At 72.3% G+C, this 55,241-nt stretch carries 51 protein-coding genes, 1 tRNA gene and 6 pseudogenes (2 of these 58 cut by a window edge); 28 read left to right on the top strand and 30 right to left on the bottom strand.

Features of this window, described 5'->3' with window-relative positions:
* The 5 genes from OIE51_RS26060 to OIE51_RS26040 form a co-directional block, all read left to right on the top strand.
* Positions 1–89: the final stretch of a universal stress protein gene (locus tag OIE51_RS26060; protein WP_326600318.1), read on the top strand. 601 nt of this gene lie to the left of the window's left edge; the window shows 89 of its 690 coding nt (coding positions 602–690); its start codon lies off the left edge, out of view; its stop codon occupies positions 87–89.
* A gap of 132 nt (positions 90–221) precedes the next feature.
* A complete protein-coding gene (locus OIE51_RS26055; RefSeq protein WP_326600317.1) occupies positions 222–833 on the top strand; it encodes a hypothetical protein in 612 nt (203 codons plus the stop codon).
* Between the two features lie 73 nt (positions 834–906).
* Entirely contained in the window at positions 907–1,770 is an 864-nt protein-coding gene (locus OIE51_RS26050) for a universal stress protein (protein ID WP_326600316.1), read from the top strand.
* 460 nt (positions 1,771–2,230) lie between these two features.
* Complete coding sequence (locus OIE51_RS26045) at positions 2,231–3,118, top strand: N-acyl homoserine lactonase family protein (RefSeq protein WP_326600314.1); 888 nt, start codon at positions 2,231–2,233, stop codon at positions 3,116–3,118.
* Complete coding sequence (locus OIE51_RS26040) at positions 3,105–3,572, top strand: SRPBCC family protein (RefSeq protein ID WP_326600313.1); 468 nt, start codon at positions 3,105–3,107, stop codon at positions 3,570–3,572. The genes OIE51_RS26045 and OIE51_RS26040 overlap by 14 nt, the downstream gene beginning before the upstream one ends.
* On the opposite strand, the gene OIE51_RS26035 is transcribed toward OIE51_RS26040, so the two are convergent.
* Entirely contained in the window at positions 3,470–3,985 is a 516-nt protein-coding gene (locus OIE51_RS26035) for a MarR family winged helix-turn-helix transcriptional regulator (RefSeq protein ID WP_326600312.1), read from the bottom strand. The two genes, OIE51_RS26040 and OIE51_RS26035, sit on opposite strands and share 103 nt — an antisense overlap.
* A 514-nt stretch (positions 3,986–4,499) precedes the next feature.
* The gene (locus tag OIE51_RS26030) at positions 4,500–4,952 is read right to left on the bottom strand and encodes an iron chaperone (RefSeq protein WP_326600311.1); all 453 of its coding nucleotides are present in this window, start codon (positions 4,950–4,952) and stop codon (positions 4,500–4,502) included.
* A 237-nt stretch (positions 4,953–5,189) separates the two neighbouring features.
* Here OIE51_RS26030 and OIE51_RS26025 point away from each other — a divergent pair, with 237 nt between their 5' ends.
* The 3 genes from OIE51_RS26025 to OIE51_RS26015 all read left to right on the top strand — a co-directional run bounded on the left by OIE51_RS26025 (position 5,190) and on the right by OIE51_RS26015 (position 10,095).
* Positions 5,190–6,290, top strand: coding sequence for a hypothetical protein (locus tag OIE51_RS26025; RefSeq protein ID WP_326600309.1), 1,101 nt, complete (start codon positions 5,190–5,192; stop codon positions 6,288–6,290).
* Positions 6,291–6,512: 222 nt separating this feature from the next.
* Positions 6,513–9,164 (top strand): ATP/GTP-binding protein, encoded by a 2,652-nt coding sequence (locus OIE51_RS26020; RefSeq protein ID WP_326600308.1) that lies wholly within the window; start codon positions 6,513–6,515, stop codon positions 9,162–9,164.
* A gap of 10 nt (positions 9,165–9,174) precedes the next feature.
* Positions 9,175–10,095, top strand: a complete 921-nt coding sequence (locus tag OIE51_RS26015) for a phosphotransferase (protein ID WP_326600306.1) — start codon at positions 9,175–9,177, stop codon at positions 10,093–10,095.
* A gap of 22 nt (positions 10,096–10,117) precedes the next feature.
* On the opposite strand, the gene OIE51_RS26010 is transcribed toward OIE51_RS26015, so the two are convergent.
* From OIE51_RS26010 to OIE51_RS26000, 3 genes are all read right to left on the bottom strand, one after another.
* Entirely contained in the window at positions 10,118–11,047 is a 930-nt protein-coding gene (locus OIE51_RS26010) for a phosphotransferase (RefSeq protein WP_326600305.1), read from the bottom strand.
* Between the two features lie 23 nt (positions 11,048–11,070).
* Positions 11,071–12,327, bottom strand: coding sequence for a hypothetical protein (locus tag OIE51_RS26005; RefSeq protein WP_326600303.1), 1,257 nt, complete (start codon positions 12,325–12,327; stop codon positions 11,071–11,073).
* 222 nt (positions 12,328–12,549) lie between these two features.
* Positions 12,550–13,338 carry a 2OG-Fe dioxygenase family protein gene (locus OIE51_RS26000; protein ID WP_326600302.1) on the bottom strand — a complete coding sequence of 263 codons (789 nt, stop codon included), beginning with the start codon at positions 13,336–13,338 and terminating at the stop codon, positions 12,550–12,552.
* Positions 13,339–14,455: 1,117 nt separating this feature from the next.
* On the opposite strand from OIE51_RS26000, the gene OIE51_RS25995 reads away from it, so the two are divergent.
* The 3 genes from OIE51_RS25995 to OIE51_RS25985 all read left to right on the top strand — a co-directional run bounded on the left by OIE51_RS25995 (position 14,456) and on the right by OIE51_RS25985 (position 18,383).
* Entirely contained in the window at positions 14,456–16,123 is a 1,668-nt protein-coding gene (locus OIE51_RS25995) for a sensor histidine kinase (protein ID WP_326600301.1), read from the top strand.
* Positions 16,120–16,812: a DUF7342 family protein gene (locus OIE51_RS25990; protein ID WP_326600300.1), complete on the top strand. Its 693-nt coding sequence runs from the start codon at positions 16,120–16,122 to the stop codon at positions 16,810–16,812. Before OIE51_RS25995 ends, OIE51_RS25990 begins: the two co-directional genes overlap by 4 nt.
* Before the next feature lie 152 nt (positions 16,813–16,964).
* Positions 16,965–18,383, top strand: coding sequence for a CitMHS family transporter (locus OIE51_RS25985; protein WP_326600298.1), 1,419 nt, complete (start codon positions 16,965–16,967; stop codon positions 18,381–18,383).
* 322 nt (positions 18,384–18,705) lie between these two features.
* Here the strand turns inward: OIE51_RS25985 and OIE51_RS25980 are convergent, their stop codons facing one another.
* Together OIE51_RS25980 and OIE51_RS25975 are read right to left on the bottom strand one after the other, a co-directional pair.
* Positions 18,706–19,407 carry a class I SAM-dependent methyltransferase gene (locus OIE51_RS25980; RefSeq protein WP_326600297.1) on the bottom strand — a complete coding sequence of 234 codons (702 nt, stop codon included), beginning with the start codon at positions 19,405–19,407 and terminating at the stop codon, positions 18,706–18,708.
* Positions 19,408–19,429: 22 nt separating this feature from the next.
* A complete protein-coding gene (locus OIE51_RS25975) occupies positions 19,430–19,669 on the bottom strand; it encodes a hypothetical protein (RefSeq protein WP_326600296.1) in 240 nt (79 codons plus the stop codon).
* Between the two features lie 245 nt (positions 19,670–19,914).
* Between OIE51_RS25975 and OIE51_RS25970 the strand changes: the two genes are divergently transcribed.
* Positions 19,915–20,781 (top strand): hypothetical protein, encoded by an 867-nt coding sequence (locus OIE51_RS25970; RefSeq protein ID WP_326600295.1) that lies wholly within the window; start codon positions 19,915–19,917, stop codon positions 20,779–20,781.
* Positions 20,782–20,835: 54 nt separating this feature from the next.
* Here OIE51_RS25970 and OIE51_RS25965 read toward each other — a convergent pair whose 3' ends face one another.
* Positions 20,836–21,087 (bottom strand): hypothetical protein, encoded by a 252-nt coding sequence (locus OIE51_RS25965; RefSeq protein ID WP_326600293.1) that lies wholly within the window; start codon positions 21,085–21,087, stop codon positions 20,836–20,838.
* Between the two features lie 43 nt (positions 21,088–21,130).
* Here OIE51_RS25965 and OIE51_RS25960 point away from each other — a divergent pair, with 43 nt between their 5' ends.
* From OIE51_RS25960 to OIE51_RS25930, 7 genes and pseudogenes are all read left to right on the top strand, one after another.
* Positions 21,131–21,769, top strand: coding sequence for a TetR/AcrR family transcriptional regulator (locus OIE51_RS25960; protein ID WP_326600291.1), 639 nt, complete (start codon positions 21,131–21,133; stop codon positions 21,767–21,769).
* Positions 21,766–23,427 (top strand): FAD-binding dehydrogenase, encoded by a 1,662-nt coding sequence (locus tag OIE51_RS25955; protein WP_326600289.1) that lies wholly within the window; start codon positions 21,766–21,768, stop codon positions 23,425–23,427. The genes OIE51_RS25960 and OIE51_RS25955 overlap by 4 nt, the downstream gene beginning before the upstream one ends.
* Entirely contained in the window at positions 23,424–24,221 is a 798-nt protein-coding gene (locus OIE51_RS25950; RefSeq protein ID WP_326600288.1) for an SDR family oxidoreductase, read from the top strand. Before OIE51_RS25955 ends, OIE51_RS25950 begins: the two co-directional genes overlap by 4 nt.
* Before the next feature lie 424 nt (positions 24,222–24,645).
* Positions 24,646–25,242: pseudogene (locus OIE51_RS25945) on the top strand (sugar phosphate nucleotidyltransferase); the annotation flags it as partial.
* Between the two features lie 32 nt (positions 25,243–25,274).
* The gene (gene rfbB / locus OIE51_RS25940; RefSeq protein WP_326600287.1) at positions 25,275–26,258 is read left to right on the top strand and encodes a dTDP-glucose 4,6-dehydratase; all 984 of its coding nucleotides are present in this window, start codon (positions 25,275–25,277) and stop codon (positions 26,256–26,258) included.
* Between the two features lie 113 nt (positions 26,259–26,371).
* The gene (locus OIE51_RS25935) at positions 26,372–26,554 is read left to right on the top strand and encodes a hypothetical protein (RefSeq protein WP_326600286.1); all 183 of its coding nucleotides are present in this window, start codon (positions 26,372–26,374) and stop codon (positions 26,552–26,554) included.
* Positions 26,555–26,642: 88 nt separating this feature from the next.
* Positions 26,643–27,479, top strand: coding sequence for an alpha/beta fold hydrolase (locus OIE51_RS25930; protein ID WP_326600285.1), 837 nt, complete (start codon positions 26,643–26,645; stop codon positions 27,477–27,479).
* Positions 27,480–27,527: 48 nt separating this feature from the next.
* On the opposite strand, the gene nhaA is transcribed toward OIE51_RS25930, so the two are convergent.
* The gene (gene nhaA, locus OIE51_RS25925) at positions 27,528–29,414 is read right to left on the bottom strand and encodes a Na+/H+ antiporter NhaA (protein WP_326600284.1); all 1,887 of its coding nucleotides are present in this window, start codon (positions 29,412–29,414) and stop codon (positions 27,528–27,530) included.
* A gap of 38 nt (positions 29,415–29,452) precedes the next feature.
* Positions 29,453–29,836 (bottom strand): hypothetical protein, encoded by a 384-nt coding sequence (locus tag OIE51_RS27060; RefSeq protein ID WP_442812020.1) that lies wholly within the window; start codon positions 29,834–29,836, stop codon positions 29,453–29,455.
* Positions 29,837–29,895: 59 nt separating this feature from the next.
* Here OIE51_RS27060 and OIE51_RS25915 point away from each other — a divergent pair.
* Positions 29,896–30,054: pseudogene (locus OIE51_RS25915) on the top strand (transcriptional regulator); the annotation flags it as partial.
* Here the strand turns inward: OIE51_RS25915 and OIE51_RS25910 are convergent.
* A complete protein-coding gene (locus OIE51_RS25910) occupies positions 30,000–30,818 on the bottom strand; it encodes an aquaporin (RefSeq protein WP_442812019.1) in 819 nt (272 codons plus the stop codon). The pseudogene OIE51_RS25915 and the gene OIE51_RS25910 sit on opposite strands and share 55 nt — an antisense overlap.
* A 40-nt stretch (positions 30,819–30,858) precedes the next feature.
* Positions 30,859–31,167 (bottom strand): ArsR/SmtB family transcription factor, encoded by a 309-nt coding sequence (locus tag OIE51_RS25905; RefSeq protein WP_326600283.1) that lies wholly within the window; start codon positions 31,165–31,167, stop codon positions 30,859–30,861.
* A gap of 101 nt (positions 31,168–31,268) precedes the next feature.
* Here OIE51_RS25905 and OIE51_RS25900 point away from each other — a divergent pair, with 101 nt between their 5' ends.
* A complete protein-coding gene (locus tag OIE51_RS25900) occupies positions 31,269–31,688 on the top strand; it encodes an arsenate reductase ArsC (RefSeq protein WP_326600282.1) in 420 nt (139 codons plus the stop codon).
* Positions 31,689–31,709: 21 nt separating this feature from the next.
* Here the strand turns inward: OIE51_RS25900 and OIE51_RS25895 are convergent, their stop codons facing one another.
* The 4 genes from OIE51_RS25895 to OIE51_RS25880 form a co-directional block, all read right to left on the bottom strand.
* Positions 31,710–32,540, bottom strand: coding sequence for a pentapeptide repeat-containing protein (locus tag OIE51_RS25895; RefSeq protein WP_326600281.1), 831 nt, complete (start codon positions 32,538–32,540; stop codon positions 31,710–31,712).
* A 135-nt stretch (positions 32,541–32,675) separates the two neighbouring features.
* Positions 32,676–32,751 (bottom strand) — tRNA-Ser (locus tag OIE51_RS25890).
* Positions 32,752–33,159: 408 nt separating this feature from the next.
* The gene (locus OIE51_RS25885; RefSeq protein WP_326600280.1) at positions 33,160–33,531 is read right to left on the bottom strand and encodes a hypothetical protein; all 372 of its coding nucleotides are present in this window, start codon (positions 33,529–33,531) and stop codon (positions 33,160–33,162) included.
* Positions 33,532–33,661: 130 nt separating this feature from the next.
* A complete protein-coding gene (locus OIE51_RS25880; protein ID WP_326600279.1) occupies positions 33,662–34,879 on the bottom strand; it encodes a helix-turn-helix domain-containing protein in 1,218 nt (405 codons plus the stop codon).
* A 195-nt stretch (positions 34,880–35,074) separates the two neighbouring features.
* On the opposite strand from OIE51_RS25880, the pseudogene OIE51_RS27055 reads away from it, so the two are divergent.
* From OIE51_RS27055 to rox, 4 genes and pseudogenes are all read left to right on the top strand, one after another.
* Positions 35,075–35,418: pseudogene (locus tag OIE51_RS27055) on the top strand (Tn3 family transposase); the annotation flags it as partial.
* Positions 35,417–35,675: pseudogene (locus OIE51_RS25875) on the top strand (helix-turn-helix domain-containing protein); the annotation flags it as partial. The pseudogenes OIE51_RS27055 and OIE51_RS25875, both read left to right, overlap by 2 nt.
* A gap of 203 nt (positions 35,676–35,878) precedes the next feature.
* Positions 35,879–36,793, top strand: a complete 915-nt coding sequence (locus OIE51_RS25870) for an NADP-dependent oxidoreductase (protein WP_326600808.1) — start codon at positions 35,879–35,881, stop codon at positions 36,791–36,793.
* A gap of 605 nt (positions 36,794–37,398) precedes the next feature.
* Positions 37,399–38,946, top strand: a complete 1,548-nt coding sequence (gene rox / locus OIE51_RS25865; RefSeq protein WP_326600278.1) for a rifampin monooxygenase — start codon at positions 37,399–37,401, stop codon at positions 38,944–38,946.
* A 412-nt stretch (positions 38,947–39,358) separates the two neighbouring features.
* On the opposite strand, the gene OIE51_RS25860 is transcribed toward rox, so the two are convergent.
* The 6 genes from OIE51_RS25860 to hutH form a co-directional block, all read right to left on the bottom strand.
* Positions 39,359–40,195, bottom strand: coding sequence for a slipin family protein (locus OIE51_RS25860; protein WP_326600277.1), 837 nt, complete (start codon positions 40,193–40,195; stop codon positions 39,359–39,361).
* Positions 40,192–40,644, bottom strand: a complete 453-nt coding sequence (locus OIE51_RS25855) for an NfeD family protein (protein ID WP_326600276.1) — start codon at positions 40,642–40,644, stop codon at positions 40,192–40,194. Before OIE51_RS25855 ends, OIE51_RS25860 begins: the two co-directional genes overlap by 4 nt.
* A gap of 49 nt (positions 40,645–40,693) precedes the next feature.
* On the bottom strand, positions 40,694–41,908 hold the full coding sequence (gene hutI / locus OIE51_RS25850; protein ID WP_326600275.1) for an imidazolonepropionase: 1,215 nt from the start codon (positions 41,906–41,908) through the stop codon (positions 40,694–40,696).
* A gap of 298 nt (positions 41,909–42,206) precedes the next feature.
* The gene (locus OIE51_RS25845) at positions 42,207–43,394 is read right to left on the bottom strand and encodes an allantoate amidohydrolase (RefSeq protein ID WP_326600807.1); all 1,188 of its coding nucleotides are present in this window, start codon (positions 43,392–43,394) and stop codon (positions 42,207–42,209) included.
* A 26-nt stretch (positions 43,395–43,420) separates the two neighbouring features.
* Positions 43,421–45,079, bottom strand: coding sequence for a urocanate hydratase (hutU, locus tag OIE51_RS25840; protein ID WP_326600274.1), 1,659 nt, complete (start codon positions 45,077–45,079; stop codon positions 43,421–43,423).
* A 54-nt stretch (positions 45,080–45,133) separates the two neighbouring features.
* Positions 45,134–46,672: a histidine ammonia-lyase gene (hutH, locus tag OIE51_RS25835; protein ID WP_326600273.1), complete on the bottom strand. Its 1,539-nt coding sequence runs from the start codon at positions 46,670–46,672 to the stop codon at positions 45,134–45,136.
* Between the two features lie 93 nt (positions 46,673–46,765).
* Between hutH and OIE51_RS25830 the strand changes: the two genes are divergently transcribed.
* Positions 46,766–47,551 carry an IclR family transcriptional regulator gene (locus tag OIE51_RS25830; RefSeq protein WP_326600272.1) on the top strand — a complete coding sequence of 262 codons (786 nt, stop codon included), beginning with the start codon at positions 46,766–46,768 and terminating at the stop codon, positions 47,549–47,551.
* Positions 47,552–47,608: 57 nt separating this feature from the next.
* Here the strand turns inward: OIE51_RS25830 and OIE51_RS25825 are convergent, their stop codons facing one another.
* From OIE51_RS25825 to OIE51_RS25810, 4 genes are all read right to left on the bottom strand, one after another.
* Complete coding sequence (locus OIE51_RS25825; RefSeq protein WP_326600271.1) at positions 47,609–48,625, bottom strand: hemolysin family protein; 1,017 nt, start codon at positions 48,623–48,625, stop codon at positions 47,609–47,611.
* A complete protein-coding gene (locus tag OIE51_RS25820) occupies positions 48,622–49,989 on the bottom strand; it encodes a hemolysin family protein (RefSeq protein ID WP_326600270.1) in 1,368 nt (455 codons plus the stop codon). Before OIE51_RS25820 ends, OIE51_RS25825 begins: the two co-directional genes overlap by 4 nt.
* A gap of 221 nt (positions 49,990–50,210) precedes the next feature.
* Positions 50,211–50,621, bottom strand: coding sequence for a BlaI/MecI/CopY family transcriptional regulator (locus OIE51_RS25815; protein ID WP_326600269.1), 411 nt, complete (start codon positions 50,619–50,621; stop codon positions 50,211–50,213).
* Positions 50,622–51,204: 583 nt separating this feature from the next.
* Positions 51,205–51,375 (bottom strand): hypothetical protein, encoded by a 171-nt coding sequence (locus OIE51_RS25810; RefSeq protein ID WP_326600268.1) that lies wholly within the window; start codon positions 51,373–51,375, stop codon positions 51,205–51,207.
* A 98-nt stretch (positions 51,376–51,473) separates the two neighbouring features.
* Between OIE51_RS25810 and OIE51_RS25805 the strand changes: the two genes are divergently transcribed.
* Positions 51,474–52,673: a PucR family transcriptional regulator gene (locus tag OIE51_RS25805; RefSeq protein ID WP_326600267.1), complete on the top strand. Its 1,200-nt coding sequence runs from the start codon at positions 51,474–51,476 to the stop codon at positions 52,671–52,673.
* A 19-nt stretch (positions 52,674–52,692) separates the two neighbouring features.
* On the opposite strand, the pseudogene OIE51_RS25800 reads toward OIE51_RS25805, so the two are convergent.
* Positions 52,693–52,834: pseudogene (locus tag OIE51_RS25800) on the bottom strand (acyl-CoA dehydrogenase family protein); the annotation flags it as partial.
* Here OIE51_RS25800 and OIE51_RS27050 point away from each other — a divergent pair.
* A pseudogene (locus OIE51_RS27050) lies at positions 52,820–52,969 on the top strand (3-hydroxyacyl-CoA dehydrogenase family protein); the annotation flags it as partial. The pseudogenes OIE51_RS25800 and OIE51_RS27050 sit on opposite strands and share 15 nt — an antisense overlap.
* A 49-nt stretch (positions 52,970–53,018) precedes the next feature.
* Here OIE51_RS27050 and OIE51_RS25790 read toward each other — a convergent pair.
* The 3 genes in view from OIE51_RS25790 to OIE51_RS25780 are tightly spaced (at most 2 nt apart) and all read right to left on the bottom strand, a layout consistent with a single transcriptional unit that may run on beyond the window.
* A complete protein-coding gene (locus OIE51_RS25790) occupies positions 53,019–53,726 on the bottom strand; it encodes an ABC transporter ATP-binding protein (RefSeq protein WP_326600264.1) in 708 nt (235 codons plus the stop codon).
* A 2-nt stretch (positions 53,727–53,728) separates the two neighbouring features.
* On the bottom strand, positions 53,729–54,454 hold the full coding sequence (locus OIE51_RS25785; protein WP_326600263.1) for an ABC transporter ATP-binding protein: 726 nt from the start codon (positions 54,452–54,454) through the stop codon (positions 53,729–53,731).
* On the bottom strand, positions 54,451–55,241 hold the 3' portion of the coding sequence (locus OIE51_RS25780) for a branched-chain amino acid ABC transporter permease (RefSeq protein ID WP_326600262.1). It continues 202 nt past the right edge of the window; 791 of the gene's 993 nt are visible here — the last part of the coding sequence; the start codon falls outside the window, past its right edge; it ends in the stop codon at positions 54,451–54,453. Before OIE51_RS25780 ends, OIE51_RS25785 begins: the two co-directional genes overlap by 4 nt.

Raw genomic sequence — 55,241 nt, 5'->3', positions numbered from 1 at the left:
ACCTCGACCGCGTGGCCCAGGCCCTGCTGCACCACTCCCCCGTCCCGGTCCTGCTGGTCCCTGTGCCCGTCGCCGCCCGCGCGGACTGAACGGGCCCGCCGGTCGGGGCCGTTCGGCCCCGGCAGCCGGGACTCGCGTCCCCTGGGGCCCAAGCCCCCGCCGGCGGGACAGTGAACCCGCGAGCGGAACTCGCACCGACGAACCCCGGAAGGACGAACATCATGGCCATCCAGCGGCACTCCCCCCGGCACGGCGGCCTCCACCTCCCCGCCTGGCACAAGGCCACCGGCGCCACGGCGACCCGGTCCGCGACGAAAGCGACCACCGCGCACCTCTTCGCGTCGGTCCGCGTCCTGACCGGGTTCGTCTTCCTGTGGGCGTTCCTCGACAAGACCATCGGCTGGCAGTACAGCACTCCCTCCGGCGCGGGCTGGATCGACGGCGGGTCACCGACCGAGGGCTTCCTCAGCCACGTCGCCGTCGGCCCGATGGACGACACCTTCCGCTCCTGGGCCGGGGACGCCTGGGCTGACTGGTCGTTCATGCTCGGCCTCCTCGCCATCGGCCTCGCCCTCACCGCCGGCGTGGCCATGCGGCTGGCCGCCATGGGCGGCGTGGCGATGATGGCCCTGATGTGGGCCGCGGAATGGCCACTGGACCAGACCCTCGCGGACGGCGCACCGAGTATGTCGACCAACCCGCTCATCGACTACCACGTCGTCTACGCCGCCGTCCTCGTCGCCCTCGCGGCCGTCCACGCCGGCCGCGTCTGGGGTCTGGGAGCCCGCTGGGAACGCCTCCCCGTCGTCCGCGACACCCCCTGGCTGCGCTGACCCCCCTGCCCGTCCCCGCACCGGGCACCGCCCGCGGGCGGTGCCCGCCTCGGCACCCGAGAAGGAGCACACCATGAACCCCACCGTCGTCGCCGGCCTCGACCACACCCCCGAAAGCCGCGCCGCCGCCCTATGGGCCGCCGACGAGGCGGCCCGCCGAGACCTGCCGCTGAGGCTGGTCCACGTCCGCGAGATCGCCCCGTACACGCTTAATTCCCTCTCTGGCACCGGGGAACTCGCGCACGGCCCCGAGCACCTGCTGAAGCGGGTGGCCGACGAACTCAAGGCAGTACACCCCGGCCTGACCGTGATCACGGACGTGGTCCCCGGCCTGCCCGAAGCCGCCCTCGCGCGCTCCGCCGGTGACGCCGGCCTCCTGGTCCTCGGCTCCCGCGCCCTGGGCCCGGTGACCGGTTACCTCGTCGGCTCGATCGCCCTGGCCGTCGTCGCCCGCGCCCGGCGTCCCGTCGTCCTGGTCCGCGCCCCCGGCCACGACGGCGCGCGACACGACGACGGCGACGTCGTCCTGGGCGTGGACATCACCCACCCGTGCGACGACCTGTTCGCGTTCGCCTTCGAGGCCGCCGCCCTGCGCGGCACCATCCTGCGTGTCATCCACGGCTACGACCTGCCGTCCGTGGAGAGCTTCGCCATGGTGCCCGACCCGGACCGCTACACCGCCGTCGCCACCGCCAGGGGCCGCGCCCTCGGCGATGCCCTGCGCCCGTGGCAGCACCGGTACCCGGAGGTCAAGGTCACCGAGGACATCGTGGTCGGCGGCGCCGCCCGGCATCTGACCGAGGCCGCCACCACGGCCGCCCTGCTGGTCGTCGGCCGCCGCAGGCCCCGCACCCCGCTCGGCCCCCGCATCGGCTCCGTCACCCACACCGTGCTCCACCACGGCCTCGCCCCCGTCGCCGTCGTCCCCCACGACTGACGGTGATGACGCTCGTGGCGACGCCGCTGGCGGGTTGACCCACCGACCGACTGACGTCTCGACGGTCCGGTCGCGCTGTGTCGACCTTGCCCACCGAGGGCAAAATCTCCCTCGGCGCGGGGTCGGGGCGCCGTCGAGCCAGCGTGAGTAGAGGTGCGAGACGACAGGGTCACCCTCGGTGAAACGGGTGACGCCGGGGCCGGTCTTGGCGACGACACCGGCGGTGTCGTCGACCGGGACGAGGTTCTTGGGCATCGTATCGGGCTCGCGAAAGCCCTCGACGATGGCCTGTCGCGGTAGTTGAGGGAGACCGCGCGGACCTTGCCGAGGGATCTCGCCGGGCCGGGCCCGGGATGGGGACCTCCCAGGGGTACGTCGACACCATGGTGAGCCCCACCCGGCAGCGCGATAATAGGTGTCGTGTAATCTAATGACACGACATCGAAATCAGGAGGTCGACATGCCGTCGGCAGACCCCATCTCAAGAGTCGCCGTGATCAGTACCGGATCAGTGGCGATCCGCCCCGAACACGTGGGCCCCACCCGGAAGAACCTCTATGTGTGGCTGTTCACGTCACGCCGGTGGACCGCACCCCGGCCGATCAACGCGTACGTCATCGAGCACCGCGAGGGCGTGGTGCTCTTCGACACCGGCCAGGACCGGGCCTCCGTGACGGACGCGGACTACTTCCCGAGCGGTCTCAACGGGCTGATCTACTCCAGGCTGGCGAAGTTCGAGATCGGCCCGGCCCAGACGCTCACCGCAGGGCTCACCGGCCTGGGCTATCGCACCGACGACGTGCGGACGGCGGTGATCTCCCACCTCCACCAGGACCACATCGGCGGGCTTCCGGTGCTGGGCGGCGCGGACGTCGTCATCAGCCGGGACGAGTGGCAGGCCCTGAGCGGGCCGATGCCCGAGGCGCGCGGGTTCCTGCGGTCGCACATCGACCTGCCCGGACTGCGGTGGAACCGGATCACCCACGAACCGCTGGCGGACCCGGCACTGATGCCCTTCACCGACGGGCACGACCTCTACGGTGACGGCAGTCTCGTCCTGCTGCCCACGCCCGGCCACACACCGGGGTCCCTGTCGCTGCTCGTACGACGCCCCGGCCGGGCACCCCTGCTGCTGGTCGGCGATCTGACCTACGACGCCGAGCTGCTCTCGGCCGGCAAACTTCCCGGTGTTGGGGACAAGAGGCAGATGTCCGAGGCCGTGCACAAGGTGAACGCCCTGCGCGCCAGGCTGCCGGGTCTCGTCGTACTGGCGGCACACGACCCGGGCGCGGCGCCGAGCCTGGCAGCCGCACTCGCGGAGGAGAGGAACGCGCATGACGCGCACTGACGATTTCCTCATGGGGCATACCCGGCACGCCAGCCGCGTCATCGACGTCCCGGTCCACCGAGTGCTGGACACCCTGCTCGATCCGCTGGCGCTGCCGGCCTGGAACCCGGCGATTCGCCGCGTGCGCGGCCCGTCCGCGGCCAGGCCGGGGGCCACGTACACGATCACCCTCCGAGGGTTGCCCGGTCACCTCACCTACGACGAGACGGGCCCCCGGCGCGTCGCCATGCGCTGGCGGATGCCCGGCTTCGCGGAGGACGGCACCTGGCAGCTCCAGCCCGGAAGGCAGGGGGTGGTGGTCAGCCACGACTTCACCCATCGCGGCCCGCTCGCCTCCCTCCTGGAGCCCGCCTACCGGGAAGTGGCCGAGCTGCGGCTCGAGCGGCTCGCCCGCCGCGTCTCCGGCGCGGGGACCGACTCGACTCGGCGGGCCACGGCCTGGCCGGAAGGCTGACCCGCGACGAGTGCGCGCAGGAACGCGTTCACGGCCTCGATGTCGTGTCCGGTGGCGGCGGCGTCGATCGACCGGTAGACGTCCTTCTCGATATCGGCGATCCTCGCCGCGGTGCGCCGGCCGGCGGAGGTGAGTGTGAGCTCGACATGCCGCCGGTCCTGCGGGTCCTCGGCGCGCAGGACCAGGCCGGCGCGCACCAGGCGGTCGACGAGGCGGCTCGGGTTCGTACCCGACTCGCACACCAGCAACTCCCCCAGCCCGCTCAAGGTCAGCGGCTGCCGGCCGGCCAGCAGGCTGAGCACCTCTGCCTGGGACGGAGTCACCTCCAACGGCCGCAGCGCCCGGGCCAGCTGACGATTGCCCTCACGCTGCGCCGCGAGGATGAGGTAGCGGGCCTCTTCGACGGGCGTCATCGCTTCTGCCTGTTCCGCATCGACTGCCCTTCCCATACATGACACGTATTTAAATGATACGCCACACATCTGGGCGCGAGCCGGCCAGGACTCATAGCAGCGCTGTAGCCCGGCCCAGCTCACAGCGGGTTTCGGGGTATCGCCACGCTCATCCCAGGAGGGATCGGGATCGATTCCCTGGGTACGTGTCGTCATGGTCGCGCACACCTCCGAGCAGGTCGGCAGAGGAAAAACGGACTCGGAACTTCCGGGTTCCCCGCCCAACCGGTGGCAAGCGGTCGAGGGGCACCTCTCCGGGCCCTTTCCTACCCTTCTGCGGGGCATTCCGTTGGAAGGCCGCGTGCGATTCGTTGAGGGCACTGATCACAAGGACGCGGGCACGGACGAGTTCGGCCATCGCGTGCGGGACGCGCGCGACGGTCGCCGCTCCCCCGGTGCGCCCGGCCAGAACGAGCGCCGGGCCGCCGAGCACGTACCGGTGCCGCGGGCCCGGCCCGTTCACCGGGCGCGCGCCTCAGCTCACTGCCTGCTTCACGAGCGCACCGATCCGGGCCTCCACCTCGGCCGTCACCTCGGTCAGGGCGAAACCGGCCGCCCACATCGTGCCCTCGTCCAGCTTCGCCTGGTCGCTGAACCCGAGCGTCGCGTAGCGCGCCTTGAACTTCCCCGCGCTCTGGAAGAAGCAGACGACCTTGCCGTCCCGCGCGTAGGCGGGCATCCCATACCAGAGCTTCGGCGCGAGGACCGGGGCGCTGGCTGTGATGACGGCGTGGACGCGCTCGGCCATGATCCGGTCCGAGTCCTGCATCTGGGCGATCTTCGCGAGCACGTCCCGCTCCGCCTCCGCCGCCTTGTCCGCGCGCGAGCTGCGGCGCGCTGCCGTCCTCAGCTCTTGGGCGTGGTCCTTCATCGCGGCCCGCTCCTCGGCCGTGAATCCCTCGTACGTGTCGTTTTCGGTGCTGCTCATGCAGATCTCCCTTCGCGGATCTTCATGTGCGGGATCCCGAACGGGGACCTTATCCCGGCTCACTGACATCGGGCTCATCATCCCTCCGGCAGCTCGACGACGCGCTGAGCACAGCTCCGGGCGGCTCGCCCGGTCATACCCCCGGCACGCGCCCCCGGCGCCCCGGGCTCACTCCTCGGCGGTCCGCACCCGCCGGTCAAGTGCGAGAATCAGCTTGGGGATTGGGGGTACTGACAGGTGTCGACGGGCCTGCGGGCCACCTGGGGTGCTCTCCGAGCGCGGGGGGCCGCCCTGGGGGGCCGTCTGGAAGACCGGGCGCGCGCTCTGGCGACCCGCATCGATCCCAGCCAGCGCGAGGACAGGCTGATCACCCGGCTCCGGCTCGACCTGGCGGCCCTGGGCATCCGGCGGCCGGTCCCCGGGCGTGTGCGCGTGGCGCTCCGCCGCCGCCGTTCCCTGCAGATCGCCGCACGCGCCACCCTCGCGGCCTCGCTCGTCAACCTGGTGCTGCTGGCCGTCCTGGCCGTCGTCCTGGTGTTCTTCGTGGACACCCGTGACTACGTCGAGGAGCTCGTCACCTTCCTCAAGGACCCGGACCGAGCGTCGGCCGAGGACGACCCCGAGTTGTCGCCTCCCCGGGCCGTCCTCGCCCTGTGGGGAGCAGGAGCGGTGGGGGTGGCGCTGCTGAGTCCCTGGGCCGTCGTCGCCGGGCTCACGGAACTCCCCCCGACGCCCTCGCTCTTCAAGGATGCCCGCCGGTACGCGCTGGTGATGGAGATCGCGCACACCATATCCGCGTGCGCCCGGGCCCATGAGGCGGGCGGCGAGCGCTTCGCGGAGCGGGTGAAGGCCGTCGGCCTGCGTGTCAACGCACTCGCCGTCGGCCTGCGCGGCGCGCACCGGGCACGTGGCACGGTCCCTCGACGCTCACACCGGCACGGCGCTCTCAGGGCCCACGAACGCCAGGTGATCGGCGCCCTGCGGAAGGCGGAGGGCATGCTGGACACCGACCCCCGACAGGGACTGCGCGAGTTGGCCGAGATGCTGCTGACCATGGCCGAGCGCTACGCCGAGGGCCGGACCGGCGCCCTCCTCGACGCCGACCGGCTCACGGGAATCGACCCGGTGCCCGACCGCACCGTGCTCCGGATGATCAGCGCCGGGGTGTTGGTCACCGCCGCCGCCGTGAGCGTGACGTTCCTGGGCCTGCCCGGCGCGGCCGAGCCGTACGCGATCACCGGCCTGGGCCTGGTCGTGTTCACTGTGGTCTTCGGCCGCCAGGCTCGCCGCGCTTTCGACATCCTCGACGCCATCCGCGGCGGCCCCCCGGGTCCATGAGCACCGGGTCCGGGGCAGCCCTGTCAGCGCGGATCCAGGTGGAGAAGGAGAAGCCCGGACCGCGAAGGGCGGGCCGAGCTCCGCCGTTGTCCTTGTCGCTGACGTTCACACCGGAACGGGGTCGAATGGCCGGAGTGTGTGTTGCGCCGCCCTCAGAGCATGCCGAAGACTGGTACACGCAGGGGAATCGGGCCAGCACAGACGAATATCCGTGGGGGGTTCATGACGCGGCGCGATCTGCGCACGCTGTTCCGTTCCAACAGTCCCGATCTGTCGGCCGAGGAAGTGTTCTCCGACAGAGAGGACGAGTGGGAGGCCATCGCCCGTAGCGTAACGGCCTGTGTGGCGGGGATGAGCGACCCGGGATTCGACGTCGAGGACTTCGAGGAGCCGCGCCGTAACGTTCTGATGTTCTACGGTGTCGGTGGCATCGGCAAGACAAGCCTGTCGCACAACGCCGCGGAGAAGCTTGCGGGAGGCGAGGGGGGACCGAATCACTGGCCGCCGCTTCTCGATCTCCCCGCGCGCCTGTTGCCGGTACGGATCGACCTGTCCCGACAGGCCGGAACGGACTTCGAGACGCTGATGCTCGCGTTGCGGTTGACCGTCGCACGACTGGGACGGCCGATGCCGGCGTTCGACTTGGCCCTGCGCCGTTGGTGGGAGGCGAACCATCCCGGCCAGACGCTCGATGAGTATCTGCACGGAAGCAGGTTCCTCGGGCGTCTGTCGGACTCGATGAGCCTGTCGGCGCAGATGGAGTCCGCCCTCGCCGACCTCGCGCAGGCGTTTCTGCTGCCCGGGACGGTCGGCAACGTTGTGGGCCGGGGGCTGCGGACCATTGTGCGGGCGCTTCGAGAACACCGTCAGCAAGTACGCGCGCTGGCGCGATGCCGCAGACTGCCGGACCTGCTGGAGGCCGAGCCGGACCTGGAGACGCTCAGCTATTACGCTCACCTGCTCGCTTGGGACCTCGCCCAATTACCGGCTGAACAGGCCGCGCTGCCCGTCGTGTTACTGGATACGTTCGAGGACGTGGGCAGCCGCGCCCATCGAGAGTTGGAACGTCTGATTCAGCGGGTTGTCTGGCTGATGCCCAACGCCCTGTTCGTGATCACCGGACGGAACCGACTGCAGTGGGACGAGGGGCGTCTGGAGGGACAACTGGACTGGACAGGGCCACGTGCCTGGCCGTTCCTGGTGCCCGGGGCGACACAGGATCCTCGGCAGCACCGGGTCGGCTATCTGTCGGCCCAGGACTGCGATGAATATCTGTGCCGTCGGCTGACGCAGGACGGAGAGCCTCTGATGGGCCACTCGACCAGGCAACAGGTGATCTCGCATTCCAGGGGCTTGCCGCTGTACCTGGATCTGGCCGTCATGCGCTTCCTTGATCTGTACCAGCAGCGGGATCGGCACCCGAGCCCCGAGGAGTTCAACCTCGACTTTCCGGCACTGGTCGCCCGTACCTTCCGCGATCTGTCCTCTGAGGAACGCCAGTTGCTGCGGGGAGTGAGCCTGCTGGACTCGTTCTCCGTGGAACTCGCGACGGCAGTCGCCGGCTACGACCGGGACACTCCCGCACTGCACTTGGTCGAGCGCCCTTTCATCGACCAGGACCCCTCCGCTCCGTGGCCATATCATCTGCATGATCTCCTGCGGGATGCGATCCGTGACACCGATGCCGACAGTGAGGACCGCTGGAGTGCGGCTGACTGGAGGCGCGCAGCGCAGCGCGCGTTTGACGCACTGGGCCGGGAGTTGGCTCGGGCCGAGCCGTGCGGCGATCGCAAGGTGCTCATGGCCTGCCTACGTCAAGGCTTACGGTTGGCCCGGGACTTCCGGTTGGACCCGGACTGGCTGACGGCCGCCGCCTTCTCCTATATCGAGGACTCCGTATGGGAACCGATCGATCTGGACTTCAACCCGACACGGATCGGTAGTCCCCCCGAAGCCCTGGCCGTCGTCCTGCACACCGTTGCCAGCCGTCAACATGTCCACCGGCAGCGAACCGCCGAGGTTCTGGAGACAGTTATCGAGTCGGGCCTGCTTCCCGCGGCTGCGGACGAGCTCGCCAGGTATCACCTGGCGGAGTGCGCTCGCGATCTCGGGCACTTGGACGCATCGGCCGCCGGGATGCGGCATGTCGTCCAAGCCAACGCCCGGCTGGCCGGGCGGGCCGCCCGTGGGCTGGCTCATCTCAGCCGACGCCTCGGCCGGTTTCCCGACGTACTGGACGCCGCCAACCGCCTGGGTCCCGATGGGAGAAAACAGAGAGTATTGGGCGACCTGTGGTGGACTCAGGGCGACATCGCCGCCTCCTGCGCCGCCTATGCCGCAGGCCGTGACGAGGCCGAGGAGCAGCGGCTCTATGGTGAAGCGGCCCTTAGCCAGGCATGCCTGGCATTCGCCGCTGCCTTCCAGGATCGGCAACGAGCTCAGGAGCAGATCGACAGAGCGCGGTCGATGCTCGGTCAAGCAGACATCCGCTGGGCAACCGTGCAGGTGAGCATCGCGGAGCTGCTGCGTGACGCCGGGAATGATGGTGACGTGCAGGACCGCGCGGAGGCGGTGGTGAGAGAGGCCGAGGTCGGCGGTTTATCGTCATCCATCGCGTATGCCCGGTTCGCCCTCTGCTTTCACGCGGTAATCACTGGAGAGGTGTCCCTGATCGCGACAGCGCGTTCCCAGTTGCAGCGATGCGTACGCGGCGCGGAGTTCGCCTACCTACTCGAGCTGTCCTACTTCATGACGGGGTCGGAGCCCCCCCATCACCTGCATCGGGCCCAGTGGATCGATGGCCGGGAACGAACCGCTGACCGATGGTCAGGACTTGTCATCGGACGCCGTCGGCATATCACTCCGACGCGGTGATAATGCGGTCATGGCCTCCTACACGACGCTCGCCGACGTCGACCAGCCGCTGATCGCCGGACGATACGGCCTCGACGAGCTCCACCTCGCTCCGCTCGAGGGGGGAATGGCCAATTCCAGCTTCCTGGCGACGGCGGCACAGGGGAAGTATGTGCTGACTGTGCTGGACAATCATGATCTCGCTGGTGCCGAGCGGCTGGCAGGACTGAATACGGAACTCTGGCGGCGAAGCGTGCCGACCAGCGAAGTCGTTCCGTCCCTCGCCGGCACCCGGGTGACCGACATGCACGGTCGGCCGACTGTCCTCAAACGCTGGTTGCCGGGCAGGACCCTCGAGGAACTGCCCGTCGCACTTCTCCGGCCGGCGGGGCGGCTGCTTGCCCAGTTGCATCGGACGCGAAGCGACGGCCTTCGCCTTCCGATCGGAACCCGTCGACTGTCCGACGCTCACCTTCGAGCGATCGACACCTTCCCCGACCAGGATTTCGCCCAGTGGCTGAGACGCCACCTGAAGCGGTCTCCCCGCATGGACGGCACGCGGCGAAGGCACTGCTTCGTGCACGGCGACTTCCATGCCGACAACATCGTCGTGCGCCCTGACGGCAGCCTGGCGATTCTCGACTGGGAGACCGCGACGGTCGATGACCCTCTCCTGGACATCGGCATGGCCCTGGTCGGGCATGCCCGGGTGGGGGAAGCACTGTCACAGGAGCGAGCGGGGGAGTTCATCGTCGGATACCGCGAGGCCGGTGACCTGGAGGACGGGGACCTGCGACAACTACCCCGAGCGGTACAACATGCCGCACTGATCATCGCCTTTCATCGTTACCACCGGCACAATGTTCGGTTCCCCGATATGGCGAAGGCCCAGATGTTCAGGGAGATGATGGACATCGCCGACGTGGCCGAGCAGCTGTCGTTCACAGTCTGAGGCATCTGGTCCGCGCCGCCCATCAGACGGAAAGGGAGGGCATCCACTCCGCGCGCATTTGCTCGACGAATGGTGGCATTTCACGGTAGAGATGCTGATAAGCCGGGTCGGGATGCGTGACGTGGTGCCGCACATATCGGTGATGTGCGATGACCACTGCGGCGTAGACGGCGGCTCGATACAAGTCGCCGGAACCATACTTCGGCCTCCCAGCGGCTGCCCGGTAGCCGCGGAAGAGGAGCCGTGCGCGATCGGGGCGGAATCGTCCTTCGACGTGGCAGAGCCCGACAACGCACATACCCAGATCGATGAGGGGATCGTCCACGGAGGCAGTCTCCCAGTCAAGGATGACCAGTTCCTCACCAGCGACCACGATGTTGTCAGCGAACAGGTCGCCGTGCACAAGGACAGCCTTGGTGCCTCCCCACCTGGTGGGGTCGACCTCCGGCCACGTGGCCGACAACCAGGCGGCGAAGCCGCGGTCGCGGAAGGTCCCCCAGTGGAGACGCGCCTCGACGGGCAGTCGTCGGCCCTGGAAGGGAACAGCGGGGACACCGTCCACAGGCATGCCATGCACGACGGCGAGCGCGGCGCCGACTGCGGGAAGGAGACGTCCCGGTAGCACCTTGTGGCACCTACCCGCCACATAGGGCCTGACCATCACCGGACGCCTCTCGTGGACAGCGATGATCGCACCGTCGGAGGTAATGAGTGGGGCTGGTGTCGACACGCCCTCGCCGTTCAGGTGGCGCAAGAGGTTTCCCAAGTTCCGTGCGGAATCAGGATCGTGATTGTCGAGCACCGTCAGAACGTGAAGTCCCTGAGGTCCCCGGGTCAGGTAGCTCGAATTGGCCATTCCTCCGTCCAGGCTCTCGGCGTGGTGGACGACCAGTCCGAAAGCGGCGCACAGACGTTGGATCGTGGAGACATCGAGCTTGGTGTAATGGGCCATATTAATGGGTTCCTGGTTGTCCCTCAGGCATGATCACGGTTCAGGTATGTACGCCGCCGCTCGACCGTGTCACGCCAGCGAGCCGCGGTAATTTCCACGCCGTCGATCCAGTCGGAAGCAACGGCAAGGTCTTCTTCACCGTCTTCTCCACCGTCCCCTGTGGAGCAGAAGCGAACGATCTCAAGAAGGTAGCCGAATTGTCCGCTTCTCGCATGCTGACGCAGAGCGTCCCGAGCGACAGCGATCCCGGCGCGGTCACGCCGAACCGAGCAGTGGAAGCCGCGGGCGAGCTCCGCATAGGCAGCGCTGGAGCTGAGCCCGGCGGAGCGTGCCCTGACGGCGATCTCGTCGCACTTGGCGTGGAAGTCGCCATCGGCACCCGCGGTCGTGAGGAGCTCGCCGAGGGCGACCTGAAGTCCGGCCCAGGTGATGTCCACCGCACTGAGCAAATCCCGAGCGGACTCGATGACCCGCTCCGCCGTGCCCGGCTCCCCAAATCCGGCGGCGAAACCACGGCATGCTTCGGAAAGGGCGGCTTCGCCCACCGCTCCGCATGACCATGCTTGGTCACGCGCAGCCACATAGCACTCATCAGCGCGCTCGAAGCACGCCTGGGTCCACCAGAGGTCTCCAGCGAGCCGGGACCAGACGGGCGCTGGGACCACGCCGGTCAGATCGGCGTTGATGTCGCGGAAGCGGCCGGCCCTTCGCTGCAGATGGATCAGGCCCTTCCTGGCTGTGTCGGCGAGCCTCGCCCCCCGGACCACGAGTTCCCGTAGTTCGCCTTCCGACTCGGTGACCCGCCCCAGGTCCCGGGTCGTCTCAGCGTGGAAGTAAGCCACCAAGTCCCGAGCCTCACCGTCCAGCAACGCGACGTCCAAACAGCGCCGCAGGACGGCCTCCGTGCCACCGCGATGCCTATGCTGACGTTCGACCACGGCGACAAGTGCGATGGCCAGGGCCTGGCCAGCCGTTGTGATCGGTACGGCGGAATCCACCTTGACGCCTGGCACCCGAGGGCAAAGCGTGCCCTCCCAGACGTGATCCCCGACATAGGCGTAGGCCGCATCCACGAGCCACCCGAGTCCCAGGTGATGCTCATGTGCTAACCGGAGACCTTCGTTAAGACAGTCGATCAACGTCGAACGGTCCTGGGCATCTCTTGCGGCCTGCCGACGGCCGAGATCGTCGAAGAAGCGCTGGGCGTTCGCACCGTCACGTGCCGAATCGCCTGAATCCCCACCCATTGACTCACGAAAATTCACGTTGTCATTGGTCATGTCATCGGGTTCCGTGATTCTGTAGACGTTCCAGCGAACCTCCACCGCATCCCGTGGTCCCCGGATCTTCCCGGCAAGCTCGAATCACATACTCGGGACGGTAAGCCGCTTCGGAAGGTGCCCACGCTAGCACGTCTGGCCCAACTCGCCTGCCCGGAAAGGTAATAAGTATGGTGGGCGAGTCCGGGCCCCGCGCGGGCTCGCCCAGGTGTGGCTACCCGATTACGAACGACGCGCCGGGCGCTCCCCGTTCTCCGAGCGGCGCAGACCCACCAGGAGCACATCACGCCATGCCTGGACCGGGCTGCCGTCAGCGCCCCGGGCCGACCGAACGACTGGCGTGGTGAAGTGCGTCAGCCGACGGTCATCCACCAACAGCGAGTCCAGGCAGCTCTCCAGCCGCACGCGCCCGCGTTCTTGTCCGAAGTCGTCGAATACGCTGCTCACCCCTCCCTCCAGTCCCCGAAGCTCGACAAGGTGAATCGCGACGACATCCAGGCCGTCTTTGTGCACTCCTTCCGGAGCCGGCTGTCCCAGCCCACCAGGCCCCGGCACGATGCGCACCATGTGCACATCCACCTCCCAGCGGCCCGGCCCTGCCCCGGCTGCCGCCAGATCGAAGCGCAGCAGGGTCCTCAGCAGAGCGCTGTCGCGCACCGATTCCGGCAGGGGCGGGAAGGTGCGGTGCACACCACCCACGAGTGGGTTGATTTCGGGTGCTTGGTGGTACGGCAGGTGACGGGCCGCGAGAAGAGTGCCGCCGAGGCCGCTCGCTCGCGAGGTTCCTTCCCAGACCCACCTGCTGTAGCGCCGGTACCGGCCCGTCCCCGCAGACGTGTAGGGGTCGGCAGGAAGACCCTCCCAAGTACTGTGGGATTCGGCCTGGAACGCTGAGGCTTCCCCCGCAAGGGCGATCCGTTCCCCCGGTACAAAGACCCACCCCTCCTCGGAGAGCTTCCGCGCGACATCTTTGGTCACCAGTCGAGCCGGGTCGAACTCATCATCGGGCACCGCTGTCTCCCCCCTGGCCTCCTGCGAACATGCCTGTCGGAACTCAGTCGATGGCTTCTTCCGGCCACCGTGTGGGTGAGAACTACCGCTTCGTGACGCCATACACCTGACGCCTTCAGAGGCGCCACCCGCACCGGTTTCTATGTCACACGCCGACGCCTGCGTCCAGCATGATCGGGCGGTGCAGGGACAGAGTCGCCAGCCTCCGCCCCCAGGCGTGCCGAGGTACATGAATCCGGCGGAAGATCCGGATCATGGCCGTCCCAAGGAAGTGGAAATGCTTCAGAACAGGTGCGTTCACGCCGGATGGGGCCGCCCGCCGAACACCATGCGCGGCGCGAGTCAGCGCCTTCGGCGTCGCTGAGGGTCGGCTGGGTGATGGCCGGCCGGAGGCGGCCCCGCACGTGGGGCATGCGGACACCGTGCCACCACATCCGCCGTCGGCCCCATCGCTCCTCCGCTACTCGCTACCGGGACGCCCGCGAAACAGGCACACGAACCATCCGCTGCACACGGTCGGGAACTTATCCGAAATACTGTTGGCTGGCTCACCAGGGCCCGCAAATCGATGACCAGTGTCTCCCAAACCGCTGAATCCCAGCAAGATTCATGAGTGAAATATCCCCCCGTTATGAGGATGTTCTCGTCTCGACTGACACTCCACTATCCAATCCCCTCTTTCTCCCCACCGGGCCTATGAGAATACGGCGATGCCTGACGCGCGTCGGGGCATTATTCTCCCCCGCGGAAACGGCGTGCGTCATGCCCGCTGAGCACCGCAGGGCCATTGTCGCCGCGCTGTCTGCCAGGGCCGGATCCGCAGCCTCGCCCGAGCCGCCCACGGGGAATCCGTATGCGTGTGGGGAGGAGAACCCGCCGCCGCGGGCCCCTCGCCGGGTGGCCCGCCCCACTGTCGTGTGCTCTGACCGACGGAGACGGCGTGGACCGCGATCCCGGCGACCGCGTCCGGGAGTGCGCGCGGGCGAGGCATGGGCGAGCGGTGGAGGAGGGCTGACGGCGGCGGGCACGGCCGATTAGAGTGCGTGCGCGGGGCCGGGTAACGAATGGGTCTCGCTCCGCGGGATCGCGGAGGGTCGGAGCAGGCGGGAGTGGCCACATGCGCATCCGGTGGCCGCGCAGCGTCTCCGCACAGGTCCTGCTGACGCAGCTGGCCATCACCGCCGGGGTCACCGTGTTCGCCACCGGCCTCTTTCTCGCCCCGCTCGGCGACCAGCTCGACGACCAGGCGACGCACCGGGCGTTGTCCATCGCCCAGGCCACCGCCGCCGAGCCGGACACGGCCCGGGATCTGCTCACCACCGAGCCCCGCCCGGACGGACCCGTGCAGACCACCGCCGAGCGGATCCGGCAGGCCACCGGGGCGCTGTACGTCGTGATCATGGACACCCACGGCATTCGCTGGTCGCACACCGATTCCCGCCGGATCGGCGAACCGGTCTCCACCGACCCGGGCCCCGTCCTCTCCGGCGAAGAGGTGCGGGAGGTCGACAGCGGGACGCTGGGCCGCTCGGCCCGGGCCAAGGTGCCGCTGCGCGACAGCGGCGGGCGGATCGTCGGCGCGGTGTCCGTCGGCATCGCGTACGACAGCGTGCGCGAGCGGCTGCTCGGCTCGATCCCGGGCCTGCTGCGGTACGCGGGCCTGGCACTCGCCGTGGGAGCCCTCGCCGCGGTCGGCGTCTCGCGCCGGGTGCGGCGCGGCACGCGCGGACTCACGTTCGCCGACATCTCCGCGCTGCTCGACGAACGGGAGGCGATGCTGCACGGCATCCGGGAGGGCGTCGTGGCGATCGACGCGAGCGGCCATATCCGCCTCGTCAACGACGAGGCGCGGCGGCTGCTCGGTCTCGGCGCGAACGCGGTCGGGCGCGCCCTGGACGAGGTCCTGCCGCCGGGCCGGACAACCGATGTGCTGGCCGGCCGGGTCACCGGGCCCGACCTGCTGACCGTCAGCGGCGGCCGGGTGCTGGTCGCCAACCGGATGCCGACCGGCGACGGCGGGGCGGTGGCCACGTTGCGCGACCGCACCGAGCTGGAGCTGCTCGGCCGCGAGCTGGACTCCACCCAAGGGCTGCTCGACGCGCTGCGCGCCAAGGATCACGAGCACGCGAACCGGCTGCACACCCTGCTCGGGCTGCTCGAACTGGAGCTGTACGAGGAGGCGGCGGACTACGTCGCCGAGCTGGCCGACGCCCGGTGTTCCTCGGCCGAGCAGGTCGCGGAGCGCGTGCGTGACCCCCTGGCGGCGGCGCTGCTGGTCGGCAAGTCGGCCGTCGCGGCGGAACGCGGCGTGGCCCTGCGGATCTCCGACGCGACGCTGCTGCCCGACCGGGCGATCGATCCGCGTGACGTGGTGACCGTGCTCGGCAACCTGATCGACAACGCGCTGGACGCCGCTGTCGCGGACCGCCGCGAAGACCCCTCCGTCGTCGGCGGTCCGTTCGTCGACGGTCCGTTCGTCGAGGTCGAATTGCGTGCCGAGGGAACCACCGCCGTCCTGCGGGTCTCCGACACCGGGCCGGGTGTGCCGCCCGGTATGCGGCAGCGGGTCTTCGCCGAGGGCTGGTCGACCAAACGCTCCCCGGCGCACCGCAGCCGGGGCCTCGGCCTGGCCCTCGTGCGGCGGCTCGCCGAGCGGTACGGCGGTACGGTGCGGGTGACCGAGCGCACGGGAGGCGGCGCGGTCTTCACGGTCGTCCTGCCCGAGGCGCTTCGCGACGAAGCGGTCGGCGGGGCGCGGTTCACCTCGGCGGAGGAGGCACGGTGATCGACGTCCTGGTGGTGGAGGACGACGACCGCGTCGCCCGGATCAACGCGGCGTACGTGAACAAGGTGCCCGGGTTCCGGGTCGCCGCCCGCGCCCACACCGCCGCCGAGGCACTGGCCGTCCTGGAGAACGGCCCCATCGATCTCGTGCTGCTCGACCACTACCTGCCGGACGGGACCGGCCTCGGCCTGGTGCGGCGGATGCGGCAGCACGGCCTCCACGCCGATGTGATCATGGTGACGGCGGCCCGCGACGTGGCGACCGTCCAGGCCGCGATGCGGTACGGCGCGCTGCAGTACCTGGTCAAGCCGTTCACCTTCGCCGGACTCCGCGGCAAGCTCGACGGATACGCGGCGCTGCGCCGCACTGTCGCGGGGGTCGGCGGGAGCGGAGAGGCCGGCCAGGAGCAGGTGGACCGCATCTTCGGCGCCTTCGGAACGCCCGAGGCCGTTCCCGCCGTGCTGCCCAAGGGCCATTCCGCGCCGACGGCGGATCGAGTCCGCCGCGTCCTGGAAGAGGCCGGGCAGCCGCTGTCCGCGCACGAGGTCGCCGAACGGACGGGGTTGAGCCGCTCCACCGCCCAGCGCTATCTGAAGTACCTGGAGCGAGCCGGCCGCCTCCGCCTCACCCTCAGGTACGGGGAAGCGGGTCGGCCCGAGCACCGATACGCGTGGGTGCCGACTCCCTGACGGTCGCGGTCCGGAGCCACGGCACCACTCTGGCCTGGGGTTTTGCGCATATTTCCTACGCCTTCATGTCTTGTGACGCCAGATCGGCCGGTCCTACAGTCATCGAGCCGTCGTCACGGTGGTGGTTCAAAGGCGAACGTTAGGTGGCCGATATGCTCGCATTCCTCGGCTTCGCCATGATCGCGACATTCCTGGCGCTGATCATGACGAAGAAGATGTCCCCGCTGGGGGCGCTCATCCTGATACCGGCGCTGTTCTGCGTCCTCGTCGGGCAGGGCGCGCACCTCGGGGACTACGTCATCGACGGCATCGGCCAGCTGGCACCCACCGCCGCGATGCTGATGTTCGCGATCATCTACTTCGGCGTGATGATCGACGTCGGGCTGTTCGACCCGATCGTCCGGATCATCCTGCGGTTCTGCAAGGCCGACCCGATGCGGATCGTGCTCGGCACCGCCCTGCTCGCCTCGGTCGTCTCGCTGGACGGCGACGGCTCCACCACGTTCATGATCACGGTGTCGGCCATGCTGCCGCTGTATCGCAGGCTCGGGATGAACCTGCTGGTCCTGACCGCCGTGGCCGCCACCGCCAACGGCGTCATGAACACCCTCCCCTGGGGCGGCCCGACCGCACGTGCCGCCACGGCGCTCCATCTCGACACCGGTGACATCTTCGTGCCGATGATCCCCGCTCTCGGAGCCGGTCTCCTCTTCGTCTTCCTCCTCGCCTGGGTCCTCGGCCTGCGGGAGCGCAGGCGGCTGGGTGTGCTGACACTCGACCACCCGGCGGAGCGGGGCGGCGCCGGGGCGGAAGCGGAAGCGGAAACCGTGGCGACGGTGGGGGTCGCGGCCGGTGCCGGTGCCGGGAGCGGCGCGGGGAAGGCGAAGCCGGTCACGGGCGGCGGATCCGCCGCGGACGACTCCGGGGAGCCCGCCGGTCTGGACCCGGAGCGAGCCACCCTGCGCCCCCGGCTCTACTGGGTCAACGCGGGCCTCACCGTCGCCCTGCTCACCCTGATGATCCTGCAGACGCTGCCCATCCCGGTGCTGTTCCTGCTCGGCGCCGCGATCGCCCTCAGCATCAACTTCCCGGACATGCGGGACCAGAAGGCCCGCATCGCCGCCCACTCGGAGAACGTCCTCAACGTCGCCGGCATGGTGTTCGCCGCCGCCGTCTTCACCGGCGTCCTCACCGGCACCGGCATGGTCGAGAACATGGCCCTCCGCCTGGTCGACGCCATCCCCGACGGTCTGGGCCCGCACATGGGCCTGGTCACCGGTCTGCTGAGCATCCCTTTCACGTACTTCATGTCCAACGACGGCTTCTACTTCGGCATCGTCCCGATCCTGAGCGAAGCCGGCGCGGCGCACGGCGTCCCGCCCGAGGAGATCGCCCGCGCCTCACTCATCGGCCAGCCCCTGCACATGTCCAGCCCGCTGGTCCCGGCGGTGTACGTGCTGGTGGGCATGGCCAAGGTCGAGTTCGGCGACCACACCCGGTACGCCGTCAAATGGGCCGCGCTGACCTCCCTGGTGGTGCTCGGCGCCGCACTCCTCTTCGGCATCGTCTGAGGGATCACACGCACCCGGTGGCCCGGGCGCCCCGCCGGGATCACCCACGGGCTTCGGGTCGTTGTCCCCCCACGGGAGTCGGCGCGGCAGGTCGTGCAGGCGGATCAATGGATCAGGGATCAGGGATCAGCTGCCGTCTTGGGCGCGCTTGTGGGCGCTGCCGCAACGTCAGAGACGACGAACGCCTCCCCCAGCACGCCGAAGCACACCTCACCTGGGCCCTGAATCACCCTCATGACTAAGCGCCTCACCCGCGAAGGCACCGCCACCAACTGGACGAAGAAGCCCGCGAACTGATCCCGCCCTCCCGGACCACCTCTCTTCAAGCCGGGCGGCGGCAGACGTACTCGGCATAGGTCGGCGCCGGGACGGCGCGGGCGGTGATCTCCAGGCCGGCACGGCGCAGCATGCCCTCGATAACCCAGTCGTAGGTGGAGAACTCCTCGCGGACATGGGTGGCGAAATCCTCGCGGGTAAAGCCCTCGCCCGGGCGCCGCCCCTCTGTCTCGATCCACCGCTCCAGATGGGGGTCGGCCTCGGCCGCGCGGAAGCTGTAGATGACGTCCCACAGGTAGAACGTGCCGCCGGGGCGGAGCATCGCGGCCATGCGGAGCAGGGCTTGCTGTTTCCAGAAGTCGGGAAGCTGGTGGAGCGCGGAGGTGGTGGTGACGACATCGGCGAGCCGCTGGGCGGGGTGGTCGTAGTCCAGGAACCCGGCCCGATGCCAGTGCGCGCGGACACCCGCGGCCTCGGCGCGCCCCGCGGCGTGGTCGAGCATCTGCGGGGAGACGTCCACGCCGTGCGCCTCGGCGCCGCGTGCGGCGGCCCGGATCACCAGGGCGCCAGTGCCACAACCCAGGTCGACAAGACGGGTGGCGGCGGTGACGCCGAGGCGGTCGAGCAGAGCGTCTTTGGCGCCGGTGTCCGTGCCCTGGTTGCGGTCGTAGGCAGCGACAGCTTGAGTGCTGGCGAGGTCGACCCCCACGGGCTGATATTCGGCGAAGGTCCAGGGGTGGCGGGTCACGGCTGACGTATACCCCGGTTGGTCAGCGGCAGCACCACAGCCTGGGATGACGGTCCGGCACTTGGCCGGCCAACCGCGGGAACGAGGTATCCACCGCCCCGCCCGACAGCGCCGCAAGCCGCTCCCCAGCGGCCGTCAGCCGTTCCTCGGCGTCCCGCTTCGCGGGCATCCGGTACGTCGCCGAACGGCCCGCGCAGAACCCGGCCCGGTCATCCGCGAGGAACTTCTCCAGCCCCGCCTCCGCCGCCCGCACGGCCGCCATGACTTCCCGAACCTCCGCCGTCCCCTCCGGCCTGGTCCCCTCCGGCCTGGTCCGCGCCCGTCCAGCGTTCCGCGACGGCGATCATCAGCGGGTCATCCGCCCCGAGGCGCCCATCCGCGTCGTCGCGTTCGTCGATCCGGATGCCCGAGCCGGTCCCGTTGGTGATCTGGGCCGGCGGGTCCCCGGGAGGCACGGACTGCCGATACGCTGCACCGCTGAGCGGTGCCGAGGGAGGGAACGAGACCATGGTGAACTGGCAGTCCGACAACGAGAGTCGACCGTCCGGGCCGGGCGGGCCGCTACCGCCGCAGCCGCAGCCGCAGCCGCCGCCCACCCTGGTGCCCTCCGCCTGGCCCGCGCACCTACCGTCCGCCCCACCGCCGCCACCGCCACCACCGTCGCCGCCCGGTAAACGCGGCCCCCTGGTGCTCGCTCTCGGGTTCCTCGCCGCGGCGATCGTCACCCTCGCCGTCGTCGTCGTCGCCATCCTCGCCGGAGACGGAGACGGAGACGGTGACGGGAACAGCGGCGGTGACGCCGGCAAAGCCGGCGAGAGCCCGGCCGCGACCGAGACCACTCCGGCGCCCACCCCGGGGCCCACCCCGGCACCCACGCCGGGCACCCCCTCCCCCACCCCGACCACCCAGGCACCCACCCCGTCCCCGCCGTCCGGCTATCGCGAAGTCACCGACGAGGAGGGCTTCACGCTGTTCGTGCCCGTCGACTGGGAACGCTCCTCCGACGGCGTCAGCGTCTTCTACACCTCTCCGGACGCCTCCCGCACCCTGCAGATCTTCCGTCTGGAGGAGGAGCCGACCCCGTACGACTCCGCGGTGATCGCCCGTCAGAATGCCTCCGGCGCCGATGACTACGAGCTGATCGGCTTCGACGGACGAAGCGACGACGCGCTGGCGCCGACGAGCCTGGAGTACACCTACACCGACGAGGAGGAGGGGCCGCGCCACGTCCTCGATCACCGTTTCGTCGCGGACGACGGCGTCACGCTCTACGCCATGGTGATCTACGGCCCGCCCGGCGACCAGGCGGCCCAGCGGGAGATCCGGGACGAGGCGCTGGGCTCCTTCTGCCAGCCCGCCCACTGTGTCGGCTGAGGTCATGATGAGGGCGGACGACCGATCGCGGGGCCTCCGCACCACGCGCGCGCGTCAGGCCGGCTCCACCGGGGCCGGGTCGCGGGGCGCGGTCCGGCCCGGATCGTTCATGACGCGCCGGGCCGCCGGCGCGTAGAGCGACAGGGCCACGGCGAGCAGCCCCAGCGGGCCGCCGGTCCGCAGCAGCCACAGGACACGGGCCGACGCCTCGGCGTCGTCGGCCTGGGCGCGCACGCTCTCCTCGGTGCACCGCACCTCCAGGTCGCTGACCGACGCTCGCCGCCCGGCACATCCTTGTCGATGCACGAGCGCATCGGATACGTTCACGTATCGAAAGAGGTGATGGCCGATGGCGGCATCCGCGACGGCGCCGGGCGGTGGGCGGGTCACCGCGCGGCGGGCCAGGACCCGGCAGCGGCTGCTCGACGCCGCGCTGGAGGTGTTCGCCGAGGAGGGCTTCGGGCGCTCCACCGTCGAGCGGGTCTGCGACCGCGCCGGCTTCACCCGCGGCGCCTTCTACTCCAACTTCTCCTCGCTGGACGAGCTGTTCCTCGCCATGTGGGAGCAGCGCTCCGCGCGCATGATCGCCGATCTGCGCGTCGCCCTGGCCCGGGTGCCGACGACGGCGCCGGAGGAGGGGCTGCGGGCGGCGCTGGCCGCGATCCCCGTGGAGGACGCCTGGTACCGGGTGACGGCCGAGTTCACCGCGCACGCGCTGCGCAATCCGCCGCTGCGCCGCGTGATGGCGGCCCGGGAGCAGGCCCTTCTCGACACGCTGCTGCCCCTGGTCGTCCAGGCCCTCGTCCGCTCCGGCCGCCGGGTCGGTGACGAGACCGCGCTCGGGCAGGCGCTCGTCGCCGTCCACGACGGCACCGCCGTCCAGGTCCTGCTGGAGCCCGGCAGCGACGTGGCCCGGCGGCGCCGCGAGGAGCTGTTCTGGCACGTCCTGCTCGCCTACAGCACACCGATCACCGAGGAGACACCGTGACGGACCACGCCGATGTCATCGTCGTGGGGGCCGGCCTGGCCGGCCTGGCCGCGACGTACGAACTCACCCGCGCGGGGCGGCGGGTGATCGTCGTGGACCAGGAGAACGAGGCGAACCTCGGCGGCCAGGCGTTCTGGTCGCTGGGCGGTCTGTTCTTCGTGAACAGCCCGGAGCAGCGGCGCATGGGCATCAAGGACTCCCACGAGCTCGCGCTGGCCGACTGGCTCGGCTCGGCGGGCTTCGACCGCGACCGGGAGGACCACTGGCCCCGCCGCTGGGCGCACGCCTACGTGGACTTCGCGGCGGGCGAGAAGCGGAGCTATCTGTACGGCCTGGGCCTGCGGGTGACGCCGATGGTCGGCTGGGCCGAGCGCGGGGCGGGCACGGCGACCGGGCACGGCAACTCGGTGCCGCGCTTCCACCTCACCTGGGGCACCGGGCCCGAGGTGGTGCGGGTGTTCCGCGAGCCGGTGCTCGCCGCCGCCGGACGCGGGCTGGTGACGTTCCGCCACCGGCATCGCGTGGACGAGGTGATCGTGGAGAACGGCGCGGCGGTGGGCGTGCGCGGCACGGTGCTGGTGCCGTCCGCCGAGCCGCGCGGGGTGGCGTCGTCGCGGGCGGCGGCGGGCGGGTTCGAGCTGCGCGCGCAGGCCGTGGTGGTGACCTCCGGCGGCATCGGCGGCGACCACCGGCTGGTTCGGGAGAGCTGGCCGGTCGAACGGCTCGGCCCCGCGCCGGAGTCGATGATCACGGGAGTGCCCGCGTACGTCGACGGGCGGATGCTGGGGATCGCCGAGAGCGCGGGCGCCTCGATCGTCAACCGGGACCGCATGTGGCACTACACCGAGGGCATCAAGAACTGGGACCCGATCTGGCCCGATCACGCGATCCGGATCATCCCCGGGCCGTCGTCGCTGTGGCTGGACGCGACCGGGAAACGGCTGCCCGCGCCGCTGTTCCCCGGCCACGACACGCTCGGCACCCTGCGGCACATCCTGGGCACCGGCCACGACCACACCTGGTTCCTCCTCACCCGGGCCATCGTGGAGAAGGAGTTCGCGCTGTCCGGCTCGGAGCAGAACCCGGACATCACCGGCAAGGACTGGAAGCTCGTGATGGCGCGGGTGCGCAAGGGCGCGCCCGGGCCGGTCCGGGCGTTCCTCGACCACGGTGAGGACTTCGTGGTGCGGCGCACGCTGCGCGAGCTGGTCGACGGCATGAACGCGATCGTGCCCGGCCCGGCCCTCGACCTCGCCGCGGTCGAACGGCAGGTCGTGGCCCGTGACCGCGAGGTCGGCAACGCCTACTCGAAGGATCTACAGCTGATGACGGTCAACAACGCCCGCTCCTACTGGCCGGACCGGCTCACCCGGGTGGCGAAGCCGCACCGCCTCCTCGATCCGGCGCACGGGCCGCTGATCGCCGTGCGCCTGCGGGTGCTGACCCGCAAGACGCTCGGCGGTCTGGAGACGACGCTCGACTCGCAGGTGGTGCGGCCGGACGGCGAGGTGTTCGACGGCCTGTACGCGGCCGGCGAGGCCGCCGGCTTCGGCGGTGGCGGGGTGCACGGTTACAACGCGCTGGAGGGCACGTTCCTCGGCGGCTGCGTCTTCTCCGGCCGTGCCGCCGGCCGCGCGCTGGCCCGGAGCCTGGCGTGAGCCGCCGCACCGCGCTCGTGACGGGCGCGTCCTCCGGCATCGGCGCGGCGGTGGCCACGGCCCTGACCGGACGCGGGTACCGCGTGCTGGGGACCAGCCGCGACCCGGCCCGGATCGAGGCCCCGGTGCCCGGCGTGGAGTATCTGGCGCTGGACCTCGCCGACGAGGCGAGCGTCGAGGCGTGCGCGGCGGCGGCGGGCACCGTCGACATCCTGATCAACAACGCGGGCGAGAGCCAGAGCGGCCCGTTCGAGGAGCTGCCGATGGACGCGGTCGTGCGGCTGTTCCGCATCAACGTCTTCGGCGCGGTCCGGCTCACCCAGCTCCTGCTGCCCGGCATGCGGGAGCGGGGCTACGGGCGGGTGGTGATGGTCGGCTCGATGCTGGCCAGCTTCCCGCTCGCCTACCGCTCCTCCTATGTGGCGTCCAAGGCGGCGATCAAGGGCTTCGCCAACGCCGCCCGCCGGGAGGTCGCCCCCTACGGCGTCGGGATCACGACCGTCGAGCCGGGCTCCATCAGCACCGGCATCAGCGAGCGGCGCACCCAGTACCTGGCGGCGGGCTCGCCGCACACGGACCCGTACCACCGGATGCTGTCGGCGCTCAACGCCAATGAGGCCGACGGCGTTTCGGCCGCCCGGGTGGCCGCCACCGTGCTGCGCGCGATCGAGGCGCCGCGCCCGAGGCCGCTCTACGCGGTCGGCAGCAACGCCCCGGTCGTCTTCGCGCTGCGGCGGCTGGCCCCCCGCTCCGCCGTGGAACGGATGGTGGCCCGCCGCCACGGGCTGCGCTGACCCGCCGGGCGCTGACCCGCCGGGCGCCGGGCCGGGCTGGCGGCGCCCTCGCGTTCGCGCGGTCGGGACCGGACGTGGGTCCGGTGCCGCTCGGCGATCCGGACCCGGGCGCGGGCGCCGCGGGCGCGGCCCATGGCGCGGGTCGGGGTGCGTCACCGCGGCGACCAGGTCCTCGCCGGGCACGCGGACGACGAAGCTGAGCGTGGCGCTCGCGGTCCGGGTGCCGGTCGCGCGCGGGGGGCGGGACACCGTGGTCACGCGGCGCCGTTCCCCCCTCGCGCCGGACCACGCGGGAGGGGCCGGCGCGCGGGAACCCGGTCGGGGATCCGCCGGCCCCGGGAAAGGGGTGTGCGGGACATATCGGGGGACGGGATGCGGGGTTCCGCTGTGGAATTCCGAGTCCGCCTCGGGAAAAATGCGCCCCATGAAAGCCCTCGTACGCTCGGGCGGATCGGGCACCCGGCCGCGCCCCGTCACGCACACCTCGGCGCGGCAGTCGGCCCCCGTGGCCAACAAGCCGCCGCTCTGCTGCGGGCTGGAAGCGATCGCCGCCGCCGGAATCACCGAGGCCGCGATCATCGTGGGGGACACGGCGGAAGAAGCGCGGAAAGCCGTCGGCGACGGCTCGGAATCCGGCATCGAGGTCACCTCTCTCCGGCAGGAGGCCCCGCTCAGCCTGACCCACGCGGTGCTGATCGCGCGGGACTTCCGCGCCGAAGACGACTTTCTGATGTGTCTCGGGGGCAATGCCATCACCGGCGGGATCCCGGACGGGGGGGAGGAATTCCGCGCCGCCCGGCCGGACGCGCGGGTCCTCCCCACCCGGGTGCCCGACCCGTCCTGTTTCTGTGGGGCCGGGCCGGACGCCGCCGGGCGCGTGGTCCGCCTCACCGAGGAGCCCCGGCGGTCCAGGAGCGACCCGGCGCTGGTCGGGGTCTGTCGGTGCGCCCCCGACGTCCACGAGGCGGTGCGCGCCATCCAGCCGCCCCGGCGGGGCGAGCACGCCACCCGCCGGCTGGTGCTCGGCGACTTCGGCACGGCGCGGATCCCGTCATGACGACCCGCGTCCTGGTCACCGGCGGCGCCGGGTTCGTCGGCTCGCACTACGTGCGCGCCCTGCTCGGCCCGGACGGCCCGGGCGATGTCGCTGTCACGGTGCTGGACGCCCTGACGTACGCGGGAAACCCGGCCAATCTCGATCCGGTCCGCGGCCACCCCGGCTTCCGCTTCGCGCACGGCGACATCCGGGACGCCGAGGTGGTCGGCCGGGTCGTCGCCGGGCACGACCAGGTGGTGCACTTCGCCGCCGAGTCGCACGTGGACCGCTCCATCCTGGGCGCCACGGAGTTCGTCACGACCAACGTCCTGGGCACCCAGCACCTGCTGGAGGCGGCGCTGCGCGGCGGCGTCGCGACGTTCGTGCACATCTCCACGGACGAGGTGTACGGCTCACGGGCCGACGGCTCGTCGCGGGAGACGGACCCGGTGCGCCCCAACTCCCCTTATGCCGCGTCCAAGGCGTCCTCGGATCTGCTGGCCCTGTCCTACCACCGCACCCACGGCCTGGACGTGCGGGTGACCCGCTGCTCCAACAACTTCGGGCACCACCACTTCCCCGAGAAGGTCATCCCGCTGTTCATCACCAACCTGCTCGACGGGCGGAGCGTGCCGCTGTACGGCGACGGGCTCAACGTCCGGGACTGGCTGCACATCGACGACCACGTGCGCGGCCTGGAGCTGGTCCGCGCGGGTGGCCGGCCCGGCGAGATCTACAACATCGGCGGCGGCACCGAGCTGACCAACGAGGAGCTGACCCGCCGGCTGCTGGCCGCGTGCGGCGCCGGCTGGGACCGCGTGGAGTACGTCGAGGACCGCAAGGGCCACGACCGGCGGTACTCGATGGACTGGAGCAAGATCCGCGACGAGCTGGGGTACCGGCCGCGCGTCGACTTCGACACCGCGCTGGCCGGGACCGTGGCATGGTACCGGGACAACCGCCGGTGGTGGGAGCCGCTGAAGGCCCGCGCGGCGCTGTGACACGGCGCCGCGCGGGCCCGCCGTTCCCCGGCCGTCTCCCCGCTCGGGCCGCCTGACCGGTGACCGGCGCGGGGCCCGCGATCCGCGCGGTCTCCGGTCGGGCGTCGCCGACGATGCCGGAGACGTCCTGGCGGCTGCGCACGGACCGGCCGAGGTCGCCGCGCGGCAGGTCGCCGAGGCGGAACCAGGCCCGGACTTCCGTCGGCCGACGCCGCGTCGAGCCGGCCGGCGGCCACTCCCCCGCCGCCGTCGCCGACGCCCTCGTCACCACCCTTTTCGACGGCCTCCGCCGCTGACCCCCGCGCGTCTGCCGGGCGCGCGCCCGCCCGCCGGGAGAATGATCATGATCCCGGGGGGCGACGCGCACCAGAAGGGAAGGACGCCATGCCGTACATCACCGTGGGCCAGGAGAACTCCACCGACATCGATCTCTACTACGAGGACCACGGCAGCGGGCAGCCCGTGGTCCTCATCCACGGCTATCCGCTCGACGGGCACTCGTGGGAGAAGCAGACCGCCGCGCTGCTGGACGCCGGCTACCGCGTGATCACCTATGACCGCCGCGGCTTCGGCCAGTCCGCCCAGCCGACCACCGGCTACGACTACGACACCTTCGCCGCCGATCTGCGCACCGTGCTGGAGACGCTCGACCTGACGAACGTGGTCCTCGTCGGCTTCTCGATGGGCACCGGCGAGGTCGCCCGCTACCTCGGCACCCACGGCTCCCAGCGGATCGCGAAGGCCGCGTTCCTCGCCTCCCTGCAGCCGTACCTGCTCGCGACGGACGACAACCCGGCGGGCGCCGCCCCCATCGAGTTCTTCCAGGGGATCGCCGACACCGTCAGGGCCGACCGGTACGCCTACTACACCGCGTTCTACCGGGACTTCTACAACCTGGAGGAGAACCTGGGCACCCGCATCAGCGAGGAGGCCCTGCGCAACAGCCGGCACGTCGCGGCCAGAGGCGGCTTCCACGCCGCCGCCGCGGCGCCGCTGACCTGGCCCACCGACTTCCGCGCCGACATCGCCGCCATCGACGTGCCCGCGCTGATCCTGCACGGCACGGCCGACAACATCCTGCCCGTCGACGCGACCGGCCGGCCGTTCCACAAGGCCCTCCCGGCCGCCGAGTACGTCGAGCTCGACGGCGCCCCGCACGGCCTGCTGTGGACCCACGCCGAGGAGGTGAACAGCGCGCTGCTCGCCTTCCTGGCGAAATGACGCGCCCCGCCGCGCCCCGCCGCGCCCCGCCGCACCCCGCCCCGCGCCTCAGCGCACCAGCGCGGCCCGCTCGCGGGCGGCGCGCACCGCGGCGGAGAGGCCGCCGATGTCGTAGGCGCCGTGGTGCCGGCGCCCGTTGATGAAGAACGTCGGCGTCCCCGACACGCCGCTGCGGTCCGCCGACTCCACGTGCTCGGCGACCCGGCCGCCGCCCCCGTGCTCCCGCAGCGTCCGGTGGAAGCGGTCGGTGTCCAGGCCGATATCGGCCGCGTAGCGCAGCAGATCGGTGGCGCGCAGGGCGCCCTGATGGTCGAGCAGCAGGTCGTGCATCGCCCAGAAGCCGCCCTGCTCGGCCGCCGCCTCGGCGGCCTCGGCGGCGAGCTGGGCGTTGGGGTGGACGTCGTTGAGCGGCAGGTGCCGCCATACGTAGCGGACGTCCCCGAAGTCGGCCAGCAGCTCCCTGACCACGGGCTCGGCCTGACCGCAGTACGGGCATTCGAAGTCCCCGTACTCGACCACCGTCACCGGCGCGTCCAGGGAGCCGCGCACGTGGTCGCGGTCCGGGTCGACGGGGACGGCCAGGTCCACGACGCTCTCGGCCGTGCCGAACAGGGCCCGCGTCCGCGAGTGCCGGGGCAGGAGCCCGATCACCGCCGAGACCGCCCAGGTGGCGGCGAACGAGCAGACCATGGCGGAGAGGATGCCGATCTTCGCCTCCGCCAGCCGGTCGCCCTCGAAGGCGAGGGTGGCGATCAGCAGGGAGACGGTGAAGCCGACGCCCGCGATGGTGCCCCCGGCGACGGTGGCGCCCCAGCCGACCGGCGGGCGCAGCCGGCCGCCGCTGAGCCGCGTGGTGAGCCAGGCGGTGCCGACGATGCCGAGGGGCTTGCCCAGCAGGAAGCCGAAGAGGATGCCCAGGGTGACCGGCGAGCCGAACGCCCGCGACAGCTCGCTTCCGCTGACGGTGATGCCCGTGTTGGCGAGGGCGAACAGCGGGACGATCACATAGCTGCTCCAGGGGTGGTACAGCCCCAGGAGCCGCGCGTTCGGGGAGATGGCGGTGGCGAGGCCGAGCCGCAGGGACCGTTCCAGCTCGGGCGTCGGCTGCTCGCGGAACAGCCGGAACAGGCCGCTGGCCCGCTCCAGATCGGTGCGCGCGGCCGGGTAGGCGTAGGTCAGCAGGCCCATGGCGAGGCCGATGACGACCGGGTCCACGCCCGATTCCAGCAGCGCCGCCCAGGCCGCCACCGCGAGCACCGCGTACACCGCGCCGCGCCGCACGCCCACGGCGCGCACGAGCAGGATCGCGCCGAAGAGGCCGAGGGCGGCGAGGAGCGCCGACGGCTCGATCCGCTCGCTGTAGGCGACGGCGATGACGCCGAGCGCCACGAAGTCGTCCACGACGGCGACGGTGAGGATGAAGACGCGCAGCCCGCCCGGCAGGCGGGAGCCGAAGACGGCGAGCATGCCGAGCGCGAACGCCGTGTCGGTGGACATGGCGGCGCCCCAGCCGCCCGCGGCGCCGTCGTCGGCGTTGAGGGCGAGGTAGATCGCGACGGGTACCAGCATGCCGCTGATCCCGGCGAGCAGCGGCAGGGTGAAACGCCGGCGTTCACGCAGGTCGCCCGTGTCGAACTCGCGGCGCGCCTCCAGGCCGACGACGAAGAAGAAGAGCGTCATCAGGCCGCTGTTCACCCATTCGCGCAGCTCCAGCGACACGCCGTGGGAGCCGAGCCGGATGGACAGGTGAGTGCGCCAGAACGACTCGTAGCCGTCCGGGCCGAGGTTGGCCCAGACGAGCGCGGCGAGCGCGGCGGCCAGCAGGACGGCGGCGCTGCCGGTCTCGGTGCGCAGGAAGTCGCGCAGCGGGGTGCGCATCTCGCCGCCGCACGAGGTCTGGCCGATCGGCCGGGGCGTGGGTGCGGGGTGGTTCATCCCGCCATTCTCCCGCCCCCGGCGGGTGGCGGGCCGAGCTACGGCGGTCCGTGCCGGCGGTCGGCCAGGACATCGTCATGGCCGATGATGAGGCGCGGCGGGCAGGCCAGGCCGAGGCGGGCCAGCCCGGTGTCGTCGTAACGGCGTTCGACGGCGAGCCAGCACGGATACATCGCGAAGGTCCGGCGCGTGGCCTGCTCGGCGGCGGTGCCGGGCCGGCCCGGCGCCCGGCGGAGCGTGAACGGCGGTGCGCTTCCCCGCGTAACGGGCGCGGACGCCGGGTCGTCGAGGTCGGGGACGCGGTAGGTCAGCCGGCCCGCCGCGGCCTCCTCGCCGGCGGCCGGACAGCCGTCGGCGCCCAGGGCGGGTTGGGCGGGGACCAGGTGCCGGCGGCGTCGATCCCGGCCGGGACGACGACCCACCCGCCGCCCGCGAGGTGCACGGTGAACGGCTGCTCGGCGCGCCCGGCGTCCACCACCAGATCGCGGACGTGGGCGTCGCGCAGCCCACGGTCAGCCACCACCCGAAGAAACCGCGCGAGGCCGGGCCACTGACCTCGCAGCGGCGCGGCACCTGGGGGCTGTACTACCGGGTCGCGCCCTCCGTCGTCGCCGCGATGTCCGCGATGCTCGACCGGCGCGGCGCCGGAGCGCCGAAGACCAGGGCGACGAGGGCGAGTCCCGCGACACCGCCCGCCAGTTGCGCGCCGACGAAGCCGGGCAGGGAGGCGGGCGCTATCCCCGCGAACGTGTCGGTGAAGGCGCGTCCAGCGGTGACGGCCGGGTTCGCGAAGGAGGTCGAGGAGGTGAACCAGTAGGCCGCGCCGATATAGGACGCCACCGCGGGCGGGGCGAACGCGAGACGGCCGGTGCGGGCCAGGCCGAAGATCAGCAGCACCAGCCCGGCGGTCGCCACCAGCTCGCCCAGCAGCAGGTGCCCGGCGGAACGCTCGTGCGTGGACCACTCGACGGCCGGCAGGTCGAACATGGCGTTCGCCAGCACCGCGCCGACGATCGCCCCCGCCGTCTGGGCGGGTAGGTAGAACGCGGCTTCGCGGGCGGTGACGCCGGGGCCGCCGCGACGGGCGGTCCACCACTCGGCGAGGGTGACGACCGGGTTGAAGTGCGCGCCGGAGACCGGTCCGAGCAGGACGATGAGCACGCCGAGGCCGAAGACCGTGGCCAGGGAGTTGGCCAGCAGCTGGACGCCGACGTCCTCGGTCAGCTCGGTGGCCTGGATGCCCGAGCCGACGACCACCGCCACCAGGGCGGCGGTGCCGACGAGTTCGGCGGCGGCCCGGCGCGCCGGCGGGACGCGCGGCGGGGTGGCACCGGGCGCGGACACCGGCCCGGCCGACTCAGCGGACTCAGGGGCGGGCGCGGTCGGAAGCTCGGCAGCGGTCAACTTTGCACTCCTGGGCGATGGACGGACGGTCGACGGACGGTCAGGGGCAGGCGCGCTTGCGCTCGGCGTTCGCGCGGGCGGTGGCGGCCAGCTCGGCGAGCCGGCCCGTGAGGACGTCGAGCGCCTCGGGCCTGAGGCGGTAGTAGGTGAACCGGCCGCAGGGTTCGGTCTCCACCACCCCGGCCTCCCGCAGCACGCGCAGGTGGTTGGAGAGGTTGGTCTGCCGGGCACCGGTCTCGGCCACCAGGTGTGTGGTGCACAGCGTCTCCCGGGCCAGCAGGGCCACGATCCTCAGCCGCAGCGGATCGGCCAGCGCCCGGATCACATCAGTATCGACTGAAGTCAGCATGAGCTGATACTTTCACACCGGCCGGAGCCCTTGCCGGCCCGGCCCCCGCCCACCATCACCCACGACCGCCCGCTACCGCCGAAGACCGAAGGATGACCCACATGTCCGCGACCCCCGCCGCGTCCGTCCTCTTCGTCTGCGTCCACAACGCCGGTCGCTCCCAGATGGCCGCCGGCTTCCTCGGCCACCTCGCGGGCGACCGCGTCGAGGTGCGCTCGGCCGGCTCCCTGCCCGCCGACCGGATCAACCCGGCCGCCGTCGAGGCCATGCGAGAGGTCGGCGTCGACATCACCGCCGAGCACCCCAAGGTGCTCACCACCGAGGCCGTTCAGGCGTCCGACTACGTCATCACCATGGGCTGCGGCGACGCCTGCCCCGTCTTCCCCGGAAAGACCTACCGCGACTGGCTGCTGGACGACCCGGCCGGCCAGGGCGTCGAGGCCGTGCGGCCCATCCGCGACGAGATCGAGAAGCGCGTCCGCGAGCTGATCGCCGAGATCGACGCCCGCGCCGCCGGCTGACCGGCCGGGCGCCCGCGCGGGCTACCAGTGCGCCGGGCGGGTGAGGGTCCCGGGCAGCTTTGTCGCGCCATCGCCCCGGGCCGCGTCAAGCTGGGACTGGGTGAGGAAGAGGACACCTGTGAGGTCGGCGCCGCGCAGATCGGCGTCGCGGAGATCCGCGCCGGTCACGTCGGCGGTACGCAGGTCGGCCTTCCGCAGGTCGGCCGCGACGAGTCGGGCGCCGCGCAGGTTCGCGCCGCGCAGGTTCGCGCCGGCGAGGCGGGCACCGATCAGGTCGGCTCCCCGGTGGTTCCGTCTGCGGCCCGGGACCTTCTCCCGGACCAGCTCGCTGGCGCGCGACAGCAGGGCGTTGACGTCCTGCCGCACCGCCGCCACGTCCACGGCGGCGAGCGCTTCGGCGTCCGCGCGGGTGAGGCGGTCGGTGGCGCGCAGCGCGCGGCGGAGATCGCCGTGCAGGGGGCGGGCGCCGGGCAGGGCGAGGGCTTCGGTGAGGTACCGGAGCAGCTCGTGGAGTCCGCGCATCACGGGGAAGACCTCGAACATCCGGCGTGCCGCCTTCGGGTCCCGCCGCCAGTCCCGGCCGCCGAAGGTGAGCCGGGAAACCTTCTGGCCCGCGCCGAAGCAGTCGAAGACGGTGCAGCCGGCGAAGCCCTCGCCGCGCAGGCGCGGGTGGATGCCGCAGCGGAAGTCGTCGGCGCGCAGGTTCCCGCACGGCTGCCCGGCGGCCTTGTCGACGGCGAAATCGGCCGAGGCGGCGAAGGGCAGCGCGACGCAGCAGAGCGCGAAGCAGTTCGCGCAGTCGGCACGGAGATCGGCGGGTTCGGGGAGGGCGTGGGGCGTCACAAGCGCCATTCTGCCCCGGCCGGGTGAGTGCGCGACGTCATGCTCAGCCGAAGTCGCACAGCGGCACAGGGGGTCCGTCAGCCCATGACGGCTTCGGCATGGGCTGACGTATCCGCTCATCGACCCGAGTGCCCGGGGCCGGGGTGGTGCCCGGGGCCGGATCCGAACCGCGTTCAGCGCGCTTCGGGGGCGCCGGTTCCGGCCGTTGACGCACCCGGGCGGGTCGCCTCGGCGTCGCCGGCTCGTCTGGCGCGCTCCCTGGCGGGAGTCGGGCGTCGCCCGCCTTCGGCCGCGTGGCGCCGCCGGCGGGCGCGGGGTCCAGGGGCTGGTCGGCACGTGGGGTTGGCGCGGCGGGCATCTGGGCGCGCACGCACGGAGCTCGCAGCGGCGCACCGTGGCGACGACGCGGGGCTGCCCGGATACCTGGTCGCCGAGCCAGCGGGCACAGTGCACGCAGTCGGCGCCGGCCCACTGGCGGGCGGTCAGCTGCTGGGCCAGGTCGCGCCCGGCCAGTTCGGGCGGCAGCGACTCGGGCCGTATCAGTGGGCAGATGTGGAGTGCGCCATCCAGGTAGTGCTGGCGGCAGTCGGCGCAGGTGATGAGCAGACGCGCGGCAGAGCGCTCCGGCTCAGGCATAGGTGCCTCCGAGCGGGGTCTGTTCCAGCGCGCGCCGCAGGCGGTCCGGGGAGGTGAGGCCGGTCGGGCCGGTCGGCACCAGCCACCGGGTGCCGGGCCCGCCGCACCACGTCGCGGGCGGGACCCGGATGACCGTGCCGGGACGCGGCACCATCACGCCGAGCGTGGCCTGGTCCCACATGTCGGCCGCGCCGAGCCGGATGAGCCAGGTGTAGATGGGCTCGGCGTCCTGGTGGAGGAGCACGGCGCCGGAGGTGGAGCCGAGCCAGGTGAGGACGTGCCGCGCCCGGTAGGCGGGCACCCGCACCGCTTCCCACCAACGGCCGGACGGCAGCCTCCGCACCCCCTGCTCGACGGTCGGCATCCAGTGGGGGTACGGAGCGGCAAGAGCGCGGATCACACAGCCGAAACTACGGCCGGTGATCAACGCCTTACAGACATGAAGCGTGGCTGTTCGTTCCCGTGCGGAGCGGGCGGACTACGCTTCGTAACCCTTAAGTCACCTCGAAGAACCGCGCCAACTGCCGCTGCTGCGGGCTCAGCCGACGCCGCTTGCTCGACCCTAGTGCTGTCTGGAAGGCGTCCGCCGCCATCCGCTGGTGCCGCAACCACTCCGGCGTCTCATCCAGCAGCCCGGCCAGAATCGCGGTTGCCTCATCCGGTTGCCGCAGCATCGCGTGGGCCTGCGCCACGTCCAGAAGATGCCGCCGCATGAACGTCCGCGACGCCTTCGGCATCCTCGCCGACAGGGCCAGCACCCGGCGCGGGCGCTCGGCGACGAGCTGGTTCTCGATTCCCTGGAACGCGACCGTCCGCCAGTCGAACCGGCCCCAGGACGACATCTCCAGGGCCCCGCTGCCGCCGAGCGCCGCACCTGCCGTCCTCGCCAGCCGCAGATACTCCCGAGCCTCGCGCGGCCGGTTGTTCCTGGCCGCCGCGGCTGAGGCGTGAACCAGGAGCTTCCCCCACACGCCGAGAGTCGCTGGCGACGCCCGGGAGATACGCGGCTCGATCTCCTCGGCCGTCATGGCACTGATTTGCTCGGCCTCGTCCAGCCGCCCCTGGCGCATCAGCAGCCAGCCTTGCTGGTAAACCGCACCCGCCACGACCGCGCGGTCCCCGACCGTGTCAGCGTCGCGGACCGCGTCTCTGAGCGCGACATGCGCCAGGTCGTAGGCGCGGACCTGGGTGAGGTAGCGGCCAGCCATCTGAAGTACGTTCGCGCGCAGTCGGACCGCGCGGTCGTGTTCGCGGTCGCCACTGAAGTGGGCGGCAGCGACGTGGGAGGAGCGGACCAGCGACGGCAGTAGCTCAGCGACCTCGTCGTAGTCGTCGCGGTGGTAGGCGCGGGCGACATCGGTCGCGACGCGCTGGAGCTGGTCGAGGTCGGGTTCGTCGGCGGCGATGGTGTCCAGGCGACCGGCGAACGTGGCGGGGGGCGCGATGGCCTGCCGGAGCGGCATCAGTGTCAGGTTGTCGTCGTTGGTCCGGCGCCGCTGGTGGGGGCCGCCAGATTCGAAGAGGGCGGACGTGCGGACCTTCAGGGCGCGGGCCAGCGCGTGGTAGGTCTCGATCCGCGCCGAGCCGCCGCGCTCGATCTTCTTCACGACGCCGAGGCTCAGGCCGGCACGTTCGGCCAGCACTTCCTGGGTCATGCCGCGGGCGCGGCGGAACTCTCGCAGGCGGTCACCGGGGAGGGGAGAGTCATGCATGGAAGTGCCCCGTCCTATGCGCGACTTGCTAGTCACTCGCCAGCATAGGACGGGGCTTTCTTCTGTGTGCTCGCGTCGTCCGGCTGTTCATGGGCGGGCCAGATCTTCCCGCCGAGCAGCCGAGGGGATTCTCACCCCTCAGCCCTCGCAGATCCGTACGTGACGATCTCTCGTCATGCGGCTCTTGAGACCCCTGCTGAGCGCGAGCTCGCTGGGCCGGCGGCGAAGGTCTCCATTGAGGTGCAGGACGACGGGCGGGTGAAGCTGAACGTCGACAAACTCGGTGGCTCGGCGAGCCGAAGTCCCTGACCTGGCTGCGCAAGAGGGTCGAGCGGATGCTGCCGAAGTCGACCTGCCGGACTGCTGTTCGAGGTGAACGCCTGGACCGGCTTCCTCGACGCCTTCAATCCACCTCGGGGACGGCACCACCCGGATGAAGGACCTGTCCACCTCGGTGGTCGCGCTGCTGGTCGTCCGAGGCGTGCAACATCGGCCTGACCCCGGTGGTGAACCCCGGCTACGACGTCCTGACTCGAGCGCCGGTACGCGGACGAGGGACAGGCCGGCCTTGCCGACCGGCCCAGCCGACCGCGCACCGTCCCGCGCCGCACTCCCGCGGCGGTCGAGGCCCGGGTGGTCGAGCTGCGCACGGCACGCAAGCTCGGGCCGGCCCGCATCGGCCCCATCCTGGGCCTGCCCGCCTCCACCGTCCTCCGCGTCCTCGTCCGGCACGGGCCTGAACCGCCTGGCCTGGCTGGACCGTCCCACCGGTCAGGTGATCCGCCGCTACGAGCGCGACCGGCACCTGTGCCTCCACGACCACGTGATCATCCGTGGGTGGTGCGTTGATCACTTGAGCTCGCCAGCGTTTGAAGACAGGCGGGTTGCCTCCGGGATCCCCTCGAAGCGATTACTTGGCTAGCCACGCAATCGATGTTACTTTTATGTGGCTGGCCACGGAACGGTCGGCGCGGCATTCCACTTGAGGAGACCACCGTGATGAAGGCCATCGTTTTTGACGCGTTCGGCGGTACCGAGGTTCTGCACGAGGCGGAGATCGACATTCCTCAGCCCGGCTCCGGCCAGGTCCGTGTGCGTGTACAGGCTGTTGGCGTCAACCCGGTGGACGGCAAGATCCGCTCCGGTGTCATGGAGGCCATCTTCCCCACCACGCTGCCCGCCGTCCCCGGCGGGGAGATCGCCGGTGTGGTCGACGCCGTCGGCGAGGGCGTCGACCACTTGAAGGTGGGGGACGAGGTCCTGGGCTGGTCCGACACCGGCTCCTACGCCCAGTACGCCCTGGCACCCGCGGCCGTCCTCGCGCCCAAGCCGACCGGCCTGGACTGGACACACGCCGCTGCCCTTCCGGTGGCGAGCGACGGTGCCGAACGCGTGCTGGACCTGCTCGGCGTCACCTCGGGTGAGACGCTGCTGATCCACGGAGCGTCCGGCGCGCTCGGCACCATCGCCGTCCAGCTCGCCGTCGCACGCGGCGCCCGCGTTATCGGCACGGCCGGAGCCGCCAACCAGGAGTACGTCACCGCGCTCGGCGCGACCGCGCTGGTCTACGGGGACAACCTGGTCCAGCGGGTCCGCGAGCTCGCCCCCGAAGGGGTGGACGCTGTCTTCGACGCCGCGGGCAAGGGCGCACTGGAGGACTCCATCATCCTGCGCGGCGGCACCGATCGGATCGTCACCACCGCCGATTTCCGCGCCCGCGAACTCGGCGTCGTCTTCGCGGAGGGCCCGCAGCGCCGCTCCGCCGCGCGGCTGGCCGAACTGGCCCGGCAGGCCGCCGACGGCACACTGGTGACCACGCTCAGCGCCACCTACCCGCTGGCAGAAGCCGCCAAGGCGCAGCAGGCCAGCGATGCCGGCCACAACCGCGGCAAGATCGTCCTCACCGTCAACTAACCGATCACCCCCAAACTCTTGTGGTCAGGGAGCGACAATGTCCGACACCACCGCGTCGGAGCTGCCGAACGCGGCGCGCGACGGGCGATTGAGCTATGCCATCTTCCAACTCGCCCGCGCGCGGAGCCAGGGCGCCCCGAGGGCAACCCTCGCTCCGCGCGGGGCGACAAGAACCCTCTGCGGACGCCTCGACGCCGTATGAGTGGCGCATCACCGCGGCGGTCGAGGAACGCACGTGTACGCACGTTCGCGCACCGTGGACCCGCCAGCGCCACACGGGCGCAGACCCCGCCGTTCCGGCCGGTGCACAAGAACTGCCCGCAGAGCAGCCGCGCCGCAGCCGGCCCTTCTTCCAGGCCGCCACGCCGGGTTCGCCCCGCGACCGCACAGGCCCGTGCGGAGTCGTGATCACGTGGCCGGGAAAGGATTGGACGGGGTGACGCTGGGGCTTGTAGCTTGCGGCTGACCGTGACACCGCCCGAGGAGGTGAGACCCATGAACGCTGTATCGATGTGGGTGCTCCCGCTTCCCGTCACGGTCGGGCGATTGACGTAGGTGTCGCCGGGAGCGCCTCGCCAACAAGGCACTCCCGAAAGGCAACACCTATGCACTCTCGGCAGTTCACCGCCGAGCCGTCGTCGAACGATGCGGTCGAGCGCGACTTCACCGTGGGCGACGTCCCCGGAGTTCCCTGCTCGCCGGCCTCCGGCGCCGATCGCGCGCCCCTCATGTTCGACGTGATCATTGCCGGGTGCGGGCCGACTGGCGCGATGCTGGCCGCCGAGCTGCGGCTGCACGATGTGCGGGTCCTCGTTCTGGAGAAGGAAACCGAGCCCGTGTCGTTCGTCCGCATAGTCGGTCTGCATATTCGCAGTATCGAGCTGATGGCAATGCGCGGACTGCTGGATCGCGTTCTCCAGCATGGAAGACAGCGTCCGGCCGGCGGTTTCTTCGCCGCCATCCCCAAACCCGCGCCCAAGGGCCTGGATTCCGCGTACGCCTATCTGCTGGGTATCCCGCAGCCGGTCATCGAACATCTTCTTGAAGAACATGCGATCGAACTGGGTGCGCAGGTCCGACGCGGTTGCGCGGTCGCCGGTTTCGAGCAGGACGACGAGGGTGTGACCGTCGAGCTGGCCGACGGGGAACAGCTGCGTTCGCGCTATCTCGTCGGCTGTGACGGCGGGCGCAGCACGGTGCGCAAGCTGCTCGGTGTCGGCTTCCCGGGCGAGCCCTCACGGACCGAGACGCTGATGGGCGAGATGGAAGTGGGCGTGCCGCAGGAGGAGATCGCCGCCAAGGTGACCGAAATCCGCGAGACCCATCAGCGATTCTGGCTCCGGCCCTTCGGCGAAGGGGTCTACAGCGTCGTAGTCCCCGCCGCGGGAGTCAGCGACCGCGCGGAACCGCCCACCCTCAAGGATTTCAAACAACAGCTGCGCGCCATCGCCGGAACCGATTTCGGCGTGCACTCCCCGCGCTGGTTGTCCCGCTTCGGCGATGCCACCCGGCTGGCCGAACGTTATCGGGTCGGGCGGGTGCTGCTGGCCGGCGATGCGGCACACATCCATCCACCCACCGGCGGACAGGGCCTCAACCTGGGCGTTCAGGACGCATTCAACCTCGGCTGGAAACTGGCCGCCCAGATCCGCGGCTGGGCGCCGGAAACACTGCTGGACACCTACCAGGCCGAACGTCATCCGGTCGCCGCGGACGTGCTGGACAACACCCGCGCCCAGATGGAACTGCACTCCACCGAACCGGGCCCGCAGGCCGTGCGCAGGCTGCTCACCGAACTGATGGACTTCGACGAGGTGAACCGCTATCTGATCGAGAAGATCACCGCGATCGGCATCCGCTACGACTTCGGCGAAGGCCCCGACCTGCTCGGCCGCCGCCTGCGCGACATCGACGTGAAACAGGGCCACCTCTACGGTCTGCTGCATCGCGGCCGCGGCCTGCTGCTGGACCGCACCGAACGCCTGACCGTCGGGGGCTGGCCAGACCGGGTCGATTACCTCGCGGATCCCACTGCGGTACTGGATGTTCCGTGCGTCCTGCTACGCCCCGACGGCCACGTCGCGTGGATCGGCGACGATCAGCAGGACCTGGACGACCACCTCTCCCGCTGGTTCGGCAAGCCCGCCAACTGATGTCGCCTGAGCAACCGAAAAGGCCCGTGAGGAGGATCGAACGGCCAGTAGCGACTGACGAGCGGAAGGCTGGAGGCAGCATCAGCCGTGGTGCTCTCTGGCGCCAGGGTCGGCCTGCGAGGAGGGTGAGCCTCCGAGTGACGACCGGAGGACGGCGGAAGAGCACCGCGGAGTGGATCGGCGCAGGCGGCCGTGCGTTCGTCTCACGACAGACGATTCGCGAAATCGCCGCTGGTGTCAGCGTCTCGGTCGGCGTCGTGCACAAGACACTCAGCTCTCAGGCGCGGGAACTCCGCGCAGGGCGCGCGTAGGGCTGAGAGCAGAGGTCAGGGCTCCGGTCGCGTGCCGGTGGGCGGGCGTGGGGGCGGAGTCGACCGGGCCGGCGCGGCGTCGGGTGCGGCCCTCGACGCGGCTACGCCCGGCCGTGTCTCGATCCGTCGTGGGACACCGGCCGGGGCTGTGGGCGGGTGTCGGGGTGCGGGCGGTCGGGGTGGGTGGGGGTGAGGCTGTCGACCAGGCGGAGGATTTCCATCGGGAGCGGGAAGATCAGGGTCGAGTTCCGCTCGCTGGCGATCTCGGTCATCGTGGACAGGATCCGCAGGTGCATCGAGGCCGGGTGCCGTTCGAGGCGTTCGGCGGCGTCCGACAGGGTTTCGGCGGCCTCGAACTCGCCCTTGGCGTGGATGACCTTGGCCCGCCGGTCGCGTTCGGCCTCGGCCTGGCGGGCCATGGCGCGGCGCATCGTCTCGGGCAGTTCGACGTCCTTGATCTCGACCAGGGTGACCTTGACGCCCCACGGGTTGGTCACGTCGTCGATGATCCGCTGAAGCCGCTGGTTGATCTCGTCCCGGTTGATCAGCAGCTCATCCAGGTCCACTTGACCGAGGATGCTGCGCAGCGTGGTCTGGGCGATCTGGGAGGTGCCCTTGATGTGGTTCTCGATGGCGACCACCGAGCGGTTGGGGTCGACCACGTTGAAATAGGTCACGGCGTTGACGCGGACCGTCACGTTGTCCTTGGTGATGACGTCCTGCGGCGGGATGTCCATGGTGACCGTCCGCAGGGAGACGCGGACCATGCGGTCGACCATCGGGATGATGAGGAACAGTCCCGGGCCTCTGGCGCCGATGATCCGGCCGAGGCGGAAGACCACGCCTCGTTCGTACTCGGGGACGACCTTGACGGCCATCAGGGTGAGCAGCAGCAGGACGGCCGCGACGACGATCGCGGTGATGAGCAGTGCTTTCACGGGGGTTCCTCCTCGGCGGCGCGACGGTCCGTTCGTGGGCCGGCGTCCTCGACAACCAGATCAAGCCCCTCCTGGCCCACCACGCGGACGCGCTGCCCCTCCCTGACGGGGGCGTCCCTGCCGCGCACGGTCCACCACGCCCCCTCCAGCAGCACCTGACCGGCGCCGTTCCCGGTGCGGCGCACCACGGCCTCGCGGCCGAGCAGCGCCTCCCGGCCGGTGGTGGGCCGGGCCAGGAAGGCCCGCCGGGCGAGGCGGACGGCCAGCAGCGATCCGGCGACGGCCGCCGCCAGGGCGAGGGCGACGAGCCCGGCGAGCGCGATGCCCGTGAGCACGTCCACCGCCCCGGTGGCGAGCGCCGCCCCGGGTGGCGCGAACAGCCGGACGGCCGGGGTCCGGCCCGGCCCGAGGGGCGCGACCAGCCCCCATATGTCCGGAATACTGCCCATACGCCTCATGGTGCCGGAGGTCGCCGCGCGCGGCGCTTCGGGGCCGCCGTCAGCGTGCGACCCGCTCGCCGGCCCGCCAGATGTCGCGGACCAGGGGGACGCCGGGGCGGTAGGCGAGGTGGACGTGGCTGGGCGCGTCGAGCAGCACCAGGTCGGCGCGGGCGCCCGGGACCAGTCGGCCGATGTCTGTGCGGCGCAGGGCGCGGGCGCCGCCCGCGGTGGCCGCGTGCACCGCCTCGTCGGGGGTGAACCCCATCTCGCGGACCGCGACCGCGACGCAGAACGGCATGGAGCTGGTGAACGACGACCCCGGGTTGCAGTCGGTGGACAGCGCGACGGGGACGCCCGCGTCGAGGAGGCGGCGGGCGTCGGGGTAGCGGGCGCGGGTGGAGAACTCGGCTCCCGGCAGCAGGGTCGCGACGGTCGCGCCACCCGCGTCGGCCAGCGCGTCCACGTCGGCGTCGGTGAGGTGGGTGCAGTGGTCGGCGGAGGCGGCGCCGAGCTCGACGGCGAGCCGGACGCCGGGGCCGTGGGTGAGCTGGTTGGCGTGGACGCGGGGCGTCAGGCCGCGCGCGGCGCCGGCCGTGAGGACGGCCCGCGCCTGGTCCTCGTCGAACGCCCCGCGCTCGACGAAGACGTCGACCCACCGGGCGTGGGGGGCGCAGGCGTCCAGCATGGGTCCGGTGACGAGGGCGACGTAGCCGGCCGGATCACCGGCGTACTCGGGGGCCACGATGTGGGCGCCGAGGAACGTCGTCTCGTCCGTGTGGGCGGCGGCGATCGCCAGGGCGCGGGCCTCGTCGCGCACGGTCAGGCCGTAGCCGGACTTGGTCTCGATGGTGGTCGTCCCCTGGAGCAGGGCCTCGCGCACATGGCGGGCGACCGTGGCGTGGAGGTCGGCGTCGGAGGCGGCCCGGGTGGCGGCGACGGTGGTGCGGATGCCGCCCGCGCGGTAGGGACGGCCCGACATGCGGGCGTTGAACTCGTCGGTCCGGTCGCCCGCGAAGACCAGGTGGGAGTGGGAGTCCACGAAACCGGGAACGGCCGCCCGTCCGGCGGCGTCGACGCGGATGTCGGCGGCGGGCGCCGCGCGGGTGGCCCCGACCCAGACGACGCGGCCGGCGTCCATGACGACGGCGGCGTCCTCGATGACGCCGAGCGGTCCACCGGAGCCCCGGCCGGGGTCGTTGGTGACGAGGCGCCCGATGTTCACGACAACCGTCGCGCCGGCCCCGGCCCCGGCGGCCCGCTCCGGCCCGGTCACGGGGTGGCTCCCCCGGCCCTGGGCGGGCGCACCGGACCGAGGGCACCGACGACGATCCGGGGTGCCCGGGCGGCGGCGGGCGTTCCGCCGGCCCCGGCGGCCCGCTCCGGCCGGGTCATCCGGTGCCCCCGGCCCCGTGGGCGGACCCCGTCCGACCGAAGCCGCCGACGGCGGACCGGCGCCGGCGGAGAGGAGGCCGCTCCGCGTGGTCGTGGCGGCAGCGGAGCCGGCGCGGGCGGCCACCGCGTCGCCGTCCCGGCGGCGGGGATGTGGGTGTCAGCGCGGACCCCGGGCGGGCTCACCGGCATGCGAGGGCCTCCAGGGTGTCGGTGAGGGCGGTGACCCCGGCCAGGCAGTCGTCCTCGCGTGCCGATTCGGCGGGTGAGTGGGACACGCCCGTGGGGTTGCGCACGAACAGCATGGCGGCGGGCACGGCGGCCGAGAGTACGCCCGCGTCGTGGCCGGCGCCGGTGGGCAGGACGGGGGCGCCGCCGAGGAGCCCGGCGACCCGGTCCCGCAGACCGCCGTGGAACTCGGTGACGGGGGTGAACGACTCGCGGGTGACGCGGACGTCGACGCCGTCGCGCGCGCCGCGTTCGGCCGCCGTCCGCTCGATCTCCGCGACGACGGCACGCAGGGTGGCCTCGTCGGGGGCGCGGGAGTCGAGCCAGCCCCGGACCAGGGAGGCGATGGCGTTGACGCCGCCCGGCTCGACGGCGACCTTGCCGAACGTGGCCAGCGCCCCGGCGAGCCGTGCGCGTTTGCGCGCGGCGAGCACCGTGTGGGCGTAGGTGAGCATCGGGTCGCGGCGGTCCTCCAGGCCGGTGGTGCCCGCGTGGTTGGCCTCGCCGTGGAAGTCGAACCGCCAGCGGCCATGCGGCCAGATGGCGGAGGCGACGCCGACCGGGTGGCCCGACAGGTCGAGCCGACGGCCCTGTTCGATGTGCAGCTCGACGAACACGCCGACGCGGCCGAGCCGTTCGGGGTCGGGGCCGAGGGCCTCCGGGTCGTGCCCGGCGCGCTCCATGGCGCGCGCGAGGGAGATCCCGTCCGCGTCGCGCAGCTCCCGGGCCCGCTCCGGGGCGAGTTGACCAGTCGTCAGGCGGGACCCGGCGCAGGCGACGCCGAAGCGGGCGCCCTCCTCGTCCGCGAAGTTGACCACGGCGAGGGGGCGGCGCGGCCGGGCGGCGCGGGCCCGCAACCCGTCCAGGGCGGCGAACGCCGAGACGACGCCGAGCGGCCCGTCGAAGGCGCCGCCGTCCGGGACGGAGTCGAGGTGGGAGCCGGTGACCACGGCGTCCCCGGCGGCCGGATCGCCCAGCCACGCCCACTGGTTGCCGTTGCGGTCCACCTCGTACGCCAGCCCGCGCGCCCCGGCCGCCGCGCGGAACCAGGCGCGGCAGTCGGCGTCGGCGCCGGTCCAGGCGAACCGCCGGTACCCGCCGGAGCCGAAGTCGCGTCCGACCGGCAGCAGTTCGCGCCACATCTCCGTGAACGCCCCGGCGCTCGCCGTCACGCCTCCTCCCGCATGGGGACGCGGACGCCGCGCTCCGCCGCGATGTCCTCGGCCCGGTCGTAGCCCGCGTCGACGTGGCGGATCACGCCCATGCCCGGGTCGTTGGTGAGCACCCGGCGGATCTTCTCGGCGGCCAGTGGCGTGCCGTCCGCGACCGTCACCTGCCCGGCGTGCAGGGAGCGGCCGATGCCGACGCCACCGCCGTGGTGGACGGAGACCCAGGACGCGCCGGAGGCCACGTTCACCATCGCGTTCAGCAGCGGCCAGTCCGCGATCGCGTCCGAGCCGTCCCGCATGCCCTCGGTCTCCCGGTAGGGCGAGGCGACCGAGCCGCAGTCCAGGTGGTCGCGGCCGATGACGACCGGCGCCTTGAGCGTGCCGTCCGCCACCATCTCGTTGAACCGCTCCCCGGCCCGGTCCCGTTCGCCGTAGCCCAGCCAGCAGATCCGGGCGGGGAGGCCCTGGAAGCGGACCCGCTCGCCGGCGAGACGGATCCAGCGGGCGAGCGGCTCGTTGTCCGGGAAGAGGTCGAGGACGGCGCGGTCCGTGGCGGCGATGTCGGCCGGGTCGCCGGACAGGGCGGCCCAGCGGAAGGGGCCCTTGCCCTCGCAGAACAGCGGCCTGATGTAGGCGGGTACGAAGCCGGGGAACGCGAACGCCCGCTCGTAGCCCGCGAGTCGGGCCTCGCCCCGGATGGAGTTGCCGTAGTCGAAGACTTCCGCGCCCGCGTCCTGGAAGCCGACCATCGCCTCGACGTGCCGGGCCATCGACTCCCGCGCCCGGCGGGTGAAGTCGGCCGGCTTCTCGCGGGCGAGGGCGGCCATGTCGGCGAAGTCGACGCCGAGCGGCAGGTAGGCCAGCGGGTCGTGGGCGGAGGTCTGGTCGGTGACGACGTCGATCGGCGCGCCCAGGGCCAGCAGGCGGGGCACGGCGTCCGCCGCGTTGCCCAGCAGGCCGACGGACAGCGGCCGGCGGGCGTCACGGGCCTCGCCGGTCAGCCGCAGCGCGTGCTCCAGCGTGTCGGCGCGGATGTCCAGGTAGCCGTGGGCGATACGCCGTTCGATCGCGCGGGGGTCGCAGTCGACGCACAGCGCGACGCCGCCGTTCATCGTGACGGCGAGCGGCTGGGCGCCGCCCATCCCGCCGAGTCCGGCGGTGAGCGTGACGGTCCCGGCGAGCGAGCCGCCGAAGCGCTTGGCCGCCACCGCCGCGAACGTCTCATAAGTGCCCTGGAGGATGCCCTGAGTGCCGATGTAGATCCACGAACCGGCCGTCATCTGCCCGTACATGGTGAGACCGAGAGCCTCCAGCCGCCGGAACTCCTCCCAGGTCGCCCACTCCCCCACCAGGTGGGAGTTGGCGATCAGCACCCGGGGCGCCCACTCGTGCGTGGTCATCACGCCGACCGGCCGTCCCGACTGCACGAGCATGGTCTCGTCGGCCCTGAGATCCCGGAGCGTGCGGACCATGGCGTCGAACGACGCCCAGTCGCGGGCGGCCTTCCCAGAGCCGCCGTAGACCACCAGCTCGTCGGGGTGCTCGGCGACCTCCGGGTCGAGGTTGTTGTGCAGCATCCGCAGCGCGGCCTCCTGGGGCCAGCCGCGGGCGGTGAGGTCCGGGCCGCGGGCGGCACGGACGGGGCGGGCACCGTGCATGGGTGGGGTCCTGTCCTGTCGGTGGGGATCGGGGGGAATCGGTGGGACGCGCGTTCAGCGGAGCGGGCCGGTGACCGACTCGGCGGCGGCGAGGGCCTCGCCGGACGCCGTGTAGACCACGGCGGCCTCGATCTCGGGCGCGAGATAACGGTCGGGTCCCGGGCCGGGAACCCGCCGCCGCAGCCCGGCGCGGACGGCGGCGGTGGCCGGTGCCGCCGCCAGGGGCGCGCGCAGGTCCAGGCCCCGGGCGGCGGTGAGCAGCTCGATCGCCACCACGCGGGTGAGCCCGTCGACGGCGCGGCGCAGCTTGCGCGCGGCCGACCAGCCCATGGACACGTGGTCCTCCTGGAGGGCGCTGGAGGGGATGGAGTCGACCGATGCCGGGACCGCGAGCCGCTTCAGCTCGGCGACGATGGCGGCCTGGGTGTACTGGGCGATCATGTGGCCCGAGTCCACGCCGGGGTCGTCGGCGAGGAAGGCGCTCAGCCCGTGGTTGCGCGCCACGTCGAGGAACCGGTCGGTGCGGCGCTCGGCGATCGAGGCGACGTCGGCGGTGGAGATGGCGAGGAAGTCCAGGACGTGGGCGAGGGGGGCGCCGTGGAAGTTCCCGTTGCTCTCGACCCGGCCGTCCGGGGTGACCACCGGGTTGTCGATGGCGGCGGCCAGCTCGCGAGAGGCCACCAGCTCGGCGTGCGCGAGGGTGTCGCGGGCCGCGCCGTGCACCTGAGGGGCACAGCGCAGCGAGTAGGCGTCCTGGACGCGGGTGCACGCGGGGCCGCGGTGGCTGGCCATGATGCCCGAACCGGCCAGCAGCGCACGGAGGTTGGCCGCGCTGTCGGCCTGGCCCGGATGCGGCCGGAGCGCCTGGAGGTCGGCGGCGAACACGGCGTCGGTGCCGAGCAGCGCCTCCACGCTCATCGCTGCGGCGATGTCGGCGCAGCGCAGCAGGAGCCGCAGGTCGTGGCAGGCCAGCAACAGCATGCCGAGCATGCCGTCGGTGCCGTTGATCAGGGCCAGCCCCTCCTTCTCCCGCAGGACGAGCGGCTCGATCCCCGCGTCGGCGAGGGCTTCCCCGGCCGGGCGCGGGACGCCTCCGGCGTCGCGGACCTCGCCCTCGCCCATGGCCGCGAGCGCGCAGTGCGCGAGCGGCGCCAGGTCGCCGGAGCAGCCCAGGGAGCCGTACTCGCGCACCACGGGGGTGAGGCCGGCGTTGAGCAGCGCCGCGTAGGTGCGGGCGGTCACCGGCCGGACGCCGGTGCGGCCGGTGGCCAGCGTCGACAGGCGCAGCAGCATCAGCGCGCGGACGACTTCGCGTTCGACCTCGGGGCCGGAGCCGGCGGCGTGGGACCGGATCAGGCCGCGCTGCAGCCGGGCGCGCGACTCGGCCGGGATGTGCCGGGTGGCGAGGGCGCCGAATCCGGTGGAGACGCCGTAGTGGGGCCGGGCGTCGGCGGCGAGGGCCCCGATCACCTCGCGGCTGCGGGCGAGTTCGTCCCGCGCCGCGGCGGAGAGCGTGACGCGGGCTCCGTGCCGGGCGACGGCGACCACCTCGGCGGGGGTGAGCGGTCCGGGTCCGACGACAACTTCGTTCATGGCTCCATGAAGCCCCAGGCGGCGGGCGGGATCCAGCACCCGGCGGCGTTTTCCGTCTGGGATCCCAGACATGCGGCGGGTTACGCTCACCGGGTGGCGACCGTTCCGGCCGCGGCCCAGGTGCTGGCCGTGCTCCGATATCTCGCGCGGCAGGCCGCCCCGGTGCCGGCCGCCGCGATCAGCCGTGACATGGGGCTGCCCCGCTCCACGACGTACCACCTGCTGGACACGCTGATCGGCGCGGGCTTCGTGGTGCACCTGCCCGAGGAGCGCCGGTACGGCCTGGGCGTCAGCGCCTTCGAGCTGGGCTCCGGCTACACCCGGCAGGCGCCGTTCGAACGGCTGGCCCGCGCGCCGCTGGCGGCGCTGGTGGACCGCACCGGGCACAACGCGCACCTGGCCGTGCCGCACGGGCGCGAGGTGCTGTACATCATCGAGGAACGGGCCCCGGGCCGCGCGCCGCTGGTCACCGAGGCCGGCGTCCGGCTGCCCGCGCACCTGACCGCCAGCGGTCGCGCCGTGCTGGCGCTGCTGCCCGGGGCCCAGGTGCGGGCGCTGTTCCCGGACGCGTCGGCGTTCGTGCGGCGCACCGAGGCGGGGCCACGGTCCATGACGGCGCTGCGGCACGATCTGGTCGGGGTGCGGCGGCGCGGCTACGCGGTGGAGAGCGGCGAGGTCACGGCGGGCTTCTCCTCGGTCGCCGCGGCGGTGACCGACCACACGGGACGCCCGGTGGCGGGGGTGGCCGTCACCTTCGCGGACGGCGACGCGGACGCGGCGGGACGGGAACGGATCGCCGGGCAGGTGATCGCGACCGCGCGGGAGCTGACGCTGCGCGTCGCCGGGCGCCCGGCCGCGCCCCGCACCCGCGCGCCCTGACCGGCGGGCGGCCGGCGGCGAGCGAGCGGTCGGCGGGCGGGAGGCGGCGGCGGGCGGTCAGCGGGGCGCGGGGCCCACCAGGTCACCGAGGACGTCCTCCATGGTGACGAACCCGAGCAGTGTTCCCTTGTCGCTGGTGACGGCGGCCAGGTGGGTGCTGCCCGCCCGCATGGCGGTCAGCGCGTCGTCCAGCGGCGTCTCCGGCCGGATGCGGATGACCGGGTGCAGGGCCTCGCGCGGGAACGGCCGGTCGCGGGCCGCCGCGCCGAGCGCGTCCTTGACGTGCAGGAAGCCCAGCACCGTCGTGCCGGGTCCGGTGACGGGGAAGCGGGAGTAGCCCGAGGTGGCTGAGACCCGCTCCAACTGCCGGGGGGTGACCCGGTGATCGACAGTGGTCATGCGGCCGACCGGGACGACGATCTCGGCGACGGTCCGGGTGCCCAGCGCCAGGGCGTCGCGCAACCGCTCGCTCTCGGCGGCCTCCAGCAGCCCGGCGTCGCTGGAGTCCTTGACGATACGGGCGAGTTCGTCATCGGTGAAGACGGAGGCGATCTCGTCCTTGGGCTCCACGCGCAGCAGCCGGAGCAGGACGTTGGCGAAGGCGTTGATGCCGAAGACGACGGGCCGCAGCGCGCGGGTCACCGCCACCAGCGCCGGGCCCAGCACCAGGGCGGTCCGCTCGGGGGCGGCCAGGGCGATGTTCTTGGGGACCATCTCCCCGATGAGCATGTGGAGATAGGTGGCCAGGGACAGCGCGACGGCGAAGGCGATCGGGTGCGCCAGCGCGCCGGGGACGCCGACGGCGTCGAAGGCCGGCTCCAGCAGGTGCGCGATGGCGGGCTCCGCGACCGCGCCCAGCACCAGGGACGAGACGGTGATGCCGAGTTGGGCGGTGGCCATCATGGGCGAGAGGTGGCGCAGGGCCCACAGCACGGTGCGGGCCCGCCGTTCACCGGCCTCGGCGCGCGGTTCGATCTGGTCGCGGCGCACCGAGATGAGGGCGAACTCGGCGCCGACGAAGAAGGCGTTGGTGACCAGGGTCAGCGCGCCGAGGGCGAGTTGGAAGGCCGTCATGGTCGGTCCCGGTGGTGGGGGCGGTCGGCGGTGTCGGGGTCCTGGGGGGCGTCGGGCGTGTCCTGGCCGTCGGGTCCGGGCGCGGTGATCCGGACGCGCACCGCGCGGTGGTGGGCGGTGGCCAGGACGGTCAGCCGCCAGCCCGCCGTCTCGGCGGTGTCACCGGCCGCGGGTATCCGGGCGAGCGCGGTGGCCAGCAGCCCGGCGACGGTCTCGTACGGGCCGTCCGGCGCGGTCAGGCCGATGGTGGCGAGCCGGTCGACGCGGACGCCGCCGTCGGCCTCCCAGACGCCGGGTCCGGCCGGGGCCAGGTCGGGCGCCTCGGCGGGGTCGTGCTCGTCGCGGACCTCTCCGACGACCTCCTCGACGATGTCCTCCAGGGTGACCACCCCGGCGGTGCCTCCGTACTCGTCCACGACGACGGCCAGCGCGCCGCCGCCACCGCGCAGCCGGTCCAGCAGCCGGTCCACCGGCACGCTGTCGGGCACCAGCAGCGGCTCGGCCATCACGTCGGAGACGGGGGTGATGGCCCGCACCCGGTCGCCGAGGGCGAGGATGGCCTTGATGTGGACGACGCCCACGACGTCGTCCAGGCCGTCGCGGTAGACGGGGAACCGGGAGAGGCCGGTGGCCAGCGTCAGGTTGGCCGCGTCGGCGGCGCTGGCGACGGTGGCCAGCGCGTGGACGTCCACGCGCGGCGTCATCACGCTCTGCGCCGTCAGCTCCCCCAGGTGCAGGGTGCGGACGAACAGCTCGGCCGAGTCCTGCGGCAGGACGCCCTCGGCCGCCGAGTGCCGGGCCAGCGCGACCAGTTCCTGCGGGGTGCGGGCGGAGGCCAGCTCCTCGGCCGGCTCCAGGCCCAGCCGCCGGACCAGGCGGTTGGCGGTCCCGTTGAGGTGGCGGATGAACGGGCCGAACGCGGCGGTGAAGCCTCGCTGCGGCCCGGCGACCACCCGGGCGACGGCCAGCGGCCGGGAGATCGCCCAGTTCTTCGGGACCAGCTCGCCCACCACCATCAGCACCACCGTGGAGAGCGCCACGCCGAGGGCGACGGCCGCCGTGGACGCCGCGCCGCCGGTCAGCCCGGCCGCCTCCAGCGGCCCGCGCAGCAGTCCGGCGAGCGACGGCTCGGCCAGCATGCCGATCACCAGCGAGGTGACCGTGATGCCCAATTGCGCGCCGGAGAGCTGGAACGTCAGCGCGCGCACGCCCTCCAGCGCTCCCGCGGCGCCCTTGTCGCCCGCGGCGGCGGCCCGTTCCAGCTCGCCGCGCTCCACGGTCGTCAGCGAGAACTCGGCGGCCACGAACACCGCGCAGGCCAGCGTCAGCGACAACGCGACGAGCAGCAGCACGACTTCCGTCACCGGGGCACCCCCGTCCGGGCCGACTCGGGGCACTCGCGCGGGACGCGGGCGGCTACACGACGGGGACGTGGACTGGGAGGCTCGTCCATCGTGGGGCGGATGCTCCTTCTGAGCCGGTGACCGGCCCGGACGGGGGGCCGGCGGAGCCGGTGGCCCCTGTTTCTACACGGATGTCGAAGACACTGCCGATGATGATACGGCCCGCCCGCCGCGGACCCCGGTCAGCGGGCGCCGCGCGGCTCGCGGGGGGCCGCCGGGCCGAGGAGGCCGCGCAGCAGCCGCGCGTCCGCGGACGACAGCGCGGCGGCGAACCCGGCCAGCACCGCCTCGCGGTCCGGCTCCCCCTCCAGCACCTGGCACATCCGCCGCGCGGCGAGCCGGGCCCGGTCCGCGGCGGGCGTCCAGACGAAGGCGCGGCCCGCCCGCTCCCGGGTCACGGCGCCCTTGGCGTGCAGGCGGGAGAGGATCGTCACCACGGTGGTGTGGGCGAGGCCGCCACCGAGCCACTCCCGCACCCAGGCGGCGGCGACCGGCCGCTCCGCCCGCCGCAGCGCGGCGAGCACCTGGGCCTCCAGTTCGCCCCGGCCCCGGCGCCGGGGCCGCCCGTCCTGGTCCTGGTCCTGGTCCCTCACACGGTCTCCCCTCAGCCGCCCCGCACAAGACGGTTCAACGCTCAGTATGGAAATCCGGGAGCGGTCCCACGTGTGAGTACTCCAGCCGTAGATGGCGATCTCGCTGGTGGGGCGTACCCGCTCCAGGTCTCCAACTCGGCGTGCTCGGCCGCCCGGCCGGGCCGTGGGCGACCAGAGGGCTTCCCCCGGCCGCGGCCCCCACCGCGAGCAGGGGAACTCCCACCGCCATCGCGAGTTCGAAGCCCCATTCGCTCCACCTGCCCCCGCGCATACCCCCGTTGTCGCCCCCCGTGCCCCAGGAGGCGGGGGAGTCGCCCGGCAGGATTGTCGGCTTCGTCGAGGAGCGCAACCCCGGCCAGGCTGATCTCCGGCTTTCGCGGGGGACCCGACAGCCTGTGACAGGAACGGCTGCTGGTCCTGCCCAGCGGCACACCACGGCCGCGCACCGACAGCGCGCTGATGGTTGTCCGTGCCCTCCGCCGTGAGCGTCGCGCTCAGCCGCATGGGCGGCTCTTGTTCCCCGGCCGCAGGCGCACGGCCCGCCGGCGTGGGCCGGCGGGCCGTGCGGTGAAGGGCCGGTGCGTTACGGCTGTTGCTTCGCCTCGTCGACGACGGCGTAGTCCGTGAGGGAGGTCCACTGGACGTACGTGGCGCTGCCGTCGTCCGCGGCCTCGCGGTGGATCACCGCCGACAGCGGCACGGCCAGGCTGGCCCGCCACCGATCTCGCGCCACCCGCGACTGCGGACGGGTCACGTTCTCGAACACCTCCTGACGCCCGCCCCCGCCCCGCCCCGCCATGGCTTCCGCGGCCGGGCCCCGGCCCCCGCGCCGCGCGGCGGTACGCTGCGGCCATGGACCGCCCGGCGTCGCGCAGCGAGACCGTCTCCGTGGTGTCCGCGCTGCTGCGCCGGACGCCCGAGCTGGGGGACCGGCTGGCCCGGAACCTCCGCGTCGAGCTGGAGTCCTACCGCGACGAGGACCGGGTGCCGGCCGACTCCCTGCGGGAGTCCTGCCGCCGGAACCTCGAGCTGCCGCTCCGGCACCTGCTGACCCCCGACCGGCCGCCGGATCTCGCCCCGGCCCGCAAGACCGGCCGCGAGCGCGCCCTCCAGGGGATCCCGCTGCCCGAGGTGCTCTACGCCTTCCGGACCGGCTTCGAGCTGCTCTGGTCCGAGCTGGTCGTCGAGGCCCGCCGCACCGGGGGCGTGTCCAGCGAAACGCTGGTGCCGCTGGCCGCCGAGGTGTGGCGGCTGGTCGGCGAGTACTCCGACTCGATGGCCATGGCCTACCGGGAGACCGCGGCCGAGCTGACGCTCCGCCGCGAGCAGGAGCGTTCCGTCCTCGTGGAGGCCCTGTTCACCGGCGTCATCACCGACCGGGTCACCCAGTGGGAGGCCGCCAGGACGCTCGGCCTCCCCGGCACCGGCCCCTACCTCGTCGCAGCGGCGGACGTCCCGGCGCCCGGCCAGGAGGCGTTGCCCGGCGTCGAGGCCGCGCTGCGGGCCGGCCAGGTGCCGTCCGCCTGGCGGCTCCTGCCCGACCAGCAGATCGGCGTGCTGTCCGTCCGCTCGCCCGACGCCGAGGCCGCGGCCCTGGATGTCCTCCGGGAGCACGGCACCCGCCTCGGCGTCAGCCCGCGGTACGACGCGCTGAGCGACACACCGCGGGCCCTGCGGTTCGCCCGCCTCGCGCTCACCGGCCTTACCGCCGGGAAGCCTGGCCTCGCCCAGTTCAGCGACAGCCCCGTCGCCATGCTGGCGGCGGCGGCCCCCGAGGAGGCGCGGCGGCTGGCCGGGGCCGTGCTGGACGGGATCCTGCGGCTGCCGCACCGCGAGCGGGACCGGCTGCTGGAGACCCTGGAGGTCTGGTACGCCGCCGGCGGCTCCGCGGACGAGGTCGGCCGGCGGCTCTTCTGCCACCCGAACACCGTCCGGTACCGGCTGCGCTCGGTGGAGGAGCTGACCGGCCGCTCGCTGAAGGACCCCGGTGCGGTGACCGATCTCGGCGTTGCGCTCCGCGCGCTGCGGCTGCTCCCCGAGGACACCGCCTGACGTCCCTTTCCCTCTTCGGTCAGGAGAGGTTGCGGGCCATGACGACGCGTGGGACTTGGTTGGTGCCTTCGTCGATCTGGGTGCTCTCGGCGTCGCGCGTCATGCGTTCGAGTGGGTAGGCGCGGGTAAAATCTGTAGCCGCCGAGGAGTTGGGCGGCCTCGACACCGCCCAGGCCGTGGCCCAGTCCCTGGACGAGGAGTTCAAGGAGCCCCCGTACGCGGCCCCCGCGCTGCCGCGCCGGATGGTCGCCGCGGGCCGGCTCGGCCGGAAGAGCGGCCAGGGCTTCTCCGTCTACGCCACCCCCGGCGCCGCCGCCCGAACCGGCACCGGGCCCGGCCGGTTCGTCAGCCCGCTGGCCCCAGGTAGGCGTTGGACACGGTGTCGGTGCTGAGGAGTTGGGTGACGGGGCCGTGGGCGGTGATCTGGCCGTGGGCGAGGATGTAGGCGGTGGTGCAGAGTTTTTCGACGAGGCGGACGTTCTGTTCGACCAGGAGCATGGTGGTGCCGTCGGCGGCGATGTCGTGGAGTACTTGGCCGATCTCGTCCACGGCGACGGGGGAGAGGCCGCTTGAGGGTTCGTCCAGGAGGATGAGGCGGGGTTCGGACATGAGGGCGCGGGCGATGGCGACGGTCTGCTGCTGGCCGCCGCTGAGGCGTCCGGCGGCTTCGTTGCGGCGTTCGCGCAGCCAGGGGAAACGCTCGTAGGCGCGTTCGAGGCGTGCCCGGCGGGTCGCGCGTCCCTGCCCGTAGGCCCCCAGCAGCAGGTTGTCCTCGATGGTCATGTTGGGGAACAGCCGCCGGTTCTCGGGGCACAGCGCGATGCCGGCGCGCACCAGGGCGGTGGTGTCGTGCTGGGTGACGTCGTGGCCGTCGAGGGTGATGTGGCCGGTGTGGCGGGGGACGCGGTGGTGGATGCCGAGGAGAGTGGTGGTCTTGCCGGCGCCGTTGGCGCCGAGGATGCCGGTGATGGTGCCGGTTCGGGCGTGGAGGGTGAGGTCGCGGACGGCGGTGGTGGGGCCGAAGGCGATGGTGAGGTGGTGGATGGTGAGCATGTTCAGGCTCCTCCGAGGTAGGAGGTGATGACGGCTTTGTCGGTGCGGATTTCCTCGGGGGTGCCGGTGGCGAGGACGGCGCCCGCGGCCATGACCAGGACGGTGTCGGCCAGGGGCATGAGGAACCGCATGTTGTGATCGACCACGATGACGCCCACCCCCCGGTCGTCGGCGACCCGGCGGACGGCTTCGCCGAGGACGTCTGCTTCGTTGTGGTCCATGCCGACGGCGGGTTCGTCCAGGAGGAGGACGCGGGGGCCGGTGGCGAGGGCGAGGGCGATCATCGCCAGCCGCTGGGCGGCGCTGGTGAGGCCGGCACAGGGCCGGTCCAGCAGGCCGTCCAGGGCGAGGATGTGGGCCAGTTCCTCGTCCGGCCAGGCGGTGTGCTCCCCCGGCTGCCGGCCGCTGCGTTCGCCGTGGGCGAGGCGGAGGCTGTCGCGGAGGGTCCAGGTGGGGAAGAGGCGGGTGGTCTGGAAGGTGCGGGCGATCCCGGCCCGGACCGCCCGGTGGGCTCCGCGCCCGGACGCGATCCGCCCGTCGAGGCTCACGGTCCCGGCCGTCGGGTCGTGCGTGCCGGCGAGGATGCTCAGCAGTGTCGTCTTGCCGGACCCGTTGGGACCGATGAGGCCGAGGATGGTGCCTGGGTCGAGGGTGAAGGAGACGTTGTCGACGGCGGCGACGCCGCCGAATTTCTTGGTGAGTCCCTCGGCGGTGAGCAGTGTGGTCATGGGGTGGCGGCCTCCTTCCGGACCTCGTCGGTGCGGATGGCGGGGTGTAGGCGGTGCCAGAGGGTGGCGAGTCCGCCGAGGATGCCGTTGGGGACGATGAGGGTGACGGCGACGAAGAGGACGCCGAGGACGATCTGGCTGGCTCCGGGGCCCAGGTCGAGGAGGTGGGTGAGGGTGAGGACGACGGCGCTGCCGACGACGGGGGCCAGGAGGCGTCCCGCTCCGGCGAGTCCGATGGCGACAAACATGAGGAAGCTCTGGGTGAAGGTGAACTGGGAGGGGGCGATGACGCCGTTGTACTGGGCGAAGAGGACGCCGGCCCAGGCGCCGAAGCCGGCGGAGAGGACGAAGGCGAGGAGTTTGACGCGGGTGGTGGGGACGCCGAGGTGCTGGGCGAGGTCCTCGTCCTCGCGGATGGCGCGCAGGCGGGCGCCGAGGCGGCTGCGGGCCAGGACGTAGTAGAGGGCCAGGGCTACGGCGAGGGAGAGGGCCATCAGGGTGACGGTGTCCTCCAGGGTGTAGCCGAGGTCGACGGGGCGGCCGTTGGGGCCGCCGGTCCAGTCGGTGGCGTTGGTGAAGACGAGGGTGGTGACGGCGGTGAAGAAGAGGGTGCCGATGGCGAAGTACTGGCCGCGGGTGCGGCTGAAGACGAGTGCGACGACCAGCCCGGCCAGCATGGTTCCGGTGACCGCGAGGAGTGCGGCCACGGTCATGGGCAGGCCCTCTTCGAGGAGGATCGCGGAGAGGTAGGCGCCGCCGCCGTAGAACGCGGCGTGCGCCAGGCTCG

The organism is Streptomyces sp. NBC_01803 (assembly GCF_035917415.1).
Classification (GTDB): Bacteria; Actinomycetota; Actinomycetes; order Streptomycetales; family Streptomycetaceae; genus Streptomyces.
Note: the sequence above shows the minus strand (reverse complement) of the source record. Positions and strands in the feature narration are given on the sequence as shown.

Bases quoted from the DNA above. Each gene is read 5' to 3' on its own strand.
- OIE51_RS26055 (WP_326600317.1), top strand. From the start codon at position 222: ATGGCCATCCAGCGGCACTCCCCCCGGCACGGCGGCCTCCACCTCCCC.
- OIE51_RS26050 (WP_326600316.1), top strand. From the start codon at position 907: ATGAACCCCACCGTCGTCGCCGGCCTCGACCACACCCCCGAAAGCCGC.
- OIE51_RS26045 (WP_326600314.1), top strand. From the start codon at position 2,231: ATGCCGTCGGCAGACCCCATCTCAAGAGTCGCCGTGATCAGTACCGGA.
- OIE51_RS26040 (WP_326600313.1), top strand. From the start codon at position 3,105: ATGACGCGCACTGACGATTTCCTCATGGGGCATACCCGGCACGCCAGC.
- OIE51_RS26035 (WP_326600312.1), bottom strand. From the start codon at position 3,985: ATGACGCCCGTCGAAGAGGCCCGCTACCTCATCCTCGCGGCGCAGCGT.
- OIE51_RS26030 (WP_326600311.1), bottom strand. From the start codon at position 4,952: ATGAGCAGCACCGAAAACGACACGTACGAGGGATTCACGGCCGAGGAG.
- OIE51_RS26020 (WP_326600308.1), top strand. From the start codon at position 6,513: ATGACGCGGCGCGATCTGCGCACGCTGTTCCGTTCCAACAGTCCCGAT.
- OIE51_RS26015 (WP_326600306.1), top strand. From the start codon at position 9,175: ATGGCCTCCTACACGACGCTCGCCGACGTCGACCAGCCGCTGATCGCC.
- OIE51_RS26010 (WP_326600305.1), bottom strand. From the start codon at position 11,047: ATGGCCCATTACACCAAGCTCGATGTCTCCACGATCCAACGTCTGTGC.
- OIE51_RS26005 (WP_326600303.1), bottom strand. From the start codon at position 12,327: ATGACCAATGACAACGTGAATTTTCGTGAGTCAATGGGTGGGGATTCA.
- OIE51_RS25995 (WP_326600301.1), top strand. From the start codon at position 14,456: ATGCGCATCCGGTGGCCGCGCAGCGTCTCCGCACAGGTCCTGCTGACG.
- OIE51_RS25985 (WP_326600298.1), top strand. From the start codon at position 16,965: ATGCTCGCATTCCTCGGCTTCGCCATGATCGCGACATTCCTGGCGCTG.
- OIE51_RS25975 (WP_326600296.1), bottom strand. From the start codon at position 19,669: ATGGCGGCCGTGCGGGCGGCGGAGGCGGGGCTGGAGAAGTTCCTCGCG.
- OIE51_RS25970 (WP_326600295.1), top strand. From the start codon at position 19,915: ATGGTGAACTGGCAGTCCGACAACGAGAGTCGACCGTCCGGGCCGGGC.
- OIE51_RS25960 (WP_326600291.1), top strand. From the start codon at position 21,131: ATGGCGGCATCCGCGACGGCGCCGGGCGGTGGGCGGGTCACCGCGCGG.
- rfbB (WP_326600287.1), top strand. From the start codon at position 25,275: ATGACGACCCGCGTCCTGGTCACCGGCGGCGCCGGGTTCGTCGGCTCG.
- OIE51_RS25935 (WP_326600286.1), top strand. From the start codon at position 26,372: ATGCCGGAGACGTCCTGGCGGCTGCGCACGGACCGGCCGAGGTCGCCG.
- OIE51_RS25930 (WP_326600285.1), top strand. From the start codon at position 26,643: ATGCCGTACATCACCGTGGGCCAGGAGAACTCCACCGACATCGATCTC.
- nhaA (WP_326600284.1), bottom strand. From the start codon at position 29,414: ATGAACCACCCCGCACCCACGCCCCGGCCGATCGGCCAGACCTCGTGC.
- OIE51_RS25905 (WP_326600283.1), bottom strand. From the start codon at position 31,167: ATGCTGACTTCAGTCGATACTGATGTGATCCGGGCGCTGGCCGATCCG.
- OIE51_RS25900 (WP_326600282.1), top strand. From the start codon at position 31,269: ATGTCCGCGACCCCCGCCGCGTCCGTCCTCTTCGTCTGCGTCCACAAC.
- OIE51_RS25895 (WP_326600281.1), bottom strand. From the start codon at position 32,540: ATGGCGCTTGTGACGCCCCACGCCCTCCCCGAACCCGCCGATCTCCGT.
- OIE51_RS25885 (WP_326600280.1), bottom strand. From the start codon at position 33,531: ATGCCGACCGTCGAGCAGGGGGTGCGGAGGCTGCCGTCCGGCCGTTGG.
- OIE51_RS25880 (WP_326600279.1), bottom strand. From the start codon at position 34,879: ATGCATGACTCTCCCCTCCCCGGTGACCGCCTGCGAGAGTTCCGCCGC.
- OIE51_RS25870 (WP_326600808.1), top strand. From the start codon at position 35,879: ATGAAGGCCATCGTTTTTGACGCGTTCGGCGGTACCGAGGTTCTGCAC.
- rox (WP_326600278.1), top strand. From the start codon at position 37,399: ATGCACTCTCGGCAGTTCACCGCCGAGCCGTCGTCGAACGATGCGGTC.
- OIE51_RS25855 (WP_326600276.1), bottom strand. From the start codon at position 40,644: ATGGGCAGTATTCCGGACATATGGGGGCTGGTCGCGCCCCTCGGGCCG.
- OIE51_RS25845 (WP_326600807.1), bottom strand. From the start codon at position 43,394: ATGTGGCGCGAACTGCTGCCGGTCGGACGCGACTTCGGCTCCGGCGGG.
- hutU (WP_326600274.1), bottom strand. From the start codon at position 45,079: ATGCACGGTGCCCGCCCCGTCCGTGCCGCCCGCGGCCCGGACCTCACC.
- hutH (WP_326600273.1), bottom strand. From the start codon at position 46,672: ATGAACGAAGTTGTCGTCGGACCCGGACCGCTCACCCCCGCCGAGGTG.
- OIE51_RS25825 (WP_326600271.1), bottom strand. From the start codon at position 48,625: ATGACGGCCTTCCAACTCGCCCTCGGCGCGCTGACCCTGGTCACCAAC.
- OIE51_RS25805 (WP_326600267.1), top strand. From the start codon at position 51,474: ATGGACCGCCCGGCGTCGCGCAGCGAGACCGTCTCCGTGGTGTCCGCG.
- OIE51_RS25790 (WP_326600264.1), bottom strand. From the start codon at position 53,726: ATGCTCACCATCCACCACCTCACCATCGCCTTCGGCCCCACCACCGCC.
- OIE51_RS25785 (WP_326600263.1), bottom strand. From the start codon at position 54,454: ATGACCACACTGCTCACCGCCGAGGGACTCACCAAGAAATTCGGCGGC.